The sequence below is a fragment of the Pseudomonas sp. RIT-PI-o genome, from assembly GCF_001297215.1.
Classification (GTDB): domain Bacteria; phylum Pseudomonadota; class Gammaproteobacteria; order Pseudomonadales; family Pseudomonadaceae; genus Aquipseudomonas; species Aquipseudomonas moraviensis_A.
In genome coordinates, this window is record NZ_LHPA01000026.1 from 1 (window position 1) to 57,671 (window position 57,671).

At 61.0% G+C, this 57,671-nt stretch carries 50 protein-coding genes and 3 pseudogenes (1 of these 53 running past the window's edge); 25 read left to right on the plus strand and 28 right to left on the minus strand.

Annotated features, from left to right (window positions below):
• The coding region (locus tag AEQ63_RS16890; RefSeq protein WP_236705271.1) for a TPM domain-containing protein at positions 1-796 on the minus strand (796 nt) is incomplete at its 3' end.
• A gap of 13 nt (positions 797-809) precedes the next feature.
• Positions 810-1,418, minus strand: a complete 609-nt coding sequence (locus AEQ63_RS16895; RefSeq protein WP_042608173.1) for a LemA family protein — start codon at positions 1,416-1,418, stop codon at positions 810-812.
• Positions 1,419-1,676: 258 nt separating this feature from the next.
• Here AEQ63_RS16895 and bglX point away from each other — a divergent pair, with 258 nt between their 5' ends.
• Positions 1,677-3,968 carry a beta-glucosidase BglX gene (bglX, locus tag AEQ63_RS16900; RefSeq protein WP_042608174.1) on the plus strand — a complete coding sequence of 764 codons (2,292 nt, stop codon included), beginning with the start codon at positions 1,677-1,679 and terminating at the stop codon, positions 3,966-3,968.
• Between the two features lie 98 nt (positions 3,969-4,066).
• Here the strand turns inward: bglX and AEQ63_RS16905 are convergent, their stop codons facing one another.
• From AEQ63_RS16905 to AEQ63_RS28225, 5 genes and pseudogenes are all read right to left on the minus strand, one after another.
• Positions 4,067-5,224: a phospholipase D-like domain-containing protein gene (locus AEQ63_RS16905; RefSeq protein ID WP_042608175.1), complete on the minus strand. Its 1,158-nt coding sequence runs from the start codon at positions 5,222-5,224 to the stop codon at positions 4,067-4,069.
• Between the two features lies 1 nt (position 5,225).
• A complete protein-coding gene (locus tag AEQ63_RS16910) occupies positions 5,226-5,816 on the minus strand; it encodes a YceI family protein (protein ID WP_064364174.1) in 591 nt (196 codons plus the stop codon).
• A 205-nt stretch (positions 5,817-6,021) separates the two neighbouring features.
• On the minus strand, positions 6,022-6,318 hold the full coding sequence (locus tag AEQ63_RS16915) for a hypothetical protein (protein WP_064364175.1): 297 nt from the start codon (positions 6,316-6,318) through the stop codon (positions 6,022-6,024).
• Positions 6,315-7,394, minus strand: coding sequence for a serine hydrolase domain-containing protein (locus AEQ63_RS16920; RefSeq protein ID WP_064364176.1), 1,080 nt, complete (start codon positions 7,392-7,394; stop codon positions 6,315-6,317). Before AEQ63_RS16920 ends, AEQ63_RS16915 begins: the two co-directional genes overlap by 4 nt.
• Positions 7,395-7,599: 205 nt before the next feature.
• A pseudogene (locus AEQ63_RS28225) lies at positions 7,600-7,732 on the minus strand (acyl-CoA dehydrogenase); the annotation flags it as partial.
• A 153-nt stretch (positions 7,733-7,885) separates the two neighbouring features.
• Here AEQ63_RS28225 and olsB point away from each other — a divergent pair.
• A complete protein-coding gene (gene olsB, locus AEQ63_RS16925; protein WP_064364177.1) occupies positions 7,886-8,641 on the plus strand; it encodes an L-ornithine N(alpha)-acyltransferase in 756 nt (251 codons plus the stop codon).
• A complete protein-coding gene (locus AEQ63_RS16930; protein WP_064364178.1) occupies positions 8,641-9,432 on the plus strand; it encodes a lysophospholipid acyltransferase family protein in 792 nt (263 codons plus the stop codon). Before olsB ends, AEQ63_RS16930 begins: the two co-directional genes overlap by 1 nt.
• Positions 9,433-9,534: 102 nt before the next feature.
• Here the strand turns inward: AEQ63_RS16930 and AEQ63_RS16935 are convergent, their stop codons facing one another.
• Complete coding sequence (locus AEQ63_RS16935; protein WP_064364179.1) at positions 9,535-10,119, minus strand: acyl carrier protein phosphodiesterase; 585 nt, start codon at positions 10,117-10,119, stop codon at positions 9,535-9,537.
• Positions 10,120-10,287: 168 nt separating this feature from the next.
• Between AEQ63_RS16935 and AEQ63_RS16940 the strand changes: the two genes are divergently transcribed.
• From AEQ63_RS16940 to AEQ63_RS16950, 3 genes are read left to right on the plus strand one after another with little or no spacing between them, the layout of a single operon-like run.
• Positions 10,288-10,590 carry an ArsR/SmtB family transcription factor gene (locus AEQ63_RS16940; RefSeq protein WP_007917068.1) on the plus strand — a complete coding sequence of 101 codons (303 nt, stop codon included), beginning with the start codon at positions 10,288-10,290 and terminating at the stop codon, positions 10,588-10,590.
• Positions 10,591-10,624: 34 nt separating this feature from the next.
• Positions 10,625-11,791 (plus strand): MFS transporter, encoded by a 1,167-nt coding sequence (locus tag AEQ63_RS16945; RefSeq protein ID WP_064364180.1) that lies wholly within the window; start codon positions 10,625-10,627, stop codon positions 11,789-11,791.
• A gap of 31 nt (positions 11,792-11,822) precedes the next feature.
• Positions 11,823-12,872, plus strand: a complete 1,050-nt coding sequence (locus AEQ63_RS16950; RefSeq protein ID WP_064364181.1) for an alkene reductase — start codon at positions 11,823-11,825, stop codon at positions 12,870-12,872.
• 384 nt (positions 12,873-13,256) lie between these two features.
• Here the strand turns inward: AEQ63_RS16950 and emhR are convergent, their stop codons facing one another.
• Complete coding sequence (gene emhR, locus AEQ63_RS16955; RefSeq protein ID WP_016771330.1) at positions 13,257-13,889, minus strand: efflux system transcriptional repressor EmhR; 633 nt, start codon at positions 13,887-13,889, stop codon at positions 13,257-13,259.
• A gap of 266 nt (positions 13,890-14,155) precedes the next feature.
• Here emhR and emhA point away from each other — a divergent pair, with 266 nt between their 5' ends.
• The 4 genes from emhA (at position 14,156) to AEQ63_RS16975 (ending at position 21,614) form a co-directional block, all read left to right on the plus strand.
• Positions 14,156-15,313 (plus strand): efflux RND transporter periplasmic adaptor subunit EmhA, encoded by a 1,158-nt coding sequence (emhA, locus tag AEQ63_RS16960; protein WP_016771331.1) that lies wholly within the window; start codon positions 14,156-14,158, stop codon positions 15,311-15,313.
• A 3-nt stretch (positions 15,314-15,316) separates the two neighbouring features.
• A complete protein-coding gene (gene emhB, locus AEQ63_RS16965; protein WP_039762672.1) occupies positions 15,317-18,481 on the plus strand; it encodes an efflux RND transporter permease subunit EmhB in 3,165 nt (1,054 codons plus the stop codon).
• On the plus strand, positions 18,478-19,938 hold the full coding sequence (emhC, locus tag AEQ63_RS16970) for an efflux RND transporter outer membrane subunit EmhC (RefSeq protein WP_042608184.1): 1,461 nt from the start codon (positions 18,478-18,480) through the stop codon (positions 19,936-19,938). The genes emhB and emhC overlap by 4 nt, the downstream gene beginning before the upstream one ends.
• Positions 19,939-20,354: 416 nt before the next feature.
• Positions 20,355-21,614: an OprD family porin gene (locus AEQ63_RS16975; protein WP_064364182.1), complete on the plus strand. Its 1,260-nt coding sequence runs from the start codon at positions 20,355-20,357 to the stop codon at positions 21,612-21,614.
• 157 nt (positions 21,615-21,771) lie between these two features.
• Here AEQ63_RS16975 and pcaC read toward each other — a convergent pair whose 3' ends face one another.
• From pcaC to pcaR, 11 genes and pseudogenes are all read right to left on the minus strand, one after another.
• Complete coding sequence (gene pcaC, locus AEQ63_RS16980) at positions 21,772-22,164, minus strand: 4-carboxymuconolactone decarboxylase (RefSeq protein WP_025110738.1); 393 nt, start codon at positions 22,162-22,164, stop codon at positions 21,772-21,774.
• A gap of 10 nt (positions 22,165-22,174) precedes the next feature.
• Positions 22,175-22,966 (minus strand): 3-oxoadipate enol-lactonase, encoded by a 792-nt coding sequence (gene pcaD, locus AEQ63_RS16985; protein ID WP_064364183.1) that lies wholly within the window; start codon positions 22,964-22,966, stop codon positions 22,175-22,177.
• Positions 22,967-22,977: 11 nt separating this feature from the next.
• A complete protein-coding gene (locus tag AEQ63_RS16990; protein WP_064364184.1) occupies positions 22,978-24,342 on the minus strand; it encodes a 3-carboxy-cis,cis-muconate cycloisomerase in 1,365 nt (454 codons plus the stop codon).
• A 46-nt stretch (positions 24,343-24,388) separates the two neighbouring features.
• On the minus strand, positions 24,389-25,684 hold the full coding sequence (locus AEQ63_RS16995) for an MFS family transporter (protein ID WP_039762664.1): 1,296 nt from the start codon (positions 25,682-25,684) through the stop codon (positions 24,389-24,391).
• A 194-nt stretch (positions 25,685-25,878) separates the two neighbouring features.
• A complete protein-coding gene (gene pcaG, locus AEQ63_RS17000; protein ID WP_064364185.1) occupies positions 25,879-26,445 on the minus strand; it encodes a protocatechuate 3,4-dioxygenase subunit alpha in 567 nt (188 codons plus the stop codon).
• Position 26,446: 1 nt separating this feature from the next.
• Positions 26,447-27,151, minus strand: a complete 705-nt coding sequence (gene pcaH / locus AEQ63_RS17005; RefSeq protein ID WP_042608189.1) for a protocatechuate 3,4-dioxygenase subunit beta — start codon at positions 27,149-27,151, stop codon at positions 26,447-26,449.
• Between the two features lie 36 nt (positions 27,152-27,187).
• A complete protein-coding gene (pcaF, locus tag AEQ63_RS17010; RefSeq protein WP_172667894.1) occupies positions 27,188-28,393 on the minus strand; it encodes a 3-oxoadipyl-CoA thiolase in 1,206 nt (401 codons plus the stop codon).
• Entirely contained in the window at positions 28,390-29,169 is a 780-nt protein-coding gene (locus tag AEQ63_RS17015) for a CoA-transferase subunit beta (protein WP_064364186.1), read from the minus strand. Before AEQ63_RS17015 ends, pcaF begins: the two co-directional genes overlap by 4 nt.
• Positions 29,169-30,026 carry a CoA transferase subunit A gene (locus tag AEQ63_RS17020; RefSeq protein WP_064364187.1) on the minus strand — a complete coding sequence of 286 codons (858 nt, stop codon included), beginning with the start codon at positions 30,024-30,026 and terminating at the stop codon, positions 29,169-29,171. Before AEQ63_RS17020 ends, AEQ63_RS17015 begins: the two co-directional genes overlap by 1 nt.
• 268 nt (positions 30,027-30,294) lie before the next feature.
• A pseudogene (locus tag AEQ63_RS17025) lies at positions 30,295-31,640 on the minus strand (MFS transporter).
• A 294-nt stretch (positions 31,641-31,934) separates the two neighbouring features.
• A complete protein-coding gene (pcaR, locus tag AEQ63_RS17030; RefSeq protein WP_016771343.1) occupies positions 31,935-32,777 on the minus strand; it encodes a pca regulon transcriptional regulator PcaR in 843 nt (280 codons plus the stop codon).
• A 631-nt stretch (positions 32,778-33,408) separates the two neighbouring features.
• On the opposite strand from pcaR, the gene AEQ63_RS17035 reads away from it, so the two are divergent.
• A complete protein-coding gene (locus AEQ63_RS17035) occupies positions 33,409-33,609 on the plus strand; it encodes a hypothetical protein (RefSeq protein WP_008080067.1) in 201 nt (66 codons plus the stop codon).
• A 150-nt stretch (positions 33,610-33,759) separates the two neighbouring features.
• Here AEQ63_RS17035 and AEQ63_RS28660 read toward each other — a convergent pair whose 3' ends face one another.
• The gene (locus AEQ63_RS28660; RefSeq protein WP_161806088.1) at positions 33,760-33,921 is read right to left on the minus strand and encodes a hypothetical protein; all 162 of its coding nucleotides are present in this window, start codon (positions 33,919-33,921) and stop codon (positions 33,760-33,762) included.
• A 59-nt stretch (positions 33,922-33,980) separates the two neighbouring features.
• Between AEQ63_RS28660 and AEQ63_RS17040 the strand changes: the two genes are divergently transcribed.
• A complete protein-coding gene (locus tag AEQ63_RS17040) occupies positions 33,981-35,456 on the plus strand; it encodes an inorganic phosphate transporter (RefSeq protein ID WP_042608193.1) in 1,476 nt (491 codons plus the stop codon).
• Between the two features lie 1,097 nt (positions 35,457-36,553).
• Here AEQ63_RS17040 and ccoM read toward each other — a convergent pair.
• From ccoM to AEQ63_RS17055, 3 genes are all read right to left on the minus strand, one after another.
• Positions 36,554-36,667: a cytochrome c oxidase subunit CcoM gene (gene ccoM / locus AEQ63_RS29160; protein WP_016771346.1), complete on the minus strand. Its 114-nt coding sequence runs from the start codon at positions 36,665-36,667 to the stop codon at positions 36,554-36,556.
• A 144-nt stretch (positions 36,668-36,811) separates the two neighbouring features.
• A complete protein-coding gene (locus AEQ63_RS28795) occupies positions 36,812-36,973 on the minus strand; it encodes a hypothetical protein (RefSeq protein ID WP_165839198.1) in 162 nt (53 codons plus the stop codon).
• A gap of 95 nt (positions 36,974-37,068) precedes the next feature.
• The gene (locus AEQ63_RS17055) at positions 37,069-37,410 is read right to left on the minus strand and encodes a hypothetical protein (RefSeq protein WP_024011931.1); all 342 of its coding nucleotides are present in this window, start codon (positions 37,408-37,410) and stop codon (positions 37,069-37,071) included.
• Between the two features lie 252 nt (positions 37,411-37,662).
• Between AEQ63_RS17055 and rapA the strand changes: the two genes are divergently transcribed.
• Entirely contained in the window at positions 37,663-40,509 is a 2,847-nt protein-coding gene (gene rapA / locus AEQ63_RS17060) for an RNA polymerase-associated protein RapA (protein WP_042608195.1), read from the plus strand.
• Positions 40,510-40,663: 154 nt separating this feature from the next.
• On the opposite strand, the gene AEQ63_RS17065 is transcribed toward rapA, so the two are convergent.
• Positions 40,664-42,013, minus strand: coding sequence for a spinster family MFS transporter (locus tag AEQ63_RS17065; RefSeq protein ID WP_064364188.1), 1,350 nt, complete (start codon positions 42,011-42,013; stop codon positions 40,664-40,666).
• A gap of 301 nt (positions 42,014-42,314) precedes the next feature.
• Here AEQ63_RS17065 and AEQ63_RS17070 point away from each other — a divergent pair, with 301 nt between their 5' ends.
• Both AEQ63_RS17070 and AEQ63_RS17075 read left to right on the plus strand, forming a co-directional pair.
• Positions 42,315-42,683, plus strand: coding sequence for a YkgJ family cysteine cluster protein (locus AEQ63_RS17070; RefSeq protein WP_042608197.1), 369 nt, complete (start codon positions 42,315-42,317; stop codon positions 42,681-42,683).
• 151 nt (positions 42,684-42,834) lie between these two features.
• A complete protein-coding gene (locus tag AEQ63_RS17075) occupies positions 42,835-45,117 on the plus strand; it encodes a putative bifunctional diguanylate cyclase/phosphodiesterase (RefSeq protein ID WP_064364189.1) in 2,283 nt (760 codons plus the stop codon).
• Here the strand turns inward: AEQ63_RS17075 and AEQ63_RS27325 are convergent.
• The gene (locus AEQ63_RS27325) at positions 45,008-45,904 is read right to left on the minus strand and encodes an NAD(P)-dependent oxidoreductase (RefSeq protein ID WP_161806089.1); all 897 of its coding nucleotides are present in this window, start codon (positions 45,902-45,904) and stop codon (positions 45,008-45,010) included. The genes AEQ63_RS17075 and AEQ63_RS27325 overlap by 110 nt on opposite strands.
• A gap of 196 nt (positions 45,905-46,100) precedes the next feature.
• On the opposite strand from AEQ63_RS27325, the gene AEQ63_RS17085 reads away from it, so the two are divergent.
• The gene (locus AEQ63_RS17085) at positions 46,101-48,299 is read left to right on the plus strand and encodes a hypothetical protein (RefSeq protein ID WP_064364191.1); all 2,199 of its coding nucleotides are present in this window, start codon (positions 46,101-46,103) and stop codon (positions 48,297-48,299) included.
• A gap of 269 nt (positions 48,300-48,568) precedes the next feature.
• On the opposite strand, the gene AEQ63_RS17090 is transcribed toward AEQ63_RS17085, so the two are convergent.
• Positions 48,569-48,889: a DUF2288 domain-containing protein gene (locus AEQ63_RS17090; protein WP_064364192.1), complete on the minus strand. Its 321-nt coding sequence runs from the start codon at positions 48,887-48,889 to the stop codon at positions 48,569-48,571.
• Positions 48,890-49,240: 351 nt separating this feature from the next.
• Here AEQ63_RS17090 and AEQ63_RS17095 point away from each other — a divergent pair, with 351 nt between their 5' ends.
• The 9 genes and pseudogenes from AEQ63_RS17095 to AEQ63_RS17135 all read left to right on the plus strand — a co-directional run bounded on the left by AEQ63_RS17095 (position 49,241) and on the right by AEQ63_RS17135 (position 56,970).
• Positions 49,241-50,368, plus strand: coding sequence for a branched-chain amino acid ABC transporter substrate-binding protein (locus tag AEQ63_RS17095; RefSeq protein WP_064364193.1), 1,128 nt, complete (start codon positions 49,241-49,243; stop codon positions 50,366-50,368).
• Between the two features lie 229 nt (positions 50,369-50,597).
• A complete protein-coding gene (gene livH, locus AEQ63_RS17100) occupies positions 50,598-51,521 on the plus strand; it encodes a high-affinity branched-chain amino acid ABC transporter permease LivH (RefSeq protein ID WP_016771355.1) in 924 nt (307 codons plus the stop codon).
• On the plus strand, positions 51,518-52,774 hold the full coding sequence (locus tag AEQ63_RS17105; protein ID WP_016771356.1) for a high-affinity branched-chain amino acid ABC transporter permease LivM: 1,257 nt from the start codon (positions 51,518-51,520) through the stop codon (positions 52,772-52,774). Before livH ends, AEQ63_RS17105 begins: the two co-directional genes overlap by 4 nt.
• Positions 52,771-53,538: a high-affinity branched-chain amino acid ABC transporter ATP-binding protein LivG gene (gene livG / locus AEQ63_RS17110; RefSeq protein ID WP_016771357.1), complete on the plus strand. Its 768-nt coding sequence runs from the start codon at positions 52,771-52,773 to the stop codon at positions 53,536-53,538. The genes AEQ63_RS17105 and livG overlap by 4 nt, the downstream gene beginning before the upstream one ends.
• Entirely contained in the window at positions 53,539-54,240 is a 702-nt protein-coding gene (locus tag AEQ63_RS17115; RefSeq protein WP_003222380.1) for an ABC transporter ATP-binding protein, read from the plus strand.
• Positions 54,241-54,524: 284 nt separating this feature from the next.
• Positions 54,525-54,830: a BufA1 family periplasmic bufferin-type metallophore gene (locus AEQ63_RS17120; RefSeq protein WP_042608203.1), complete on the plus strand. Its 306-nt coding sequence runs from the start codon at positions 54,525-54,527 to the stop codon at positions 54,828-54,830.
• 25 nt (positions 54,831-54,855) lie between these two features.
• A complete protein-coding gene (gene bufB / locus AEQ63_RS17125) occupies positions 54,856-55,743 on the plus strand; it encodes an MNIO family bufferin maturase (protein WP_064364194.1) in 888 nt (295 codons plus the stop codon).
• Positions 55,740-56,497, plus strand: a pseudogene (locus tag AEQ63_RS17130) (HvfC/BufC N-terminal domain-containing protein). Before bufB ends, AEQ63_RS17130 begins: the two are co-directional and overlap by 4 nt.
• Positions 56,494-56,970, plus strand: a complete 477-nt coding sequence (locus AEQ63_RS17135) for a DoxX family protein (protein ID WP_064364195.1) — start codon at positions 56,494-56,496, stop codon at positions 56,968-56,970. Before AEQ63_RS17130 ends, AEQ63_RS17135 begins: the two are co-directional and overlap by 4 nt.
• A 98-nt stretch (positions 56,971-57,068) precedes the next feature.
• On the opposite strand, the gene AEQ63_RS17140 is transcribed toward AEQ63_RS17135, so the two are convergent.
• A protein-coding gene (locus AEQ63_RS17140) for a LysR family transcriptional regulator (protein WP_064364196.1) crosses the window boundary here: on the minus strand, positions 57,069-57,671 show its 3' portion. It continues 312 nt past the right edge of the window; 603 of the gene's 915 nt are visible here — the last part of the coding sequence; its start codon lies beyond the right edge, outside the window; its stop codon occupies positions 57,069-57,071.

Below are 57,671 nucleotides of genomic sequence, written 5' to 3' on the forward strand. Positions count from 1 at the left end.
GTTCGTTGGCGCGTTCGGCGCGGGCAGGGGCCACGACGACTTTGCGTTGTTCGTGTGCAGTCAGTAAGCCCGGGCCGAAAGGGGCCGGCCCATTATCCTTTCGACCTCCCCAGCCGCCGGACGAGCCGCCGCCGCCGAAACCGCCCCCTCCTCCGGAGCCGCCCCGACCGGCAGGCAGGATACCGAGCATCTGGCAGACAAACACCGTCAGGATGAACAACATCACCAGAAACATGAACAGCGCCGGATGCCGCGAGATGAAATCATCCGCCGGGTCGCCGCTGGATTCGTACACGGTGGACGGCTCATCGAGCGGATTGCCGCCCAATACCACCAGCATCGCCGCAACGCCATCGCTGATGCCTTTGCTGAAGTTGCCGGTCTTGAACGCCGGGGTGATGACCTGATGGATGATCACCGACGACTGCGCATCGGTCAGGCGATCTTCCAGGCCATAGCCGACTTCGATGCGCAGTTTGCGCTCGTCACGGGCGACGATCAGCAGCGCACCGTTGTTCTTGTCCTTCTGGCCGATGCCCCAGTGCCGACCGAGCTGAACGCCGAAATCCTCGATGGTCGTGCCCTGCAGGTCCGGCAGCGTGACCACCACCAATTGCTCGCCAGTGGCCTGTTCGTGCGCCTGCAATTGCTGGCTGAGTTGCGCGCGCACCGTTGGCTCGAGCATTTGTGCCTGATCGACCACGCGTCCGCTCAGCGGCGGAAACGTCAATTCGGCCCGGGCGCTGACGGCGAACAGCCACAGCATCAGCACCAGGCCCAGTTTCAACACACGCATGGGCAACCTCGAATCAGAATTTCACTTCCGGGGCCTTTTCCGCGCCGGGCGTGGTGGCTTCGAAGGTTTCGCGCATCGGCAGATCGCTGTACATCACGCTATGCCACAGGCGACCGGGGAAGGTACGGATCTCGGTGTTGTATTTCTGCACCGCCAGAATGAAATCGCGACGCGCCACGGCAATCCGGTTTTCCGTGCCTTCAAGTTGCGATTGCAAGGCGAGGAAATTCTGGTTGGCCTTCAGATCCGGGTAGCGCTCGGAGACCACCATCAGACGACTCAACGCGCCGGTCAGTTGATCCTGCGCCTGCTGGAACTGCTTGAGCTTCTCGGGATTGTCGAGGGTGCTGGCATCGACCTGAATCGAGGTTGCCTTGGCCCGTGCCTCGATCACTGCAGTCAGGGTTTCCTGTTCGTGGGCCGCGTAGCCCTTCACGGTTTCCACCAGATTGGGAATCAGGTCGGCGCGGCGCTGGTACTGGTTCTGCACCTGGCCCCAGGCGGCTTTCGCCTGTTCATCGAGGGTCGGGATATTGTTGATGCCGCACGCGGTCAACAGCGTGGCGAACACCAGCAACGTGGCGATCTGTAGCCGTGAACGAGAGGTTGGGCTGATATTCATTGCAGTGATGCTCCATGACACATTTGATTTAAAAACCGAGCGCTGGGCATTCCCGGCCAGCGGTTGGGGCATAATCGGCGCCGCCACTGGCATGCGACGGGTTAATCGGCTAAAAAGTGCCCTTCGTGTTCACATTGCCGCGGTCGGCTGCGGTTTTCCGGCTCAGGGTTTTGGGCCGGTACCCGAACAACAATAGTCGCTCCCTACATTTTGGCTGGCCGGTGTTGCCTCACCGTTTGGGCCCTTGAGAAAAAATTCATGAAGAAGCTGTGTTTGCTGGGTCTGTTCGTCAGCCTGGCCAGTCATCAGGTACTGGCCGCCACGACCCCGGTACCCCTGGAGAACAAGGACGCTTTCATCAGCAACCTGATGAAACAAATGACCCTCGACGAGAAGATCGGCCAGTTGCGCCTGATCAGCATCGGCCCGGAAATGCCCCGCGAGCTGATCCGCAAGGAGATCGCCGCCGGCAACATCGGCGGCACCTTCAACTCGATCACCCGCGCGGAAAACCGTCCGATGCAGGACGCTGCCATGCGCAGTCGCCTGAAGATCCCGATGTTTTTCGCGTACGACGTGATCCACGGTCACCGTACGATTTTCCCGATTCCGCTGGCCCTCGCGTCGAGCTGGGACATGGACGCCATCGGCCAGTCCGGTCGGGTTGCGGCGAAAGAAGCCGCCGCTGACAGTCTCGACATCACCTTTGCGCCGATGGTCGATATCTCCCGCGACCCGCGCTGGGGCCGCAGTTCCGAAGGTTTCGGTGAAGACACCTACCTGACTTCGCGCATCGCCAAAGTCATGGTCAAGGCATATCAGGGCGAAACCCCGAGCGCCGCCGACAGCATCATGGCCAGCGTCAAGCACTTCGCCCTGTACGGCGCGGTCGAGGGCGGGCGCGACTACAACACCGTCGACATGAGCCCGGTGAAGATGTACCAGGATTACCTGCCGCCCTACCGCGCGGCGATCGATGCCGGTGCTGGCGGTGTGATGGTGGCGTTGAACTCGATCAACGGCATTCCGGCCACGGCCAACACCTGGCTGATGAACGATCTGCTGCGCAAGGATTGGGGCTTCAAGGGCCTGGCGGTCAGCGACCACGGCGCGATCTTCGAACTGATCAAGCACGGCGTCGCCCGCGACGGTCGTGAAGCGGCGAAGCTGGCGATCAAGGCCGGCATCGACATGAGCATGAACGACACCCTCTACGGCAAAGAGCTGCCGGGGCTGCTCAAGTCCGGCGAAATCGAACAGAAAGACATCGACAACGCCGTGCGCGAAGTGCTCGCGGCCAAGTACGACATGGGCCTGTTCAAGGATCCGTACCTGCGCATCGGCAAGGCTGCAGATGACCCGGCCGACACCTACGCCGAAAACCGCCTGCACCGCGCCGAGGCCCGTGAGGTGGCGCGTCGCAGTCTGGTGCTGCTGAAGAATCAGAACGAAACCCTGCCGCTGAAGAAAGACGCGAAAATCGCCCTGGTCGGCCCGCTGGCCAAGGCGCCGATCGACATGATGGGCAGTTGGGCCGCCGCCGGGCGTCCGGCGCAATCGGTCACGCTGTTCGATGGTATGAGTTCAGTGATTGGCGACAAGGCCAACCTGATCTACGCCCGTGGCGCCAACATCACAGGCGACAAGAAGGTCCTCGATTACCTCAACTTCCTCAACTTCGACGCCCCGGAAGTGGTCGATGACCCGCGCCCGGCCAATGTGCTGATCGACGAAGCGCTGAAAGCGGCGAAGGATGCTGACGTGATCGTCGCGGCTGTCGGTGAGTCCCGTGGCATGTCCCACGAATCCTCGAGCCGCACTGACCTGAACATCCCGGAAACCCAGCGCGAATTGATCCGCGCGCTGAAAGCCACTGGCAAACCGCTGGTGCTGGTGTTGATGAACGGCCGTCCACTGACGATTCTCGAAGAGAACCAGTCGGCCGACGCGATTCTGGAAACCTGGTTCAGCGGCACCGAGGGCGGCAACGCCATCGCCGACGTGCTGTTCGGCGACTACAACCCGTCGGGCAAACTGCCGGTCACTTTCCCGCGCTCCGTGGGCCAGATCCCGACCTACTACAACCACCTGAGCATCGGCCGGCCGTTCACGCCGGGCAAACCGGGCAATTACACCTCGCAGTACTTCGATGACACCACCGGCCCGTTGTTTCCCTTCGGTTATGGCCTGAGCTACACCACGTTTGCCCTGAGCGACATGGCGCTGTCGTCGACCACGCTGAACGCTACTGGCAAGCTCGACGCCAGCGTCATGGTCAAGAACACCGGCAAGCGTGATGGCGAAACCGTGGTGCAGTTGTACATCCAGGACGTCACCGGCTCGATGATCCGCCCGGTGAAAGAACTGAAGAACTTCCAGAAGATCATGCTCAAGGCCGGCGAACAGAAAGTCGTGCACTTCACCATCACCGAGGACGACCTGAAGTTCTACAACGCCCAGCTCAAATACGCAGCCGAGCCTGGCAAGTTCAACGTACAGATCGGCCTGGATTCGCAGGCGGTGACGCAGCAGAGCTTTGAATTGCTGTAACCCATGAAAGCAAAAGATCGCAGCCTTCGGCAGCTCCTACAGGGTGTACACCCTGCCATTGTAGGAGCTGCCGAAGGCTGCGATCTTTTGATCTTGCTTCAACCGCGTCTATCGAGAATATTCACCACCAACCGATCCACCCAGCCCCACACCCGCTGCTTCACCCGCCGCCACAACGGCCGGCGCTGCCATTGCTCCAGGCTCACCAACTGACTCAAGCCGAAGTCCTTCACAAAGCTCGCCTCCACCGCTGCCGTCAGCGCCGGATCCAGTGCCTCCAGATTCGCCTCCAGATTGAAACGCAGATTCCAGTGATCGAAGTTGCACGAGCCGATGCTCACCCAATCGTCCACCAGAACCATTTTCAGGTGCAGGAAGCACGGCTGGTATTCGAAGATCTGCACCCCGGCCTTGAGCAGGCGCGGGTAGTAGCGATGCCCGGCGTAGCGCACCGAAGGGTGATCAGTCCGCGGCCCGGTCAGCAACAGACGCACATCGACACCGCGTGCCGCGGCTTTGCGCAGGGAGCGGCGGATTTGCCAGGTTGGCAGAAAGTACGGCGTGGCCATCCAGATGCGTTGCTGGCCGCTGTTCAAGGCGCGGAACAGTGATTGCAGGATGTCGCGGTGCTGACGGGCGTCGGCATAAGCGACGCGGCCCATCCCCTCGCCCTTGTCCGGCACACGCGGCAGGCGCGGTAACCCGAAATGCGCGGCCGGGCGCCAGGCGCGGCGGTAACGGTTGGCAATCCACTGCCGATCAAACAGCAATTGCCAATCGAGCACCAACGGGCCACTGATCTCGACCATGACTTCGTGCCACTCGCTGACATCATGGCCCGGCGTCCAGAATTCATCGGTCACGCCCGTGCCGCCGACCACCGCGAGGCATTGATCGACCAGCAGCAATTTACGGTGATCGCGGTAGAAGTTGCCGACCCAGCGCCGCCAGCTCAGGCGATTGTAGAAACGCAGCTCGACGCCCGCCTGGGTCAGGCGCTGACGCAGTGTCAGGGTAAACGCGAGACTGCCGTAATCATCGAACAGGCACCGGACGCGCACACCGCGCTCGGCCGCCGCGACCAGAGCCTGGACGATGGCTTCGGCGCAGGCGCCGGCCTCGACCAGATACAGCTCGAGTTCGATCTGCTCTTTGGCGAGGGCAATGTGCTCGAGCATGCGCGGAAAGAATTGCGGGCCGTCGATCAACAGTTCGAAACGGTTGCCGTCACGCCAGGGGAACACCGCACCGCGCATGTCAGCGCGCCGTGAAGATCAGCACCGCACCCACCGGCACCGACAGACTGATGGCCGACAGGTCGGCGAGTTTGCGCAGGTTTTCCAGGCCCGGCGCCAGATCGAAATCCTCGGCGTTGATCACCAGCGGCTCCAGGGTCACCACCTGAAAGCGTCGATCATCGAGACGCGTGGCGAGCAACTCGGCCGGGTATTCGTGCTGCTTGCCGTGCAGGCTGACGGTCAGCGGCAGGCGTAATTCCAGCTGCGCGCCGGGGGCCAGATCGTTGATCGGGCGCAGGTCGATCTGCGTGGTGATGGTCGCTGCGGAGAATTGCTCGATCTGGAACAGCTCTTTGCGCATGCGTTCATCACGCAAGGGAATGCCACTGTTGATCGATTCGAGCTCGACTTCGACTTCGGCGCGACCGTTGGGATCGACCTTGCCGTGCAGCACCAGAAAGCGCTGCACTTCCGACACGCTGGCATTTTTGGTGCTGACGAACGACAGCCGCGACGATTCGCCGTCCAGATACCAATTGGCCTGGGCCGGCAGTGCAGCGGCGGTCAACAGCAGGCTGGCGAAGACTGTATAGAGGGAGCGGTTGAACATTGAACACTCGTGGGGGGTGATAAACCTGCACGAACCTTAACCGCCTCCACGGTTATTGCAAACTGGAGATCACCACTGATTGATTGGCTGGTGAAATCCTGTAGGAGTGAGCCTGCTCGCGATGACGGAATATCAGTCGACATCTTTTTTAAATGTCAGACCGCTTTCGCGAGCAGGCTCACTCCTACAAGGGGATCGGCTGTGGTCAGGGATTCAGGCGACAGCCCTGGCGTTCGCTCAGCCATTGCGCACTGTTGCTGCGGCCCATGCCGCTGACGGTAATGGTTTTGCTCGAAGCGTCATCGGTAAAACCGCTGGTTGGCAGCCACTGCTTCACATACCCGCGGCAATACCCGGCATCGTTGTTCATCACATACCGGCACGAACAATATTCCTTGGCGGTATAGGCGCTGATGATGTCCGCAAACGCCCAGAGATTCTCGCGTTCATACCAGCCCCAGCCGAGCAGTAACAACAGCAGCACCAGCAAAAAACGCTTCATGGCCGCACCGCCTGCAACACGCGTTTGAGCAGTTCGTTGTGCCGGTAGCTGCCATCGCGGTCATCGCCGTAACGCACGATCACCAGCTTCCGGCTGGGCATCACGTACAGCGCCTGGCCCCAGTGGCCGAGGGCGGCGAAGGTGTCGGGCGGGGCGTCGGGCCACGGTGATGCTGCGCCATCGACAGGACGATTGAGCCACCAATGGCCGCCCGGCACGGCTTCGTCCTGATGCGCCTTGTAGCCGGCAAACGGTGTGAGGTTGAACGCGAGCCAATCCTCGGGCAGCAACTGCCGATCGTTCCAGCGCCCGCCGCGCGCCATCAGCAGGCCGACCCGCGCCAGATCCCGTGCAGTGAGATAAGCATAGGACGAGGCGACAAAGGTGCCGCGGGCATCGCTTTCCCACACGGCATGGCGGATGCCCAAGGGTTCGAACAGTGCTGTCCACGGATAGTCGGCATAACGCTGCGGCCCCACGATAGTTTTCAGCGCGGCGGCGAGCAGATTGCTGTCGCCGCTGGAATAACGGAAAGCCTGACCCGGTGCGGCATAAGCGTCGTGGTTCGCAGTGAATGCCGCCATGTCGCGATGGCCCCGGGTGTAGAGCATCGCTACCACCGAAGATTTCAGCGGGGCGTATTCGTAGTCTTCCTGCCAATCCAGACCGGACGCCCAGTTGAGCAGATGGCCGAGGCTGATCGCCGGGTGTTTTTCCAGCGCCGGGTAGAACTTCAGGGCCGGGTCGTCGAGTTTGAACCGGCCTTCGCCGTAGGCCACACCGAGCACCGTAGCCAGCAGGCTTTTGCTGATCGACCAGGTCAAATGTGGGGTCTGGTCGGTGGTCGGGCCGGCGTAGCGTTCGTAGACGATCTGGCCGTCGCGGATGATCAACAAGGCGTCGGTGCGGATGCCTTCGCGAGTGGCGTCGTTGCGGGGCGGGAAGGCGTAACTTTCCAGTGCCTCGACGGCGGGGCCCGCGATCGGCGAGCCGATTGGCCATTGCTCATTCGGCCATTGTTCGGCGTGAGCGGTGAGGCTGATCAGCAGCAGGAACAGGGACAGGCCTTTGAACATGGTTGAGGCTCTGGGGTTGGTCTGCTGAGATTAGGCGGGGTTCATGACAGGTTGGTGGCGTTTCGTATATTGCTATCGCGAGCAGGCTCACTCCTACAGTTTGATCGCATTCCAACTGAACAAACGCGATCAACTGTAGGAGTGAGCCTGCTCGCGATGAGGCCAGTCAGGCCGATGCAAGAGCCTTGGCCAAGCGCTTCGCCCTCGCCCCCGCCGGCCACCGCCAATTCGAACGGCGTGACGTTGCCCAGCGCCTGCGACAACGTTGCAAAACCTTCGGCCAGATCAGCAGCGGCGGGCAGGCGTTCACGGCGGTGCAGCAGTTCTGTCCAGGGCACGGGCGCCTCCTTGTGGGCTGTCATATAAGCATCACCGAACGTTCATGGCGATGACACCGGGGCTACATAGCCTGACTTTGCACAACACGGCTGCATAAAGAAAGTCGATCGGCTGCAACCCACGACGGGTTAAAGGCCCGTACGGAGATTCACATGACGCAAATCGCCCGCATCAGCGACACCGGCAATGAACGCCGCCTGCAAGCCGAACGCCTGGTCGGCGCCGAAGCCTTGCAGCAAGCCCAGGCCCTGCGCTTCGCCGTCTTCAGCGGCGAGTTCAACGCCAAATTGAAAGGCGCGGAACTGGGTCTGGACATGGATGATTATGATGTTCACTGCAGCCACATCGGCGTGCGTGATCTGAACACCGGGCGTCTGGTCGCAACCACGCGTTTGCTCGATCACACCGCCGCCAGCAGCCTCGGCAAGTTCTACAGCGAAGAAGAATTCAGCCTGCATGGGCTCGCGCATCTGCAAGGTCCGATCCTGGAAATCGGCCGCACCTGCGTCGACCCGGCGTACCGCAACGGCGGCACCATCGCCGTGCTCTGGGGCGAGTTGGCCGAAGTACTCAATCAGGGCGGCTACAGCTATCTGATGGGTTGCGCGAGCATTCCGATGCAGGACGGCGGCATTCAGGCCCACGCAATCATGCAGCGTTTGCGCGAACGTTATCTGTGCACCGAACCCCTGCGGGCCGAGCCGAAAAATCCGCTGCCGACGCTGGATATCCCCTCCAACGTCATCGCCGAAATGCCGCCGCTGCTCAAGGCTTACATGCGCCTCGGTGCGAAGATCTGCGGCGAGCCGTGCTGGGACGAAGACTTCCAGGTCGCCGACGTGTTCATCCTGCTCAAGCGCGACGAACTCTGCCCGCGCTACGCCAGGCACTTCAAGGCGGCGGTGTGATGAGCCGGTTGCGGGTGTACGCGCGAATCGCGCGAGTGCTGCTGGTGGTGACGCTGGGATTGACCATGGCCAGCGTCTTCGGCGTGTTCGAGCGCATCGGTCTGGCCCATTCGATGGAGCGGCGCCAGCGCTGGTCGCGTTTCTTCATGGCGCGGCTGAGCAACGCTCTGCCCTTTCGCGTGAGCGTGCACGGTGAGCTGCCGAAACAGCCGATGCTGTGGGTCAGCAATCACGTGTCGTGGACCGATATTCCGCTGCTGGGCATGCTCACGCCGCTGTCGTTTCTGTCCAAGGCCGAAGTGCGCACCTGGCCGGTGGCCGGTTGGCTCGCGGCCAAGGCCGGCAGTCTGTTCATCCGCCGTGGTTCGGGCGACAGCCAGTTGATCCGCAAACAGATGACCCGTCATTTGCAAACCGAACATTCACTGCTGATGTTCCCTGAAGGCACTACCACCGACGGCCGTTCGCTGCGCACGTTCCATGGTCGCCTGCTGTCGGCGGCGATCGATTCGCAGGTGATGCTGCAACCGGTGGCGATCCGTTATCTGCGCGAGGGCAAAATCGACACGCTGGCGCCGTTCATTGGCGACGATGATTTGCTCTCGCATCTGATGCGCCTGTTCAGCCATGACTGCGGCGATGTCGAAGTGCATCTGCTCAAGCCGATTGCCTGTCAGGGCCGCGAGCGCGCGGCGCTGGCGTTCGAAGCGCAGCAGGCGGTGCAGAAGGTGTTGTTTGGATCGATCCCGCAAAGCCGACAATCGCCAATGCGCCCGGCAATTGCTGCCTGAAATACATTTCCATTGTAGGAGTGAGCCTGCTCGCGATGGCGGTCTGTCAGTCACATTTGCATGAACTGACAGACCGCCATCGCGAGCAGGCTCACTCCTACATTAGATTTTCGGTGGTCTGGCGTGCCGGGCAAAATCCTGCAGCTGCGGGTAGAACAGGCTGAAGTCTTCGCTGAGCGGCTCATACAATCGTCGCAACTCCTGCATCGCTCCCGCCAACTCTTCAGGCCTCGTCAACCGCCGCGAGATCCCCCGCAGGACCTGCTCCAGCACGGCAAATTCGCGATACGAACCCAGCCAGTCATTGGCAACCATGTGCGGCGCGATCTTCGCCAGCCGTTCCGGCAATTGCCGTTCGCGGGACAGCACCCGATAGACGTCTGCGGTGAACTGTTCCAGCGGTTGATCGGCATACAAACGCCAGTCCCGCGCCAGGCAGTGATCGAAAAACACATCGAGGACGATCCCGGCGTAGCGCCGCCGCGTTTCGGTAAACCGCCCCAAGGCAGTGTCCACCAGCGGATGGCGATCAGTGAACACGTCGATGCGCCGATGCAGCGCAATCGCCGCTTCAACCTCCGGGTCGAACTGGCCCTGCAGGCGACCTTTGACGAAGTCGCCATACAGGCTGCCGAGTAACTGACCGGGGCGCTGGCCGCCGAGATGCAAATGCGCGAGATAGTTCATGGGCGCAGCTTAGCACTGGGTTCGAACATTCAGCACCCTTGTATCGTTATAACCCGATATAGCGATTTACAAGATGCTCAGACCGTTTTCATATTGGTATATCGCGATCCAACGATTTAAAGTTCGCTCCATCGCGATATATCGCCACTGCCCCCACGAGCCCACGCCATGAACCTCGACCTCGACGAAATAATAAAAGCCCTGGCGCACCCAGTACGGCGAGACATCCTCAACTGGCTGAAAGACCCGAAAAACGAATTCCCCGAGCAGTTGCACAACCACGAATACGGGATTTGCGCCGGGCAGATCGATCAGCGTTGCGGCCTGTCGCAATCGACTGTGTCGGCACACCTGGCGACCCTGCAACGGGCCGGGCTGATCAGCAGCCAAAAGGCCGGGCAGTGGCATTTCTTCAAACGTAACGAGGACGTCATCCAGGCGTTTCTCAGCACCCTCAGTAAAGAGCTCTGACCCTTAACGTCAGCCAGCCGACAAGGAAACCTGCATGCCCCTTTCGCTCCTCATCCTCGCCCTGAGCGCCTTCGCCATCGGCACCACCGAGTTTGTCATCATGGGCCTGCTGCCCGACGTGGCGGCGGACCTCGGCGTGTCGATTCCCGGTGCCGGCTGGCTGGTCACCGGTTACGCCCTGGGCGTGGCAATCGGTGCACCGTTCATGGCGCTGGCCACCGCGAAGCTGCCGCGCAAGGCCGCGCTGGTGGCGTTGATGGGCATCTTTATTGTCGGCAACCTGCTCTGCGCCATCGCCAGCGACTACAACGTGCTGATGTTTGCCCGGGTGGTCACGGCGCTGTGTCACGGTGCGTTCTTCGGCATCGGTTCAGTGGTGGCCGCCGGTCTGGTCGCGCCGAACAAACGTGCCTCGGCGGTGGCGTTGATGTTCACCGGTCTGACCCTGGCCAACGTGTTGGGCGTGCCGCTGGGCACCGCATTGGGTCAGGAAGCCGGCTGGCGTTCGACCTTCTGGGCGGTGACCGTCATCGGGGTGATCGCGCTGATCGGCCTGATCCGCTTCCTGCCGGCCAAGCGTGATGAAGAGAAACTCGACATGCGCGCTGAACTCGCCGCGCTCAAGGGCGCCGGCATCTGGCTGTCGCTGAGCATGACCGCACTGTTCGCCGCCTCGGTGTTCACCCTGTTCACCTATGTCGCCCCACTGCTCGGCGAAGTTACCGGCGTGTCGCCGCGTGGCGTGACCTGGACGCTGATGCTCATCGGTCTGGGCCTGACCGTCGGCAACATCATCGGCGGCAAACTCGCCGACAAAGGCATGGCCGCCACGCTGATCGGCGTGTTCATCAGCATGGCCGTGGTTTCCACGGTGCTGAGCTGGACCAGCGTTGCGCTGATCCCGACCGAGATCACCTTGTTCCTCTGGGCCACCGCCTGTTTCGCCGCTGTGCCGGCGCTGCAAGTCAACGTGGTGACCTTCGGCAAGGCTGCGCCAAATCTGGTCTCGACCCTGAACATCGGCGCCTTCAACGTCGGCAACGCCCTCGGCGCCTGGGTCGGCGGCAGCGTCATCGCCCACGGCTACGGCCTGACCAGCGTGCCACTGGCCGCCGCCGCACTCGCCGTACTGGCCCTGCTGGTGACCCTGATTACTTTCCGCCAGAACGGCAATGCCGAGCTGGCCGCTGCTTCCCACTGATCAACTTCCTTATCAAGAGAGACTTTTAGACATGGCGACTATTTTCGACCCGATCAAACTTGGCGACATCGAGCTGAACAACCGCATCATCATGGCCCCGCTGACCCGCTGCCGCGCCGACGAAGGTCGTGTGCCGAACGCGCTGATGGCCGAATACTACGTGCAACGCGCCTCGGCCGGCCTGATCCTCAGCGAAGCCACTTCGGTAACGCCGATGGGCGTTGGCTACCCGGACACCCCGGGCATCTGGTCCAACGATCAAGTGCGTGGCTGGGCCAATGTGACCAAGGCGATTCACGCTGCCGGCGGCAAGATCTTCCTGCAACTGTGGCACGTTGGCCGCATCTCTCACCCTTCGTACTTGAACGGTGAAGCGCCGGTGGCACCAAGCGCCATCCAGCCAAAGGGCCACGTCAGCCTGGTGCGCCCACTGGCCGACTACCCAACCCCGCGCGCCCTGGAAACCGCTGAAATCGCCGACATCGTCGACGCCTACCGCACCGGTGCCGAAAACGCCAAGGCCGCCGGTTTCGACGGCGTGGAAATCCATGGCGCCAACGGTTACCTGCTCGACCAGTTCCTGCAAAGCAGCACCAACCAGCGCACCGATCAGTACGGTGGCTCGCTGGAAAACCGTGCGCGCCTCTTGCTGGAAGTAACCGATGCCGCGATCGACGTCTGGGGCGCCGGCCGCGTTGGTGTGCACCTGGCACCGCGTGCCGACTCCCACGACATGGGCGATGACAACCTCGCGGAGACCTTCACCTATGTCGCTCGTGAACTGGGCAAGCGCGGCATCGCGTTCATCTGCTCACGGGAAAAAGAAGGCGCCGACAGCCTCGGCCCGCAACTGAAAGAAGCCTTTGGCGGCCCGTACATCGCCAACGAAAAATTCACCAAGGAAAGCGCCAACGAGTGGCTGGCCAGCGGTAAGGCTGACGCGGTGGCGTTCGGCGTGCCGTTCATTGCCAACCCGGATCTGCCCGCCCGTTTGCAGGCTGATGCGCCGTTGAACGAGCCGCATCCGGAAACTTTCTATGGCAAGGGTCCGGTGGGTTATATCGACTATCCGACGTTGTAATCACGCTGTAGCGCAGAAATAAGAAAGCCCCTGACTCGTGAGAGTCAGGGGCTTTTTGTTGTTCGGCTTCAGATTTGTTGCGTGGCACGACGCGTAGCCCCTCACCCCAGCCCTCTCCCGAGGGAGAGGGAGCCGATTTGCAGAGCTTTCAGAACCTGAGTTCGGCGGAGATATTCCAGGTCGGCGTATCTTGTAAGAGCAGCCCGGTCGGTCCCCTCTCCCTCTGGGAGAGGGCTAGGGTGAGGGGAAAGCGGCGAAACACGGTTTCACAAGAGCTACACAATTTCCCTACAAAATGCACGGCTCGCTGCGTTTAAACTCCCCGCCGCGATCATCAGCCATGGCGGCTGATTGACATCTCCCCGGGCAATTGCGCATTTTGTTTCATTTGCGCAGGCTCGGGCTCAGGCGCAGCATGTCCAGCCCGGTGTCGACCCAGCGTTCAGCCTCGGCGTGCAATTCGAAGCTGTCCGGGGCCAGCAGCCAGCCGTACAGCAGGCCGTCGATGTAGGCATGAATGCTGATGGCCGCGCGGGCAGTGTCGAGATCTTCCGGCAACTGGCCGCGATTCACCGCATTACGCAGGGTCAGGCCGATGCGCAGGTTGCAATCGAGACTGGCCGTCCGGCGCTGCTGGCGCAGATCGCACATTTCATCGGTGAACTCGCACTTATGAAACAGAATTTCGTTGATGCGCCGGGTTTTCGGGTCCAGTGCAACTTGATGAAACAAATGAATCAGCAACTGCCGCATGCAGCCCAGCGGGTCTGGCTCGTCTTCGCTTTCACTGGCCTTGGCCAGTTCATCCAGCGGTTCGTGCAGGCTGTCGAGCATGGCCTGGACCAGATCGGCCTTGTTGCTGAAATGCCAGTAGATGGCGCCACGCGTCACGCCGGCGAGGGTCGCGATGTCCGCCAGGGTGGTGCGGGCAACCCCCCTTTCATAGAAGGCTTTCTCGGCCGCTTCCAGAATCTGGCTGCGGGTTTCCTGAGCTTCCTCTTTGGTACGACGGACCATGGCAGTAAAACCTCAAACAGGATGTTTCAGGGATGGCTGAATATCCGCTGAATAAAGAGGGGGCGATCTCTCGTGAATCGACTCCCCGGCCTACAATTTCAAACCTTGCGACGACTTTTGTAACAGGGTGGATACGCGGCGCAGGTGTTTACAAACAACCATGAACGTAAGTATATTACTTAGCAAGCTACTTATCCACCCGGTGCCCGATTTTTACTCTTTCACACTTCTTGTGCGCTTCTTGCGCGCCTGACCCGAGGATCTTCATGCAATTCAAGCCAGCTGTTACCGCTCTGGTCACTGCCGTCGCCCTGGCATCGCTGCTCAGCGGATGTAAAAAGGAAGAAGCGGCCCCTGCCGCTCCGCCCCCTCAGGTCGGCGTCGTCACTCTGCAACCACAAGCCTTTACCCTCACCTCCGAGCTGCCGGGCCGCACCAGTGCGTTCCGCATCGCCGAAGTCCGGCCGCAGGTCAACGGCATCATTCTCAAGCGTCTGTTCAAGGAAGGCGCCGACGTCAAGGCCGGCCAGCAGCTGTATCAGATCGATCCGTCGGTCTATGAAGCGACGCTGAAAAGCGCCGAAGCCGAGCTGCGTTCGACCAAGTCGATCTCCGACCGCTACAAGCAACTGGTCGATGAGCAGGCCGTCAGCCGTCAGGAATACGACACTGCGCTGGCCAACCGCTTGCAATCGGAAGCGTCCCTTCAGAGCGCGCAGATCAACGTGCGTTACACCAAGGTCTATGCGCCGATCTCCGGCCGCATTGGCCGTTCTTCGGTGACCGAAGGCGCACTGGTCAGCAATGGTCAGGCCGATGCGATGGCGGTAATTCAGCAGCTCGATCCGATCTACGTCGACGTCACCCAGTCGTCGGTGGAACTGCTGGAGCTGCGCCGCGAACTGGAAAGCGGTCGTCTGCAGAAGGCCGGCGACAACGCCGCGGCAGTCAAGCTGACCCTGGAAGACGGCAGCCAGTACAAGCTCGACGGCAAGCTGGAATTCTCCGAAGTCTCGGTTGACCAGACCACTGGCTCGGTGACCCTGCGCGCGGTGTTCCCGAACCCGGATCACACCCTGCTGCCAGGCATGTTCGTTCACGCCCAGCTGCAGGCCGGCGTCAACAGCGCAGCGATTCTCGCGCCGCAGCAAGGCGTGACCCGCGACCTCAAAGGCACCCCGACGGCACTGGTGGTCGGCGCTGACAACAAGGTCGAGCTGCGTCAGCTCAAGGCCAGCCGCACCGTCGGCAGCCAGTGGCTGATCGAAGACGGCCTGAAAGCCGGCGATCGTCTGATCACCGAAGGCCTGCAGTACGTCAAACCGGGCGTCGAGGTCAAAGCGACCGAGGCGACTAACGTCGGCACCAAGAACCCGGCCCCCGCACAGGCAGCTGACAAAGCCGCCGGCGGCAAAGGGGAGTAACCCATGTCAAAATTCTTCATCGACCGTCCGATTTTCGCCTGGGTGATCGCCCTGGTGATCATGCTGGTCGGGGCACTTTCGATCCTGAAATTGCCGATCAACCAATACCCGAGCATTGCGCCACCGGCCATTGCGATCCAGGTGACCTACCCAGGTGCGTCCGCACAAACCGTGCAGGACACCGTGGTCCAGGTCATCGAGCAACAGCTCAACGGTATCGACAACCTGCGTTATGTGTCGTCGGAAAGTAACTCCGACGGCAGCATGACCATCACCGCGACCTTCGAGCAAGGCACCAACTCCGACACCGCGCAGGTTCAGGTCCAGAACAAGCTGAATCTGGCCACCCCGCTGCTGCCGCAGGAAGTGCAGCAACAGGGTATCCGCGTGACCAAGGCAGTGAAGAACTTCCTGCTGGTGATCGGCGTGGTGTCGCGTGACGGCAGCATGACCAAGGACGACCTGTCCAACTACATCGTGTCGAACATGCAGGACCCGATCTCGCGGACCGCCGGGGTCGGTGACTTCCAGGTCTTCGGTGCGCAGTACGCGATGCGTATCTGGCTCGACCCGGCCAAGTTGAACAACTTCAACCTGACCCCGGTCGACGTGAAAAACGCCATTGCCGCGCAGAACGTTCAGGTTTCGTCCGGTCAGCTCGGTGGCTTGCCTGCCGTGCAGGGCCAGCAACTGAACGCGACGATCATCGGCAAGACCCGTCTGCAGACCGCCGAGCAGTTCAAGGAAATCCTCCTCAAGGTCAACAAGGACGGCTCGCAGGTTCGCCTCAAAGACGTCGCTGAAGTCGGTCTTGGCGGTGAGAACTACGCGATCAGCGCCCAGTTCAACGGCAGCCCGGCGTCCGGTCTGGCGGTGAAACTGGCCAACGGCGCCAACGCCCTCGACACCGCCAAAGCACTGCGCAACACCATCGACAGCCTCAAGCCGTTCTTCCCGCAAGGCATGGAAGTGGTGTTCCCGTACGACACCACCCCGGTGGTGACCGAGTCGATCAAAGGCGTGGTGCACACGCTGGTCGAAGCGATCGCGCTGGTGTTCCTGGTGATGTTCCTGTTCCTGCAGAACTTCCGCGCCACCGTCATCACCACGATGACCGTGCCAGTGGTACTGCTCGGTACGTTCGGCATCCTCGCCGCCGCCGGCTTCAGCATCAACACCCTGACCATGTTCGGCATGGTGCTGGCCATCGGTCTGCTGGTGGACGACGCCATCGTCGTGGTGGAAAACGTCGAGCGGGTGATGAGCGAAGAAGGCTTGTCACCGAAGGAAGCGACGAAGAAGTCCATGGGCCAGATCCAGGGCGCGCTGGTGGGTATCGCCCTCGTGCTCTCGGCGGTACTGCTGCCGATGGCATTCTTCAGCGGCTCCACCGGTGTGATCTACAAGCAGTTCTCGATCACCATCGTGTCAGCCATGGCCCTGTCGGTACTGGTTGCCCTGATCTTCACTCCGGCGCTGTGCGCGACCATGCTCAAGCCGATTCCGAAAGGCGAGCACGGTACCCCGAAGAAAGGTTTCTTCGGCTGGTTCAACCGCAACTTCGACCGTGGCGTACGCAGCTACGAGCGCGGCGTCGGCAACATGCTGACCCGCAAGGCGCCGTATCTGCTGGCCTATCTGCTGATCGTGGTCGGCATGATCTGGCTGTTCACCCGCATCCCGACCGCGTTCCTGCCGGAAGAAGACCAGGGCGTTCTGTTCGCTCAGGTGCAGACCCCGGCCGGTTCCAGTGCCCAGCGCACACAAGTGGTCGTGGACGAAATGCGTGAGTACCTGCTGCGTCCCAACAAGGACGGCGGTGAGGCCGACGCGGTGGCTTCGGTGTTCACCGTGACCGGCTTCAACTTCGCTGGCCGTGGGCAGAGCTCGGGTATGGCGTTCATCATGCTCAAGCCGTGGGGCGAACGTAACGCCGATAACAGCGTGTTCAATCTCGCTGCGCGTGCCCAGCAACACTTCTTCAGCTTCCGCGACGCGATGGTGTTTGCCTTCGCCCCGCCAGCGGTTCTGGAATTGGGTAACGCCACCGGTTTCGACGTGTTCCTGCAGGACCGTGCCGGTATCGGTCACGAAAAACTGATGGAAGCGCGTAACCAGTTCCTCGGCATGGCGGCGCAAAGCAAGGTGCTGACCCAGGTGCGTCCGAACGGCCTGAACGATGAGCCGCAGTTCCAGCTGGAAATCGATGACGAGAAGGCCAGTGCCCTCGGCATCACCATCAGCGACATCAACAACACCCTGTCGATCGCGCTGGGCAGTAGCTACGTCAACGACTTCATCGACCGTGGTCGGGTGAAGAAAGTCTACGTGCAGGGCCAACCGGACTCGCGCATGAGCCCGGAAGACCTGAAGAAGTGGTACGTGCGCAACGCCGAAGGCACCATGGTTCCGTTCTCGGCATTCGCCAAGGGCGAGTGGGTCTACGGTTCGCCGAAACTGGCGCGCTACAACGGTGTGGAAGCGGTCGAGGTCCTCGGGGCTCCGGCGCCGGGCTACTCCACCGGTGAAGCGATGGCCGAAGTCGAAGCGATTGCCAAGAAGCTGCCGTCCGGTGTCGGTATCTCCTGGACCGGTCTGTCCTACGAGGAACGTCTGTCCGGCTCGCAAGCGCCAGCGCTGTACGCCCTGTCGCTGCTGATGGTGTTCCTGTGTCTGGCGGCGCTGTATGAAAGCTGGTCGATTCCGATCGCGGTCATGCTCGTGGTACCGCTGGGGATCATCGGTGCACTGATGGCGACCAGTCTGCGCGGTCTGTCCAACGACGTGTACTTCCAGGTAGGCCTGTTGACGACCATCGGTCTGGCGGCTAAAAACGCCATTCTGATCGTCGAATTCGCCAAGGAACTGCATGAACAGGGACGCACCCTGCGTGAAGCGGCAATCGAAGCCTGCCGCATGCGTCTGCGCCCGATCATCATGACCTCGCTGGCCTTCGTCCTCGGCGTGGTACCGCTGGCGATTTCCACCGGCGCCGGTTCAGGCAGTCAACATGCGATCGGTACCGGCGTGATTGGCGGTATGCTCACGGCCACGATCCTGGCGATCTTCTGGGTCCCACTGTTCTTCGTTACTGTGTCGTCGATCGGTCAGCGCAAAAAGACCGACGCGGATGAGACTACTGAAACTCCTAAAGAGGCTGGCCAATGAGCAAGTCGCTACTCTCCATCGCAGTCGCCGCCTTCGTGCTGAGCGGTTGCTCGCTGATACCTGACTATCAGCAGCCTGAGGCTCCGGTCGCAGGCCAGTACCCGCAGGGGCCGGCGTATTCGCCGGCCCAGGCTCCGGCGCAAGCCGCGGCCGAACAGGGCTGGAAGCAGTTTTTCCATGACCCTGCCCTGCAACAGCTGATCCAGGTCGCCCTGGAAAACAACCGCGACCTGCGTGTCGCGGCGCTGAACATCGACGCTTACGCGGCGCAGTACCGCATCCAGCGCGCCGACCTGTTCCCGGCGGTGTCGGCCACTGCCGCCGGCAGCCGCCAGCGTCTGCCGGCCCGTGCCTCGCAGACCGGCGAGTCGACTATCAGCAGCTCCTACTCGGCCACGGTCGGGGTCAGCGCCTACGAACTCGACCTGTTCGGTCGAGTGCGCAGCCTGAGCGAGCAAGCGCTGCAACAATACTTCGCCACTGAAGAAGCACGTCGCAGCACGCAGATCAGTCTGGTGGCCAACGTCGCCAATGCTTACCTCACCTGGCAGGCGGACAAGGAACTGCTCAAGCTGACTCAGGACACCCTCGGTGCCTTCGAAGAAAGCTACAAGCTGACCAGCCGCAGCAACGAAGTCGGTGTGGCTTCGGCGCTGGATCTGGCGCAGTCGCGCACTTCCGTGGAAAACGCCCGGGCACAATTGGCGCGTTATACCCGCCAGGTCGCGCAGGACGAAAACAGCCTGACCCTGCTGCTCGGCACCGGTATTCCGGCCAATCTGCAAGCGGCCAAACCGCTGGCCGACGACCTGCTCAGCGACGTGCCGGCCGGTCTGCCTTCGGATCTGCTGCAACGTCGTCCGGACATTCTGCAGGCCGAGTACAACCTGAAGGCGGCCAACGCCAACATCGGCGCGGCCCGTGCAGCGTTTTTCCCGAGCATCAGCCTGACCGCCAACGCGGGTAGCCTGAGCCCGGATCTGTCCGGCCTGTTCAAGGGTGGCTCGGGGACGTGGCTGTTCCAGCCGCAGATCAACCTGCCGATCTTCAACGCCGGCAGCCTGCGCGCCAGCCTCGACTACGCCAAGATCCAGAAGGACATTGGCGTGGCGAATTACGAGAAGTCGATTCAGACAGCCTTCCAGGAAGTCGCCGACGGCCTCGCTGCACGCCAGACCTACACCGAGCAGTTGCAAGCGCAGCGTGACTTCGTTCAGGCCAACCAGGATTACTACCGCCTGGCCGAACGTCGCTACCGCATCGGCGTCGACAGCAACCTGACCTTTCTCGATGCCCAGCGTCAGTTGTTCAGCGCGCAACAGGCACTGATCACCGACCGCCTCGCGCAGCTGACCAGTGCGGTCAACCTGTACAAGGCCTTGGGCGGTGGCTGGAATGCGCAGACCGCGCAGAACGAACCGCTGAAAGAAGAAGCGCCGAAGATGAAGCTGTTCTGATCATCGGCTGAATACATCAAGCCCACCTTATTGGTGGGCTTTTTGTTGCCTGTCGGAAAGGTTTGACGGCCGAACTGGCCTCTTCGCGAGCAGGCTCGCTCCCACAGGGAAACGCATTCCAATTGTGGGAGCGAGCCTGCTCGCGAAGAGGACCTCACACCCACCACCTAATCCAAAGGAATCTTGCGTTCGATAACCGCCCAAAACCCGCTTTTCCTAATTGAATCCAATCATCCGCGCCCTTCACCATTCGACCCAGAAAACCAATAACAACAAGGTTCGACACCATGCTCCAGCGCCCTGCCCCGCCCGGCTGACCGCCACGCTCCACCTCAGACTCGCATCACTTTGCCTGCGCCGCACACGCCGCGACAGCGCAGCCGTTCGCCCTAAAAAAACAAGAGAGACCCAAGTCCATGACAGTTTTCCCTGTGCCTTATGCATTGCCCGGTGTGATCGCCCTGGCCATCGCCGGTCTGGCCCTGCCAGCCAGCGCCGAAGAAGGTGGCTTCGTCGAAGGCGCCAAGGTCAACCTCAACCTGCGCAACTTCTACATCAACCGCAACTTCACCAACCCGACCAAAGCCCAGGGCAAGGCTGAAGAGTGGACGCAGAGTTTCATCCTCGACGCGAAATCCGGCTTCACCCAAGGCACCGTCGGTTTCGGCATGGACGTGCTCGGGCTGTATTCGGTCAAGCTTGATGGCGGCAAAGGCACGGGCGGTACGCAGTTGTTGCCACTGGACCATGACGGTCGCCCGGCGGACAACTTCGGTCGCACCAACGTCGCGTTCAAGGCCAGACTCTCGCAGACCGAAGTCAAGGTCGGCGAATGGATGCCAGTGCTGCCGATCCTGCGTTCGGACGACGGTCGTTCGTTGCCGCAGACTTTTCGTGGCGGCCAGATCACTTCGAAGGAAATCGCTGGCCTGACCCTCTATGGCGGCCAGTTCCGCGCCAACAGCCCGCGCGACGACAGCAGCATGAGCGACATGTCGATGACCGGCAAAGCCGCGTTCACCTCTGACCGTTTCAACTTCCAGGGCGGCGAATACCTGTTCAACGACAAGCGCACGCAGATCGGCTTATGGAACGCGCAGCTCAAGGACATCTACAGCCAGCAGTACCTCAACGTGCTGCATAGCCAGCCGCTCGGCGACTGGACGCTGGGCGCCAACCTCGGCTTTTTCTATGGCAAGGAAGATGGCAGCGCCCGCGCCGGCGATCTCGACAACAAGACCTGGTACGGGATGTTCTCCGCCAAATACGGCGGCAACACGTTCTACGTCGGCCTGCAGAAACTGACCGGCGACAGCGCGTGGATGCGGGTCAACGGCAGCAGTGGCGGCACCCTGGCCAACGACAGCTACAACGCCAGTTATGACAACGCTCAGGAACGCTCCTGGCAACTGCGCCACGACTACAATTTCGCCGCCATGGGCATCCCCGGTCTGACCCTGATGAACCGCTACATCAGTGGCGACAACGTGCACACCGGGACGATTACCGACGGCAAGGAATGGGGTCGCGAATCGGAACTGGGTTACACGGTGCAGAGCGGCACGTTGAAAGACTTGAACGTCAGATGGCGCAACTCGACCATGCGCCGGGATTTCAGCAATAACGAGTTTGATGAGAACCGATTGATCGTCAGCTACCCGATCAGCCTGCTCTAACTACCGGCCCTTGTAGGAGCTGCCGAAGGCCGCGATCTTTTGATTTTGATTTTTTAAAAACAAGATCAAAAGATCGCAGCCTTCGGCAGCTCCTACGCGGGTACGCATTCCAACTGTGGGAGCGAGCCTGCTCGCGAAAGCGGCAGACCGGTCGCCATTATTCTCGAGATTCGACGCCTAGCTCATCCCAAACCGATTCCGCCAGATGAAACGTCGCATTCGCCGCCGGAATCCCGCAGTAGATCGCGCTCTGCATGATCACTTCCTTGATCTCGCCACGGCTGACGCCATTATTGGCCGCGGCGCGCAGGTGCAGTTTCAGTTCGCCTTCGCGGTTCATGCCGATCAGCATGGCGATGGTGATCAGGCTGCGGGTGTGCCGGGGCAGGCCCGGGCGGGTCCAGATATCGCCCCAGGCGTGGCGGGTGATCATCTCCTGGAATTCCGAATTGAACTCGGTCAGCGTGGTCAGGCTGCGATCGACGTGGGCATCACCCAGTACCGCGCGGCGCACTTGCATGCCATCGTCGTAACGTTGTTTCTCGTCCACAAAATCTTCCTCACTGAGCTCGCAAAAACGCCAGCACCCGGTCGCTGAAATCGGTGCCGGCCTGCACGTTGGACAAATGCGCCGCATAGAACTCGGCGTACTCGGCGCCGCGCACATGGTCGCGGATGAAATGCCCGCCGGACGGCGGCGTCACCGCATCTTCGCTGCCGGCAATCACCAGCAACGGCACATTGATCGAAGCCAGTTGTTCACGGAAATCGGCATCGCGCACCGCCGCGCAATTGGCCGCATAGCCCTGCGGATTGGTCGCGGCGAGCATGTCGGTAATCTTCTTCGCCGCCTCGGGATGCGCCGCCGAAAAGTCCGGAGTAAACCAGCGCGCGATCGAGGCATCACGCAGCGCGACCATCGCCGCCGGGCCGTCGCGCAACACGGTTTCGATGCGTGGATTCCACACCGACGGATCACCGATCTTCGCTGCGGTGTTGCAGACGACTAGCTTGTGCAAACGATGCCCGGCATTGATACCCAGCCACTGACCGATCAGCCCGCCCATCGACAGTCCGCAGAAATGCGCGCGCTCGATGTGCAGCGCATCCAGCAGACCGAGCACGTCGTGGCCCAGCTGCTCGATGCTGTACGGCCCTTCGGTGACCAGCGATTGTCCGTGGCCGCGAGTGTCGAAACGCAGCACGCGAAAATGCTCGGTGAACGCCGGCATCTGCGCGTCCCACATGTGCAGGTCGGTGCCCAATGAGTTGGACAGCACCAGCACCGGCGCATCGGCCGGGCCTTCTATTTGATAATGCAGTTCGCCATCGGCGAGTTGAACGAAAGCCACAGCCCTCTCCTTCAGACAGTCAAAGCGTTGTGTTCGGCCACCGCGCGCTCGACCCAGACTTGCGCCTGACCGAGGTAATGCGCCGGGTTCAGAAGATCATCGAGTTCAGCACCGCTGAGTTCGGCGGTGACTTGCGGCTCGTCACCGAGTACGGCGCGCAAATGGCGTTGTTCGGCCACCGCGCGCTTGCAGCATTGTTCGAGCAGATGATGCGCGGTGTCGCGGCCCACTCGTTGCGCGAGGACGATACTCACCGCTTCGGCCAGCACCAGCCCTTGGGTCAATTCGAGGTTGCTGGCCATGCGTGCGGCGTCGACCTCCAGGCCATCGGCGAGCAAACGCGCCTGCTGCAGCGAACCGGACACCAGGCAGCAGATTTCCGGCAGGGTTTCCCATTCGGCGTGCCACAAACCGAGGCTGCGTTCGTGCTCCTGCGGCATGGCGCTAAACAGTGTCGATACCAGCCCCGGCACCCGCGTTGCCGCGCCGATCAGCACCGCCGCGCCGACCGGGTTGCGCTTGTGCGGCATGGTCGACGAACCGCCCTTGCCCGGTGCGGCGGGTTCGAACACTTCCGCCGCCTCGGTCTGCATCAACAGGCTGATGTCGCGACCGAATTTACCGAGGCTGCCGGCAATCAAGCCAAGCACCGCGCCGAACTCGACGATGCGATCGCGCTGGGTGTGCCACGGTTGCTCGGGCAGGCTCAGTTGCAGTTCTTCGGCCAGCGCTTGAGCAATCGGCAACCCCTGCTCGCCCAGGGCCGCGAGCGTGCCGGACGCGCCACCGAATTGCAGCACCAGCAGCCGTGGCTTGAGTTCTCGCAGACGCTGGCGGCTGCGCGTCACAGCGCCCAGCCAACCGGCGATCTTCATGCCCAGCGTCACTGGCGTCGCGTGTTGCAGCCAGGTGCGCCCGGCCAATGGTGTGGTGGCGAAACGTTGTGCCTGGGCGGCAAGTGAGTCGGCCAGATGCGTCAGTTGGTCTTCGATCAGCGCCAGCGCCTGACGCAATTGCAGGACCAGCCCGGAATCCATCACGTCCTGACTGGTCGCGCCCAGATGCACATAGCGCTCGGCTTCGGCATCGCTCGAGGCGATCTGTTTGCCCAACGCCTTGACCAGCGGAATCGCCGAATTGCCGGCCGTGGCAATCGCCTCACCCAATGCGGCGAAGTCATACAGGTGCGCATCGCACGCTGCGGCGATCGGTGCCACGGCCGAAGAAGGAATCAGCCCGACCCGCGCTTCGGCCCGGGCCAGCGCCGCTTCGAAATCGAGCATCGCCTGCACCCGGCCCTGATCGCAGAACACCTCGCGCATATCGCGGGCGGTGAAGTAGGCATCGAACAATTGATTGCCCGGTCGCTGAGTCATAAACAGTCCTTGCCGGCGCGGGCCAGAACGGCCCGCGCACTTCGGGTTAGAGATCGTGGTGCAAATACTTCGCCTGCTTGGGCAACCGCAAGCTGAACAGGAAGGCCACCGCCATCATCGCCGTGACGTACCAGTAGAAGGCGTTTTCCATACCGCCAGCCTTGAGGCTCAGGGCGACGAATTCCGCCGAGCCGCCAAAGATTGCATTGGCCACCGCGTAAGCCAGGCCGACACCCAGGGCGCGCACTTCCGGCGGGAACATCTCGGCTTTCACCAGACCGCTGATCGAGGTGTAGAAACTGACGATCGCCAGCGCCAGGGTGATCAGCACGAAGGCGAGGAACGGACTGCTGATGCTTTTCAGGCTGAGCAGGATCGGCACGGTGAACAGCGTGCCGAGGGCGCCGAACCAGAGCATCGAGTTGCGCCGGCCGATCTTGTCGGCAAGCATGCCGAACAGCGGCTGCATGCACATATACAGGAACAGCGCGCCGGTCATGATGTAGCTGGCGGTCTTGGCGTGCATGCCGGCGGTGTTCACCAGGTATTTCTGCATGTAGGTGGTGAAGGTGTAGAAAATCAGCGAGCCGCCAGCGGTGTAGCCGAGCACGGTGATGAACGCCGCCTTGTGATCGCGGAACAGTGCGGTGATGCTCCCGGCATCCTTGTGTGCACGGGTTTCTTCGTTGGTGGTTTCCTTCAGCGAACGACGCAGGAACAGCGAAATCAGCGCCGCCACCGCACCGACCACGAACGGAATGCGCCAGCCGTAGGCGCGCAGATCTTCTTCAGTGAGGAACTGTTGCAGCACCACCACCAGCGACACCGCCAGCAGTTGCCCGCCGATCAGCGTCACGTACTGGAACGAAGCGAAGAAACCACGTTGGCCCTTGAGCGCGACTTCGCTCATGTAGGTCGCGGTGGTGCCGTACTCGCCGCCGACCGACAGGCCTTGCAGCAAGCGCGCAAACAACAACAGCACCGGCGCCCAGACGCCGATGTCCTTGTACGTTGGCAAGCAGGCGATCAGCAACGAGCCGAAGCACATCATCAGGATCGAGATGAGCATCGAATTCTTGCGCCCGTGCTTGTCGGCAACGCGGCCGAAAATCCAGCCACCAATCGGCCGCATCAGGAACCCGGCAGCGAACACGCCAGCGGTGTTGACCAGTTGCACGGTAGGGTTATCGGAGGGGAAAAACGCCGGGGCGAAATAGATCGCGCAGAAGGCGTAGACGTAGAAGTCGAACCATTCGACGAGGTTGCCGGACGAAGCGCCGACAATGGCGAAGATGCGCTTGCTGCGCTCTTCCCCGGTGTAATGGGAGGTGGGCGTTGTCATTGTTTTTTCACTCGATAGGGACAGTCACAGTCTAGACATACTTTGCAACAGTCCCGTTCCACAGTTCCATCTGCAACACAGTTCCCTTGCAGGAGTGAGCCTGCTCGCGATGGCGGTGTGTCATTCAGACCATTTAAATCTGACACACCGCCATCGCGAGCAGGCTCACTCCTACAGGGATTGATGGTGTTCTTTTAATAATCGAAGAACACCGTCTCGGCATCAGTGCCCTGCAGAATCACGTTCCACTGGTAAACACCGGACGCATCCTGCTTGGCCAGCAACGTATCGCGGCGTTCAGCCGGGACGCATTCGAGCAGCGGATCATCGACGTTCGCCGGTTCACCCTCAAAATAAATCCGCGTCAGCAAGTGCTTGACCAGCCCACGGGCAAACACCAGCACCACCAGATGCGGCGCCTGGGTCGAGCCTTTCAGGCCGGGCACGGTGCCGGGTTTGATCGTGGTGAAACGGAAGCGCCCTTCGGCATCCACCGGCACCCGGCCGAAGCCTTCGAAGTTCGGATCGAGCGGTTTGTCCTGCTGGTCTTCCGGGTGGTCATATTTGCCGACGGCGTTGGCCTGCCAGACTTCCAGCATGGCGTCGTTGACGACATCGCCATTGCCGTCGACCACTTGGCCGGTGATCGCCACGCGCTCGCCGAGGGTCAGCTCGTTGGCCAGGGTTTCGCGGTTCAGCCAGGTCAGGCCGATGTGGTAATACGGCCCGACGGTGTGGGACGTGGTCGCATAGAGGGTCATCTTATTTCTCCATCGGCGTGGCTTCACGCCCGCGCAGCACGATGTCCCAACGGTAACCGAGGGCGTAGGACGGAATGGTTTTTTCCAGATCGAAGCTGGCGATCAGGCGTTCCTTGGCCGAAGTGTCCGGCACGCAGTTGTAGATCGGGTCATACGCGAGCAACGGATCGCCGGGGAAGTACATCTGCGTGACCAGACGCGTAAGGATGCTCGGCCCGAACAGCGAAAAGTGAATGTGCGCCGGGCGCCAGGCGTTGTGGTGGTTGCCCCACGGGTAAGCCCCGGGCTTGATGGTCTGGAACTGGTACCAGCCGTCGGCATCGGTGACGGTGCGGCCGGTGCCGGTGAAGTTCGGGTCCAGCGGCGCGTCGTGCAGGTCGCGGGCGTGGTTGTAGCGACCGGCGGCGTTGGCCTGCCAGATCTCAACGAGAATCCCCGGCACCGGCAGCCCGTCTTCATCGAGCACACGGCCGTGAATAATGATGCGCTCGCCCAACGGCTCGCCGGCGTGCTGCGCGGTCAGGTCGTTGTCTTTCTCGGCAACGTGCTCGGCGCCGATGGTCGGCCCGGTGATTTCCGAGAGTGAATGGGGCAGGTACACCAAGGGCTTGGACGGCGAGCGCAGGTTGGTGGATTGATACGTCGGGTGCAGGTAGTCAGGCTGAGTGCCTGCCTGTGGGCGACGGTAACCAGGCTTGTCAGTCATTTCGCTTTCCTCAATTCTTGTAAGTGCCGCAGCGCGTCAGACGCGTTCGATGGCCAGGGCCAGACCCTGGCCAACACCGACGCACATGGTCGCCAGGCCTTTCTTGCCAGCGGTCTTTTCCAGCTGATGCAGGGCGGTCAGTACCAGTCGCGCCCCGCTCATGCCCAACGGGTGACCGAGAGCGATCGCGCCGCCATTGGGATTGACCTGCGGCGCATCGTCGGCCAGGCCCAACTCGCGCAGCACCGCCAGGCCCTGGCTGGCAAACGCCTCGTTGAGTTCGATCACGTCGAAATCGCTGACCGCGACGCCGAGGCGCTCGGTCAGTTTGCGCACCGCCGGCACCGGGCCGATGCCCATTACCCGTGGTGCGACACCGGCGCTGGCCATGCCGAGCACTTTCGCGCGGGCGGTCAGGCCGTGTTTTTTCACCGCTTCAGCCGAGGCAAGTATCAGCGCCGCGGCGCCATCGTTAACGCCAGAGGCATTGCCGGCGGTGACGGTTTTGTCCGCGCCGTTGACCGGTTTCAGTCTGGCCAGCGCTTCAATTGTGGTGTCGGCGCGCGGATGCTCGTCCTGGCTGACCACGGTTTCGCCTTTTTTATGGGCGATGCGCACTTCGACGATTTCTTCAGCGAAGTAACCCGCGGCCTGAGCGGCAGCGGTACGTTGCTGACTGCGCAGGGCAAAGGCGTCCTGATCCTCGCGCGAAACCTGGTAGTCGTCGGCGACGTTGTCAGCGGTTTGCGGCATGGCATCGACGCCGTACTGCGCCTTCATCAGCGGGTTGATGAAACGCCAGCCGATGGTGGTGTCTTCCAGTTTCATGTTGCGCGAGAACGCCGCATCAGCCTTGCCCATCACGAACGGCGCGCGGGACATCGACTCGACGCCGCCGGCAATTGCCAGCTCCATTTCGCCGCTGGCAATCGCACGAAACGCAGTGCCGATGGCGTCCATGCCCGAGGCGCAAAGACGATTGAGGGTCACGCCGGGCACGCTGTCCGGCAGACCGGCGAGCAGCAGCGCCATGCGTGCAACGTTGCGGTTGTCTTCGCCAGCCTGGTTGGCGCAGCCGAGGAACACCTCATCGACTGCATTCCAGTCCACCGATGGATTGCGCTCCATCAAGGCTTTGATCGGCACGGCGGCCAGGTCATCGGCGCGAACGGCAGACAGTGCGCCGCCGAAACGGCCGATGGGGGTGCGAATCGCGTCGCAGATGTACACGTCACGCATCATGCTTCTCCCGGTGCCTGACCGTGGGCGGCGGCGGTGCGCGCTTCAAGATCACGCAGCGCGGTCAGCTCGACGTCGGTCGGCTCAGCAGTGGTTTCAACGGATTCGGCAAAACGGATCGCCCAACCGGTGGCGGCGACCACTTGCTCGCGGTTCACGCCCGGATGCAACGCGGTGACCACGAACTCGTTAGTGCCCTCCTCCGGTTCCATGATGCACAGGTCGGTGATGATCCCCACCGGCCCGGCGCCCGGCAGGCCCAGGCGCTTGCGCGAATCGCCGCCCTCGCCGTGACCGACCGAGGTGATGAAATCTAGCTTGTCGACAAACGAGCGCGCCGACTGTTTCAGGATGATCAGCACGCTTTTCGCCGAGCCGGCAATCTCCGGCGCGCCACCGGCACCCGGCAGACGCACTTTCGGCGCGTGGTAGTCGCCGACCACGGTGGTGTTGATGTTGCCGAAACGGTCGACCTGCGCGGCGCCGAGGAAGCCAACGTCGATGCGCCCGCCCTGCAGCCAATAGCGAAAAATCTCACCGGTCGGCACGACGGTGTCGGCGGTTTCGGCCAACTCGCCGTCACCGATGGACAGTGGCAGCACGCTCGGCTTGGCGCCAATCGGGCCGGATTCGTAGATCAGCACCACGTCCGGCGATGAAGTCAGACGCGCAAGGTTGGCGGCTTTCGACGGCAGGCCGATGCCGACGAAGCACACCGAGCCGTTCTTCAGGCGCCGGGCCGCAGCGACGGTCATCATTTCATTGGTGGTGTAAGTCATTACTTGGCCTCCGAAGCAGCGGCCAACTTGGCCTGGAATTCGCTGAAATCAGCGCAGCCATGGATGTATTCGTTGATCCACGCGGTAAACGTCTCACGGTCACGGGCGATCGGGTCCCACGCCTGATAGAAACGATTGTCGCGCTCGGTGTAACCGTGGGCGTAGGACGGATGCGCGCCACCCGGTACATGGCAGACCGCGCTCAAGGCCCAGGTCGGCAATACACAGGCGTTCATCGGTGCGTTGAGGTCGTCGACGATTTCTTCCACGGTGACGATGCAGCGTTTGGCCGCCAGCGCGGCTTCTTTCTGCACACCGAGAATGCCCCAGAGCAGCACGTTGCCTTTGCGGTCGGCCTTCGGCGCATGAATCACGGGGACGTCGGGGCGTACCGATGGCACTGCCGCCAGCACTTCGCCGGTGAACGGGCAGGTCACGGTTTTGATCAGCGGATTGACTTTCGGCAGGTCGGAACCGGCGTAGGCACGCAGCACCGCGAACGGCAGGCCGGACGCGCCAGCGACATAGGCATTGGCGAGGTCGGCATGGCTGTGCTCTTCGATCTCCAGCGCGTGCGGCCATTGCTTCTCGACCGCGTCACGCAGACGGTGCAGCGAGCCCACACCCGGGTTGCCGCCCCAGGAGAAAATCAGTTTGCGTGCGCAACCGGCGCCGATCAGTTGGTCGTAGATCAGGTCCGGCGTCATCCGCACCAGCGTCAGATCTTTCTTGCCCTGACGAATGATTTCATGACCCGCTGCCGTAGGGATCAGGTGAGTGAAGCCTTCGAGGGCGACGGTATCGCCGTCGTTGACGAATTGCTTCACCGCGTCGTGCAGCGAAAGGATCTCAGCCATGGAGCGGGCTCCTGTTCTTTTGTAAGGAATCGCCAGTGATAAAAAGGCGCGAGGTTCAGCGCCGGAGTCACTGAAGATTAAGCCTGGGAAAATCGCCAAACAATCCGATAATCGACTGAGTGTTCGTTTATCGAACGGATTGTTGTTCACCTAACAATCAGATCAAAAGCTTCGCGAGCAGGCTCGCTCCCACAGGGAAATGCATTCCAGTGTGGGAGCGAGCCTGCTCGCGAAGAGGTCGGCATGTTCAATAAAGATTCATGCCCGGTCAGGTCGCATCGGCGTGACTGACCACGCCCTTGATCAGCACCGCCGCCGTTGCCAGGCCGGCCGGGATCACCAGTGCGGTCAGCACCTGCTCGAAATTCCAGCCCAAGCCCAGCAAGGTCGCGCCCATCCACGCGCCGAGGATCGCGCCAAAGCGGCCGATGCCGAGCATCCACGACACCCCGGTCGCGCGGCCCTGAGTCGGGTAGAAGCGGGCTGCCAGCGACGGCATCGCCGATTGCGCGCCGTTCACACACATGCCCGCCACCAGCACCAGCGTCGCCAGCAAGGTGATGTTGCCCAGGCTCTGCCCCACCGCGTAGGCAAATACCCCGGCCAGCAGGTAGAAAATGCCGATGACCTTGTGCGGATTGAAGCGGTCCATCGCCCAGCCCACCGCGACCGCACTCAACACGCCGCCGAACTGGAACAACGCACCGATGAACGCGGCCTGCTCCATGCTCGCGCCGCTGTCGCGCATCAGCGTCGGCAACCAACTGGTCAGCAGGTAGACGATCACCAGGCCCATGAAATAGGTCATCCACAACAGCAGCGTGCCAGTGCTGTAAGTGCCGGAGAAAATCACCGCGAAGACATTGCGCGCCTTGACGGTTTTCTGTTCCGGCACACTGAAGCTCGAAGCCTGAGCAACGGTGATCGGATCGATCGGTGCGAGGGTCTTGCGCACTTTGTCGGTGCCACGGTTGCGCACCACCAGGTAACGCGCCGATTCCGGCAGCCAGAACAGCAGCACCACAGCAAGGATCAGCGGCAGGATCCCGCCGATCATCAGCAAGGCGTGCCAGCCGAACGCCGGGATCAGTTTTGCCGAGATGAAACCACCGCCGGCCATGCCGAGGTTGAAGCCGCAGAACATGCTCGTCACCAGCAGCGACTTCTTGCGCTCCGGGGTGTATTCCGAGAGCAGCGTGGTGGCGTTGGGCATGCCCGCACCGAGACCGAGCCCGGTCAGGAAGCGCAACACCAGCAGTTGTTCGACGTTGGTGCTGTACGCCGAGGCCAGGCTGAAGCCACCGAACAGAACCACCGCGCCAACGAGTACGACTTTTCGTCCGAAGCGGTCAGCCAGAGGGCCGGAGCCGAGGGCACCGAAGACCATGCCGATCAGCGCGGCACTCATCACCGGGCCGAGGCTGGCGCGATCGATACCCCAGTCCTGCGACAGCGCCGGGGCGATGAAGCCCAGGGCAGCGGTGCCGAGACCACGAGAAATACGATCCGGAAACACAGGACCACCACCCGCCACTGATAGCGCGAGATCGGTTGGTCGTTGATGAAGGTCTGCACATCGAGGCAGTTACCCACAGCGGACTGAGGCTGGTTCATTATTTTTATTCCACGCAAAAAACGCAGTCGAACGGCGGCCGGCCAGAGCACGGCACGGTCACAAGAATAGAAGATTGTAATCAGGCGTTGCGCGGGACCCGGCAACAACGGGTGAAACACAGACAGACGGGGATCGGGCGCATGGTGAGTTGCCTCTTGTCATTATTATCGTGGTCGACAGTCCGGCGGGCTCATACACGTCAGCACCGGATGACGCTGCCGCGACATTAATGATCCGAGGGTTTTAGCGTCAATTCGATAAACGCAACACTGTGCGTTTATCGAACAGCTTCCTCAGGCGAACAACTGCGCACTGAGGTCGCGACTGGCGCTGAGCAGGCCCGGCAGAAAGCGCTGCTCCAACTCGGCGCGACTGACCCGGCCGGCGTGGGTGCTGACATTCAGCGCCGCGACCACTTGCCCGGAGGCGTCGTACACCGGCACGGCGATCGAGCGCAGGCCCTGTTCCAGTTCCTGATCGACAATGCACCAGCCCTGCTGACGCACTTGCTGCAAACATTCAAGCAAAGCGTCGGGCGTGTGAATGGTGCGGCTGGTCTTGGCGACGAGTTCAGCGTGGTCGAGGTATTCGCCCAGCGACGTGTCATCCAGCGCTGCCAACAGAATCCGGCCCATCGACGTGCAATACGCTGGGAGACGCCCGCCGACTGAAAGGTCTACCGAGATCAACCGCTGCGTGGTCGCCGAGCGGGCAATGTAGAGAATGTCATCGCCCTCCAGCGTCGCCATGTTGCAGGCTTCGTGCAGTTGCTCGCTCATGCGGTCGAGATAGGGCTGGGCGGAAACGGCGAGCGGCGTCGAGGACAAATAGGCGTGGCCGAGGGTCAGCACCTTCGGCAGCAACGAATAGGTACGGCCGTCGGTGGTGGCGTAGCCGAGCTTGATCAGCGTGTGCAGGCAACGGCGCACGGCGGCGCGGGGAATTTCCGTGCGATGGCTGATCTGTGCAATGGTCAGGTGGCGTTTACGTTCCTGAAATGCCTGCACCACCGCCAGGCCACGGGCCAGCGAGGTCATGAAATCCGGATCACCGGTCAGCGCCTGAATGCGTTTGGCCGGCGAGGCGACGATGGGCGGCGCCACCGACGTGAAGGAGTTGCGCATTTGATCGTTCATTTCTTGTCCTTGTCCGGCACGCATCAATGCCTAGTCAACCGGCTCGCCGCGCGATGCACAAGCACCGGGGCATCAACATTGGGCGATTATCGAACCGCCGACCGATAATCGCAATCCAGCCCAGCGCGCCTTTCCATTGCCCTGAGTCGCCTTTATCGATTCTGCTCACAACTTGGTTGTTCTAGTTAATGGCGCCAAAAACAGAACGCCTGTTTCTATAACGCTGTCGTTACACTCAACTATGGGCAAAAGTTGCCAGCAACAAACCCGTCACACATTCAGAACCGTTTTTAACTTGGCAAAGATAGTCATTCCCGAATCGACCGCTATAATGCACCCTAGTCGCGGCGCTTTAATCCAAAGCCCGCGACTTGCTGAACGAGGCCCTTCGTCTCAGCCCCGGCCAGCGCCCGGCGCCCATTACACATGCAACGCCAGCGCTCGCTGAAACAGGAAACTGATGCTGCGTCAGTTTTTATCTGGTGCCGTAGCCGCCTGTAACACGGAAGTCTTGATTGCCTCTCCAATGTCACCCTGCCTGATCGGGCTGTGGATGACTGACGGGTTCGCTCAATTGACTCGTTGCAGTGTGTTTCACCGGATATCCAATTCAACTCATACAGGTAACACCGTGACGAAAGACGAACTGCGCGCGGAACTAGAGCGCCAGGAACAACGTTACAAGGAAGTTTACGGCGGGGAAGTCACCACCTACGCCGCTCAGCCGGAACCGGAACGCAAGGCATGGCGCAAGCGCCCTACCGTTCAGGATCAGGTGTTCAAGCAGGAAATCGAAAAAATCGAGAAGGAACTCAAAGCCGAAGAGCCATGAGCCACGGCTGCTGAACATTCCAAAGTCGGCGTCCACCCGAGCCTCAGCGCGGTGGCAAGACGACACCTCGCGCGCCCGCTACCCGCGGGCAGCGGCTGCATCGCTATTGTGTGGCTCAAGAACGAACGTCCCACAGGTTTCAGAGATATTTCAGACAAACGTTTGAGGCGCCAAAGCGCCGGAAAAACACTCTTGAAAATCAATTTTCCCTAGAAAAATCAAATAGTTGAAAAACCCTTCGTGACGCCTGGTTTTCACGCCCTGCAACAAATTAAATCGAACAAGGGTGAGACCAGTGAGCAGACGGGGCATCGATTTCCTGTCTTTTCTGGCATAATCGCGCCCCCTTACGACCGGGTCAGAAAACCTTCATGATCGATTTATTCAGCGGACTGGATGCTTGGGTGCTTGTGAGCCTCTTGCTCGCCCTGACGTTTGTCCTCGCCTTCGAGTTCATCAATGGATTTCATGACACCGCTAACGCGGTAGCCACTGTTATCTACACCAAAGCCATGCCGCCGCACCTGGCGGTGTTCTTTTCCGGTGTGTTCAATTTCCTCGGCGTGCTGCTGGGCGGCGTGGGTGTGGCGTATGCCATTGTCCATCTGCTCCCGGTTGAGCTGCTGATCAATGTGAACACCGGCCATGGCCTGGCGATGGTGTTCTCGTTGCTCGCCGCGGCAATCGCCTGGAATTTGGGCACCTGGTACTTCGGTATCCCGGCTTCCAGCTCGCACACCCTGATCGGCTCGATCCTCGGTGTCGGCCTGGCCAACGCGCTGATCAACGACATCCCGTTGGCCGATGGCGTGAACTGGCAGAAAGCGATCGATATCGGCGCCTCGCTGGTGTTCTCGCCGATGGCCGGCTTCCTCATCGCCGCGCTGGTGCTGATCGGCCTGAAGTGGTGGCGCCCGCTGTCGAAGATGCACAAGACGCCGGAACAGCGCCGCAAGATCGACGACAAGAAACACCCGCCGTTCTGGAACCGTCTGGTCCTGGTGATCTCGGCCATGGCCGTGAGCTTCGTGCACGGTTCCAACGACGGCCAGAAAGGCATCGGCCTGATCATGCTGGTGCTGATCGGTATCGTACCGGCGCAGTTCGTGCTCGATCTGAACAGCACCACCTACCAGATCGAACGCACCCGCGACGCGACCCTGCACCTGAGCCAGTTCTACCAGCGCAACGCCGATTCGCTGGGTGAGTTCCTGGCCCTGGGCAAGAGCGTGGAAGGCGACCTGCCGGAGAAATTCCGCTGCAACCCGCAGCAGACCGAACCGACCATCACCGCTCTGCTGCACACGCTTAAAGGCGTAGCGGACTACCATTCGCTGTCGTCGGAAAGCCGCATCGAAGTGCGTCGCTACCTGCTCTGCCTGGACGACACGGCGAAGAAAGTCGGCAAATTGCCTGGCCTGGAAGCCCGTGAAAAGGCTGACCTCGACAAGCTGCGCAAGGACCTGACCACCACCACCGAATACGCGCCGTTCTGGGTGATTCTGGCGGTCGCCCTGGCGCTGGGCCTGGGCACCATGGTGGGCTGGAAGCGCGTGGTGCTGACCATTGGCGAGAAGATCGGCAAACAGGGCATGACCTATTCGCAGGGCATGTCGGCGCAGATCACCACGGCCAGTCTGATCGGCATGGCCAATATTTTCAGCCTGCCGGTGTCGACCACTCACGTGCTGTCTTCGGGTGTCGCCGGGACCATGGTTGCCAATAAAAGCGGCCTGCAGGGTGGCACGGTGAAGACTATTCTGCTGGCCTGGGTGTTGACCCTGCCGGCGACTGTGGCGCTGTCGGCCGGGTTGTTCTGGTTGGCTTCGAAGGCTTTGGGTAGTTGATCGATTGCTGCTTGTGAAGGAGGCGCGATTCTTTGGAATCGCGCCTTTTTTTGGTTTTGAGTTTGTGTGTATATCCGTTGCTGCGGTAACGGCTTCTTATGGTTTCGCTCTTACAGCGAGTCACCTTTTCCAAACGCCGAAAAGGTAACCCAAAAGGCTTTGCCCCGGCGTACGGCCCGCTCGCTGGGGCTCGGGGTACCTTCGTTACGGGACCGATCCGGGCGCAGCGGCTCCGGTTGGCTTCGCTGCACCTACACTCGCTGTGTACGACTGCGTCGTACGGTCGCTGCGCTCCCACCCCCGGATCAATCCCGTAACGAAGCCTGCCGAAGGGGCAAAAGATCAAGAGCCGAAGCAAAGCAAAAGCCAGATCAAGAGCCCCTCACCCTAACCCTCTCCCGGAGGGAGAGGGGACTGAACGGGGTGATTGGGCGAAGCACGCCGGCCTGGGATATCGAGTCGAATGCAAATACGCACAAGATCAAAAGCCCCTCACCCTAGCCCTCTCCCGGAGGGAGAGGGGACTGACCGAGGTGTTTAGGCGAAATACGCTGACGTGAGATACCGAGTCGAATGCAGATTCTGAAAAACCCGCAAATTGGCTCCCTCTCCCTCGGGAGAGGGCTGGGGTGAGGGGCGAATCCACCGAAAATCCCAAGCCATGCGACGCTTCTAACCACTCAACAATGAGCGTTAGCTCGAGTGCTCTTGATCTTGATCCACGGGCGACTTCGGAAGGCTGAGCGGAGGGATTGATCCGGGCGTGGGAGCGCAGCGACCGTCTGGCGCAGCCAGACACAGCGGAAGGAGGTGCAGCGAAGCAAACCGGAGCCGCTGCGCCCGGATCGATCCCGCAGCGAAGGAACCCGAGCCTGCGAGGGCCGAACGCAGGAGCAAGCCTTTTTGGGTACTTTTTCGGCGTCTGGAAAAAGTGCCTCGCCGTAAGGGCGAAACCGCCAGCCGCAACCCCCACAGAAACGGATATACCCCCAAAACCCCAACAGCCTGGTCGGCCCAAAGGCCGCCACGGCCCCAAAAAAAAGGGGCAACCGAAGTCGCCCCAAAATGCCTTGCGTGCCCATCAAATCCAGAAGAACTCACTTGCGCCGCTTATGCGCATCCTTCCAGATAAAAAATCCAAACCCTGCAAAAAACAGCACCATGAGCCCCACCGTCAGAACCCCGGCAAACACCACGTTATCGAAAAACATGACTGGCCTCCTGGCCCTGCTTTGCTGCGATGGGTTCAAATTAGCAAACACACAGGCGCGCACATTGACCAGGATCAATATCCGCAAGGAAGGGAATCAAAGGAGGGGAAATAACTGACCTGCATCAATGGATGCGGCGGGAGATCAACGCTTTTTCGGTTTGTTCTTCGACTTTTTCTTGGTTTTTCCCAACGGCATCGCCTGCTCGAAGGCGTTGCGCACTTCGTTCAGGCGCTTTTCGTTGAGGTCATGCACACGCTTGGCGCGTTCGGTGTTGAGGTCGATCAGTTTGTCGTCTTGGCTCATGGCGTTCGGCACATCGCAAAAGAGATCACAGCTGCCGATCACCGGCAGGATTGCGCCAATCATGCCGCGTGGCGCTGGCGCTGACCAGTGACAGCTCAAATCTCGATGTCGACCCACAGTCCCTGACGCGGCTGATCGTCAATCAGCGGCACCACTGGCACGGTATTGTCAGCGTTCAGCTCGGTGCCCGGCACAGCCAGATGCTCTTCAGGATCTTCGTCCGCCTCGCGGCGCCGACGATCACGTTCCTGCTGACGGCGTTGTTCCTCGCGGGCGAGCAGCCGATCCTCTTCCGGATCACGCTTCTGCAGATCGATCGTGCTTTCGTTGGAGCTTTCCTGCACCGGCACCACAGGCGGAATGTCCGGCCGCTGGCGGATCGGATCCTGCTGGGAAGTGATCGGCACAGCGCTCAAGGGGAGCATCGGTGGCAACATATAAAGGTCTCCTGTCTGCAGGCTATCGGCTGGGGTGCAGGCGCCTTGAGCCGCCTGTCGTAATTGTGTGATGCACCTCGCACCCGTAGGAGCTGCCGCAGGCTGCGATCTTTCATGGGACAACGCAAAACCCAAGTGTTCCCAAAGATCAAAAGATCGCAGCCTTCGGCAGCTCCTACGCCAGTAATCTTTGGCCCTGAAGCCCTCATTCCGTTAAGATAGCCCGCTTTTTCAAGGTGGGAGTCAGGCAGCATGGCGCAGCAGTATCAACCGGGGCAACGCTGGATCAGTGACAGCGAAGCAGAGCTTGGTTTAGGCACCGTTCTGGCACAGGACGGCCGCTTGTTGACCGTGCTCTACCCGGCCACTGGCGAGACCCGCCAGTACGCGCTACGGAATGCGCCCCTGACCCGTGTGCGGTTCTCGCCCGGCGACTCCATCACCCATTTCGAAGGCTGGAAGATGACTGTGCAGCAGGTCGACGACGTCGACGGGCTGATGGTCTATCACGGCCTCAACGGGCAGAACGAAGTGGTCACTCTGCCGGAGACCCAGCTGTCGAACTTCATTCAGTTCCGGCTGGCCAGTGACCGTCTGTTCGCCGGGCAGATCGATCCGCTGCCGTGGTTCTCCCTGCGCTACAACACCCTTGAACACACCAGCCGCCAGTTGCAGTCCTCGCTGTGGGGCCTGGGCGGCGTGCGGGCGCAGCCGATCGCGCACCAGTTGCACATCGCCCGTGAAGTCGCCGACCGTATCGCCCCGCGTGTACTGCTGGCGGACGAAGTGGGTCTGGGTAAAACCATCGAGGCCGGTCTGGTCATCCACCGCCAGTTGCTCTCGGGCCGCGCCAATCGCGTGCTGATCCTGGTCCCGGAGAATCTCCAGCATCAGTGGCTGGTGGAGATGCGCCGCCGTTTCAACCTGCAGGTCGCGCTGTTCGACGAAGAGCGCTTCATCGAGAGCGATGCCACCAACCCGTTCGAAGACACGCAACTGGCGCTGGTTGCGCTGGAGTGGCTGGTCGATGACGAGAAGGCGCAGGACGCCTTGTTCGCCGCCGGTTGGGATCTGATGGTGGTCGATGAAGCGCATCATCTCGTGTGGCACGAAGACAAGGCCAGCGCGGAATATTCGCTGGTCGAACAACTGGCCGAAGTGATTCCCGGCGTGCTGCTGCTCACCGCGACCCCGGAACAACTCGGTCAGGACAGTCACTTCGCCCGTCTGCGCCTGCTCGACCCGAACCGTTTCCACGACCTGGCCGCGTTCCGCGCCGAGAGCGAGAACTATCGCCCGGTGGCCGAAGCCGTGCAGGAACTGCTCGACAAGGGCCGTCTCTCGGCCGAAGCGCACAAAACCATTCACGGTTTCCTCGGCAACGAAGGCGAAGCGCTGCTGACCGCGGTCAACGATGGCGACACAGAAGCCAGTGCGCGCCTGGTCCGTGAACTGCTTGATCGCCATGGCACCGGCCGCGTGCTGTTCCGCAACACCCGTGCCGCGGTGCAGGGTTTCCCGGAGCGCAAACTGCATCCGTACCCGCTGCCGTGCCCGGCCGAATACCTCGAACTGCCACTGGGCGAACACGCCGAGCTGTATCCGGAAGTCAGCTTCCAGGCGCAGCCGGACGCCAGTGAAGAAGAGCGCTGGTGGAAATTCGATCCGCGCGTCGAGTGGCTGATCGATCAACTGAAAATGCTCAAGCGCACCAAAGTGCTGGTGATCTGCGCCCACGCCGAAACCGCTATGGACCTGGAAGACGCCCTGCGCGTGCGTTCCGGCATCCCGGCCACGGTGTTCCACGAAGGCATGAACATCCTTGAGCGCGACCGCGCCGCCGCCTACTTCGCAGACGAAGAGTTCGGCGCACAAGTGCTGATCTGCTCGGAAATCGGCAGTGAAGGTCGCAACTTCCAGTTCGCTCACCATCTGGTGCTGTTCGATCTGCCGTCGCACCCGGACCTGCTCGAGCAGCGCATCGGTCGTCTCGACCGGATCGGCCAGAAGCACATCATCGAACTGCACGTGCCGTACCTGGAAACCAGTCCGCAACAGCGCCTGTTCCAGTGGTACCACGAAGCGCTCAACGCGTTCCTCAATACCTGCCCGACCGGCAACGCCTTGCAGCATCAGTTCGGCCCGCGCCTGCTGCCGCTGCTCGAAGAAGCGGACGACGGCGAGTGGCAAGCGCTGATCGACGAAGCGCGTGCCGAGCGTGAACGTCTCGAAGCCGAGCTGCACACCGGCCGCGACCGTCTGCTGGAACTCAATTCCGGCGGCGCTGGCGAAGGTGAAGCGCTGGTCGAGGCGATCCTCGAGCAGGACGACCAGTTCGCCCTGCCGATCTACATGGAAACCCTGTTCGACGCGTTCGGCATCGACAGCGAAGACCATTCGGAAAACGCCCTGATCCTCAAGCCGAGCGAGAAGATGCTCGACGCCAGTTTCCCGCTGGGCGACGACGAAGGCGTGACTATCACCTACGACCGCAACCAGGCGCTGTCGCGCGAGGACATGCAGTTCATCACCTGGGAACACCCGATGGTGCAGGGCGGCATGGACCTGGTGCTGTCCGGCTCGATGGGTAACACCGCGGTCGCGCTGATCAAGAACAAGGCGCTGAAACCGGGTACCGTGTTGCTGGAATTGCTCTACGTCAGCGAAGTGGTCGCACCGCGTTCGCTGCAACTGGGGCGCTACCTGCCACCGGCGGCACTGCGCTGCCTGCTCGACGCCAACGGCAATGACCTGTCGCCACGGGTCTCCTTCGAAACCCTCAACGACCAGCTGGAAAGCGTGCCGCGCGCCAGCGCCAACAAGTTCATCCAGGCCCAGCGCGATCAGCTGACACCTCGGATCAACGCCGGCGAAGAAAAGATCGCCCCGCGTCACGCCGAACGTGTGGCCGAAGCGCGCCGCCGTCTGGCCGCCGACACCGACGAAGAACTGGCGCGCCTGACCGCGTTGCAAGCGGTCAACCCGACCGTGCGCGACAGCGAACTGGAAGCCTTGCGCACTCAGCGTGAGCAGGGTCTGGCGATGCTGGACAAAGCGGCGTTGCGCCTGGAAGCGATTCGGGTGCTGGTGGCGGGCTAACCGCCTGCTCCACCGCTGAAAACAAACAGGCCCGCAGTGATGCGGGCCTTTTTTATTTCAGAAGCAAAAAGCAAAAGATCGCAGCCTTCGGCAGCTCCTACAGGGAGAATGCGTTCCTCCTGTAGGAGCTGCCGAAGGCTGCGATCTTTTGATCTTAAGCAGTCGCAGCTGCAACCTCTGGCTCAACCACCGCCACCAACCCGTCCTTCATCCGCTGCGCATCCCGCACGAAACAGCGCGATGCCAGAAACAGAAAGACCATGGTCAAAAACAGCGCCACCGGAATCAGGTACATCGCGTCATGCAGACCGACTGCCTTGAACGCTTCGGTCATCTGCTCAGCGCCCGCCGACAGCATCGCCGTGTGCGCGAAGTGATCCGACAGCCCACCGACGACTACCGGCCCCAACCCGCCCCCCAGCAAATACAGACCGGCAAAGAACAACGCCATCGCCGTCGCCCGCAGGCGCGGTTCGACCACGTCCTGAATCGCCGTGTACACGCAGGTGTAGAAGTTGTAGGCGAACAGCCAGCCGACGCTGAACACCGCAACGAACACGCCGATCTCGACGCGTCCGGCATGCAGCGCCCACGCCGTGCACAAGGTCGAGATGATCAGACTGAACGCCGCAAACAACAGGCGTCCACTGGCGAAGCGCTGGTGAATCTTGTCGGCGATCCAGCCGCCGAGAGTCAGCCCGACCAGCCCGGTGACGCCGACGATAAATCCGGTGGCCACCGCCGCCTCCTGCAACGGCATGAGGAAATAGCGCTGCAGCATCGGCACCAGAAACGAGTTGCAGGCATAGGTGGCGAAGTTGAAGCACAGCCCGGCCATCACCAGCCACAGGAAGGTCGGTACGGCGAGGACGCGACGGATCGGCTTGTCGACCCTCTCTTGCGAGACCTGCACGGTTTCAGCCGCACCGCGTTTCGGCTCCTTGATGAAGAACATGAAAACCGCGAGGATCAGCCCCGGCACGGCGGCAATGAAGAACGGCGCGCGCCAGCTGTCGAAGGCCTTGACCATCGCGCCGATGGTGAAGAACGCCAGCAGCAGCCCCAGCGGCAGGCCAAGCATGAAGATACCCATCGCCCGTGCCCGACGGTGTGCGGGAAACAGGTCACCGATCAGCGAGTTCGCCGCTGGTGCGTAACTGGCCTCACCGATGCCGATGCCCATCCGCACGATCAGGAAGCTCCAGAAACTGCCGACCAGACCGTTGACGGCGGTCAGCGCGCTCCACGTCGCCAGGCCCCAGCCCATCAGTTTGCTGCGCGAACCGGTGTCGGCCATGCGCCCCAGCGGCAGGCCGGCAATCGCATAAACCACGGTGAACGCGGTGCCGATGATGCCCAGCTGAAAGTCGCTGAGGTGCCATTCCATGCGGATCGGTTCGATGATGATCGCCGGGATGGTGCGGTCGAAGAAATTGAACAGGTTGGCGAGGAACAGCAGGAACAGAATGCGCCAGGCATTCGCCGCTTGGGTCGAGTTCTGCATGGGTCCGTCTCTTTATTGTTATGAGGGCTTCACTGCCAGCGCGTCGAGCCCGGAACCTGCAATCTAGTCAGGCGCGCGGGGACTGTCTGTCATCATTCGTCAGCCTGATATCGGCCCATCGCAGTGTAACGAAACGTAAGCCCTTGATAAGTCTGGAATCCCCCGCCATACGGGGCTTTTCCGGCAAAATCCGGCGACAAAAAAATAGTTTCGCGCCCCCCTTCCCAACGCCATGGCAACGCCTAGAATGGCCGCCGGATCCGTCCGGATCTTCCGATCAATCCCTTTGATACCCCCGCCCATGTCCGAAGCCAGTCCGTGTCTGAATTGCGGTGCCTGCTGTTCCCATTTTCGCGTGTCTTTTTTCTGGGGTGAGTGCTCATCCGCTGGCGGGACGGTGCCCGATGAACTGGTCGCACAGATCACCCCGAGCCGAGTGGCGATGATCGGCACCGACCGCAAGCCGGCGCGTTGTACGTCTCTGGCGGGTGAGGTCGGCAGCGCTGTGGCCTGCACGATCTATGACAAACGCTCGAGCACCTGCCGCGAGTTCGAGGCGTCATGGGAGAACGGCGAGCACAACCCCGACTGCGACAAGGCCCGCGCCGCCCACGGCTTGCCACCCTTGCCGCCACACTGGAACGACCTGCCGCTGGAGCGCATTGCCTGAGCCTTAGCGCGAATCGCTATGAGGCTAATGGCAAAATCGTTACCACCAATGTGCCACTACGCCTTGCAGCTTGGAAACCGCCTCTATACTCCTTGCATTCGCCTGCGTTGGATTGACGCACGGGCCAGATGAATCCGAGACGGGGCACGCTATGGAGTGGCTTGGTTTGCAGTTTGTTGCCGAGCTGCCGGCGAGCGGGCAGATACTCCTCGATTGCAGGCACAATCCCTTACTGGTGCTGGTGGCCTATCTGGTCGCCTGCGCGGCGAGCTTCGCCACCCTCGACATGGCTGAGCGTGTCGTGCATGCCGAAGATCCGGGATCGCGGCGGATCTGGCGCTGGATCGGCGCGACCTGCCTGGCCGGCGGCATCTGGGCCATGCACTTCATTGGCATGCTGGCTTTCCAGACACCGATCGACATTCAGTACGACCTCGGCATCACCCTTTTCTCTTTGCTGATCGCCCTGCTCGCCTCATGGCTGGCCATGCACACCCTGAGCGAGGTCCAGCCAAGCGCATTGCATTGTCTCAAAACTGCGTTTGTCATCGGCTTGGGCATCGCGGGGATGCATTACGTCGGCATGGCAGCGATGAAGTCGAGCGCCACCGCCTACTATCAGCCAGGACTGTTCGCGCTGTCGGTGCTGATTGCTATCGGCGCGAGTTTCGCCGCGCTGTGGGTAGCGCGTTATCTGAGCGAAGGCAGCGGCGTCGCGCACCAATTGCTCAAGTACAGCGCGGCGCTGATCCTCGGTGCTGGCATCATCAGCATGCACTTCACCGGCATGGCTGCCCTGGATCTGGTGCTTCCCGAGGGCGCTCTGGCAGCGAGCGGCGGCGAAACCGGGCATCTGCAACTGGGCCTGACCGTGGCGCTGATCATCCTGTTGATCCTCGGCAGTGCGATCAGCGCCGCTCTCGCCGACAAGAAACTGCAAAACAAGGACAACGATCTGCGCCGGGTCAACGCCCTGCTCAGCCAGCTCGATCAGGCGCGCATGTCCCTGCAGCAAGCGGCCAATTACGACGCGCTGACCAACCTGATCAACCGCCGTGGCTTCAACCAGATGTTCGCCGAGAAGCTCAGCCAGAAAACCAGCGAAGGTGGCATGCTCGCGGTGATGTTTCTCGACATCGACCATTTCAAGCGCATCAACGACAGCCTCGGCCATGATGCTGGGGATGCGCTGCTCAAAGTCATCGCCCAACACATCAAGAGCTCGGTGCGCAGCCACGAAGACGTGGTCGCGCGGTTCGGCGGCGATGAGTTCTGCATCCTTATCAGCCTGCGCGACCGCGAAGAGGCGCGCGGCATGGCGCAGCGCATCATGCACAAGATGAAAGAGCCGATCGAACTGGCCGGCCGGCGCATGGTGATGACCACCAGCATCGGCATCAGCCTGTTTCCCGAAGACGGCACCACCTGCGAAGAGCTGCTCAAGCACGCCGACCTGGCGCTGTACCAATCCAAGGGCGCCGGGCGCAACGGCTTGCACTTCTTCAATTCCAGCCTGAAGACCCGCGCCAGTTGTGAGCTGCAACTGGAAGAAGAACTGCGCGGCGCGCTACGGGAAGACAACGCGCTGATGCTTTACTACCAGCCGATCTTCGAACTGAAAACCGGGCGCGTGACCAAGCTCGAAGCGCTGATCCGCTGGCAGCATCCGCTTCACGGCTTGCTCACGCCCGATCGCTTTATCGGTATCGCCGAGAACAACGGTTTGATCGCCGAACTGGACAACTGGGTGCTGCGCCGCGCCTGCAAGGATCTTGGCGAACTGTCGCGGCATGGTTGTGCAGAATTGAAAATCGCCTGGAACTGCTCGCCACTGAATCTGGCGCGGGAAGAGCTGGCCGAGGAGATCGAACACGCGTTGCACACCGCCGGGGTAGCGCCGGAACGCCTTGAACTGGAGGTTACCGAAAACGCTTTGATGGGCAATATCGCCAACACCCTGGTACTGCTGCGGCAGATCCGTGCCCTCGGCGTGTCGCTGTCGATCGATGATTTCGGCACCGGCTACTCATCGCTGGCCTACCTCAAGCGCCTGCCGCTGAATACTCTGAAGATCGATCGCTCGTTCATCCTCGATATTCCCACCGCCACGGCGGACATGGAGATCGTCCAGGCGATCATCGTCATGGCGCATACCCTGCATCTGCAAGTGGTCACAGAAGGCGTCGAAAGCCTGGAGCAATATGAGTTTCTCGAGCGTTCGGGCTGCGATTTCATTCAGGGCTATCTGCTCAGCCGCCCGGTGCCGCTGGACGAACTGCGCGCGGTGCTCGATGAAATCAACCAGCGCAAACCCGTGCTCGGGATCAATCCTCTGAGTCTGGCCCGCGATACATTTGCACCAGTGTCGCTGGATCCTGCGCTAAAAAGCCTTGCGCCCCATGCAGGCGCATCAATTGTGCGGCCAATCCGCTGATTGGCGTCGCCGAACCCTGTTCGCGGGAAAATTTCACCGCCGTGTCGAGATCCTTGAGCAGCGTGCGCACGTGCCATTTGATCGGCTCGAAACGGCTCTCGGCCATTTGCGGGGCGAGGATCTGCAAAGGCTTCGAATCGGCGAAACCACCGGCCAGCGCTTCGGCGATCAGACGGGCATCGACCCCGGCCTGCTCGGCCAACGCCACCACTTCGGCGATCACCAGCGCATTGCAGGCGACGATCATCTGGTTGCACGCCTTGGTCACCTGCCCGGCGCCGATGCCGCCCATGTGCGTGACGCGCTGACCGAGGTTGAGTAGCACCGGGCGTACCCGTTCGAGATCCGCCGCCGCACCGCCGACCATGATCGCCAGACTGCCGGCCTCGGCCCCCGCCACGCCGCCGGACACCGGTGAATCGAGCCAGGCCATGGCGCTTTTCTCGGCCAGCGCTGCGGCCATCTCGCGAGTCGCGGTCGGTTCAAGGCTGGAGAAATCCACCAACAGCTGGCCGTTTTTCGCACCTTCGGCGACACCGCCAGCGCCAAACACCACGTCACGCACCACGGCAGTATCGGCCAGACAAAGCATGACGATGTCAGCGTGCGCACACAGTTCGGCGGGGCTCGTCACTTGTCGGGCGCCGGCCGCAACCAGTGGCCCGCATTTGTCCGGGTTGCGGTTCCACACGGTCAGGGGATAACCCGCCGCCAGCAGACGCTGGCACATCGGCAGGCCCATCAGGCCGATTCCGGCAAACCCCAACGAAGGTAGCGTTGACATCATTTTGCCTCTTTTCCATTAAAGATCACCGAATCATGGCCGATTCATCAACGATCAGGAAAGGATTCCGCCCGGCGACCAAAGCAGCCAGCACCACGACGCCCGGGCCGTATTCGCGCACACAAGACGCGAGATCTAATTCCGTGAGGTTCGCCGGCACTGTGCGGCGAGCCAACCCAGTCCAGGTAAATGGCCCCCCATGCCCCCCAAAAACAACCCCGCCAGTGCAACAGCCGATCTGACCCTGAGCCCCGCCGCGAACAGCGCGTCACTGTCCCGACCCGCGCAGCCTTCGCGCCCGCTGTCGACCCAGCAATACCTGTACTTCACCGAAACCAACACCGACCGCATCCTCGATAACCTCGACGGTCTGCGCGACTCGGTATTTCCGCGCCCGGCGCATCTGGAAGGCGACAACGAGCAGCACAGCGACCAGGAATTTCCTTCGGTGTGCCTGATCGGCCTCGGTCGCTGCGGCTCCAACATCGCCCTCGACGTGGCGGAGCTGGTGTACAACGCGCGCAAGTTCTACCTCAACGAATTCAACAACGAAGACCGCCCGGCTGACCGGCGTCTGGCCGACAAGGGCTACAGCCCGGCGCAGTGGATCAAGAACAATCTGCGCATCGGCACCAGCAAATCGACCAAACCGGTATTCCTGGTCGAACCGCTGGTGATGCTCGGCGACCTCGACAAGGACATCGCCGGGCGCATCCGTTTCTCGCGCAAGGGCGAGAAAAGCGGCTTCCTGCGCGACTACAGCAAAATGAAGATCATGGACTTGTCCGAAGTCCACGCCGGCGGCGCCGGTAACGCGCCGATCCTCGGCCAGTACCTGGCGAAGATCATCCTCAACAAGGACACCCAGCGCTTCTCCAGCCCGGACTGGAAAATGATCCACTCGTACCTGATCGACAGCTGCGGGATCAAGGCCAACCAGTCGCGCCTGTACTTCTCGATCTTCAGTGCCGGCGGCGGTACCGGTTCCGGCATGGCCTCGGAGTTCGGTCTGGCGCAGCAGCACTCTTACATGAACAAGACCTTCGACACCAAGCCGATGGATGAGCACGACGGCAAGAGCGGCCATTCGTTTGTGTTCGAACCGATCTTCACCAGCGGCATTTGCGTGCTGCCGAACATTTCCGATCACCGCAGCGAAATGTCCGAAGCCCTGCACATCAATGCCGGGCGCCTGCTGTGCAAATACCTGTCGGAGGAATGGGATTTCTCCTACAACTTCGCCAACGAGGACAGCAGCGAAGCCAGCGTCATGGGGCGTATCCGCCCGTGGAACGCGATGATGCTGATCTCCAACGACATCATGCGTTACGCCGAAGAAAGCGATGACGGCAACATCCAGAACATTGATGTCAATGCCATGGAGAAGCACGCCAACCAGTACATCTCGCAGCAGATCTTCAACATTCTGACGGCGCAGGCAGTCACCACTGACTACGACCAGAACTACTTCCGCCGCGCCGGCATCGACATCGGCGAAACCATTCGCCTGGATGCCAATGACCTGTTCATGAGTCTGGCCGGCCCGGTGGCGATTGCCTACGCCGAATCGGTGGTCCCGGAAACGCCGCCGCCGAGCAGCGACAAGTTCAAGGTCTTCGATAAAGAGCCGCAGCGCCTGAACATCGACGACCTGTTCTTCCGCTCGATCGACCTGCCGCACTTCAACAAGGTCACTCAGGCGATCGAAGGCATCAGTCTGTTGCCGATCGAGTCCAAGCGTTATCGCGCTTCGCTGGAGCAGTACAAGAACTCCGGTTACGACGCGGCAGCGCTGCACGATCTGCACTTCTTCAAGAACTGCTCGTCGGTGGTCTCGATCGTCTCGCTGCCGAAAGACTACAAGCTGTCGTACATGGACCTGAACCGGTTGAAGACCCACCTCAACAGCCTGTTCCCCAACACCACGCTCAAGCGCTACGCACTGGTGATCGGCGCTTCGGCCAACCTGTCGCTGACCACGCTGATCGCCAAGAGCCCATGCCTGTCGGACGACTTCCTCACGCTGATCGTGGCGTTCATCAAGCGCTGTTTCGCGAAGAACCTGTACCGTTTCGACGAGACGCTGGACAATTCGATTCTCGACTTCATCATTCAGGAAGATTTCGACGAAGCGCGTATCGACGACCTGCTCAACGAATTCGAAAACCCGGCGAAGATCCTCGACACCAATTGGTACGCGATCAAACCGATGTACGAGAAAAAGTATCGCGAGCTGATCAACGACAAAGACAAGTTTGTCTCGATCAATGACATCCGCCTGTCGCGTGATTGCGTGAAGAAGTCGATCAAGTATTTGCGCGAAATCTACCGCCACCGGATTGGCAAGACCAAAGTGATTTCGCTGAATAACCATACCGGGAAGACTTACTCGGTCTGATCAAAGACCGGGTCGTCTCAATCGCGAGCAGGCTCACTCCTACATTTCGGAATGCGTTCCCCTGTAGGAGTGAGCCTGCTCGCGATGAGGCCCTACAAACACCGAAAATTTTTGCTTAACCAACATCCAGAAACAATTAAGCGACCGTCCGGCCGCTCAATAAACTGTTCCCGTTACGTTTACGTCACCGTGAGGCGTGGTGTTTCTCCACGGCAAGGTGCCATCACGCTACTCGGCTACACACTTTTCGAAGACGCCCCGTCGCACCATCAAGGTGCATCACCCGAAGTGACCGCCCTTTCCTGGATCAGAATCCACGGTGAAACCACTACAGCCCACAGCTGCGGATCACGATCGAAAATATCCAGCGCCCGCGTTTCAGACAGCTTGGCGACCTTGTCCTCGGCCAGCCAGGCCGCGACTTTCTCGCCCTCGTCCGATGCTACGGCCTCGGCGGCAGCGATCAAATCAAGGTCGGGGCCGACCCACAATAGGGCACCCTTGGCGAAGAACGGCTCCAGCTCTTTCCAGGTAATTGATGCCGTTTCACCAAGCAGCTTGGCATAGAGGGTGCTAGGTTCTTGATTCATGGGAGCTGTCCGGAAAAGAAATCGACGCGAATGATAACGTCGGTGGTCCGTCAGAAAAACCCGGTTGCAAATGGCTTCACCGAACGAAAAAAGCAGGAAGGCCAGGGAATGCTGCCTTTTGGGATATATGCCCCCGATTGCCCCGCCGCAATTCTGTCTCTTTCATTCAAAAATGCGACACCCTCAAGTTTTGCCCCGTGGCGCCTGCTTCCCAGTTGATCAAGCGGCGCTCTACACTGTACCGGTACAGTTGCCGGGGCATTTTCCGGAGGGTATCGCGAAGATATCTGACCCGGTTCTGCTGCTACGGCGCCAGAACTCTAAAAAATACAACAGTAAGAGTGGAGCACTATGACTAAGGCTACTAAGCAGATTTCCAAACTGTTTGCCGCTATGGTTCTGGCCGGGGTTGCCAGCCATTCGTTCGCAGCTGACACCATCAAAATCGGTATCGCCGGCCCCAAGACCGGTCCAGTAGCCCAGTACGGCGACATGCAGTTCAGTGGCGCGAAAATGGCCATCGAGCAGATCAACGCCAAGGGCGGCGTCGACGGCAAGCAACTGCAAGCCGTTGAATACGACGATGCCTGCGACCCGAAACAAGCGGTAGCGGTAGCGAACAAGGTCGTCAACGATGGCGTCAAGTTCGTGGTCGGTCACCTGTGCTCCAGCTCCACCCAGCCCGCTTCGGACATCTACGAAGACGAAGGCGTGATCATGATCACCCCGGCTGCCACCAGCCCGGACATCACCGCCCGTGGCTACAAAATGATCTTCCGTACCATCGGTCTCGACAGCGCCCAGGGCCCTGCCGCCGGCAACTACATCGCCGATTACGTGAAACCTAAAGTGGTTGGCGTGCTGCACGACAAACAGCAGTACGGTGAAGGTATCGCCACCGCCGTGAAATCGACCCTCGAGAAGAAAGGCACCAAGGTTGCCGTCTTCGAAGGCGTCAACGCTGGTGACAAGGACTTCTCCGCAATCATCGCCAAGCTCAAGCAAGCCAACGTCGACTTCGTCTACTACGGCGGCTACCACCCGGAGCTGGGCCTGATTCTGCGTCAGGCTCAGGAAAAAGGCCTGAAAGCCAAGTTCATGGGTCCGGAAGGCGTGGGTAACGACTCGATCACCCAGATCGCCAAGGACGCCTCCGAAGGCCTGCTGGTGACCCTGCCGAAGTCCTTCGACCAGGATCCGGCCAACGTTGCTCTGGCTGACGCCTTCAAAGCCAAGAAGGAAGATCCGAGCGGTCCGTTCGTGTTCCCGTCCTACTCGGCGGTGACCGTGATTGCCGAAGGCATCAAGGCGGCCAAGTCCGAAGACGCGGCCAAAGTCGCTGAAGCCATCCACGCCGGTTCGTTCAAGACCCCGACCGGCGACCTGAGCTTCGACGACAAGGGCGACCTGAAAGACTTCAAATTTGTCGTGTACGAGTGGCACAACGGCAAACCTAAAACCGAAGTTTCGCCTCAGTAAGGCCATGCCCGACTGACTGCCAATAAAGCCCACGGCGTGCCGTGGGCTTTGTTTTGCGAATGTAAGGGCCGCGCTGGCGTGATCCGCCAGTCTGCCCACCTGAAAATCTCAAAACCGTCATCAGCGGTTCGCTGGCAAAACCCGGATTCGAAGTGGATAGAGATCCACGGGGCCGGGCGGGAAAATGACTCCACCAGTGAAATGCGTACAGGTTTTTAGGAGCGCTGTAATGCCTGACCTCTATCACTTCTTCCAACAGCTGGTTAACGGCCTCAACGTTGGCAGCATGTATGCCCTGATCGCCATCGGCTACACGATGGTCTACGGCATCATTGGAATGATCAACTTCGCCCACGGCGAGGTGTACATGATCGGTTCCTACGTGGCGTTCATCGCCATCGCCGGGCTGACCATGATGGGACTCGACAGTGTCCCGCTGTTGATGACCGCGGCGTTCATCGCCAGCATCGTCGTCACCAGTTCCTACGGTTACAGCATCGAACGGATCGCCTACCGCCCGCTGCGCGGCAGCAACCGTCTGATCCCGCTGATTTCCGCCATCGGTATGTCGATCTTCCTGCAGAACACCGTTCTGCTGGCGCAAGACTCCAAGGACAAAGCGATCCCCAACCTGATCCCGGGCAACTTCGCCTTTGGTCCGGGTGGCGCACAAGAAGTGCTGATTTCCTACATGCAGATCGTGGTGTTCGTCGTGACCCTGATCGCCATGCTCGGCCTGACCCTGTTCATCTCCCGTTCCCGCCTGGGTCGCGCCTGCCGCGCCTGTGCCGAGGACATCAAGATGGCCAACCTGCTCGGCATCAACACCAACAACATCATCGCCCTGACCTTCGTCATCGGTGCTGCGCTGGCCGCCGTGGCGGCGGTGCTGCTGAGCATGCAATACGGCGTGATCAACCCGAACGCCGGTTTCCTCGTCGGCCTCAAGGCCTTCACCGCCGCGGTACTGGGCGGCATCGGCAGCATCCCAGGGGCCATGCTCGGTGGGTTGGTGCTCGGTGTAGCGGAAGCGTTCGGTGCGGATATCTTCGGCGACCAGTACAAGGACGTCGTCGCGTTCGGCCTGCTGGTTCTGGTGCTGTTGTTCCGTCCGACCGGCATTCTGGGCCGTCCGGAGGTTGAGAAAGTATGACTAGGAATCTTAAACAGGCACTGTTCAGTGCCTTGCTGGTGTGGGCGGTGGCCTACCCGGTACTCGGACTGAAACTGACCATCGTCGGCATCAATCTGGAAGTGCACAACACCAGCCCGGCGGTACTCGCGACCATCGCGATCTGCTCGGTGCTGATGTTTCTGCGCGTGCTGTTCAACCAGCAGATCAGCAAGGCCTGGCGTTCCTCGCCGGGCATGCCGCTGATCCCGGCCAAGGCCAGCAACTTCCTGACCCTGCCGACCACCCAGCGCTATTTCATCATTGCGCTGATTCTGATTGCCCTGGTCTGGCCGTTCTTCGGTTCCCGTGGCGCGGTGGATATCGCAACGCTGATCCTGATCTACGTGATGCTCGGCCTGGGCCTGAACATCGTCGTCGGTCTGGCCGGTCTGCTTGACCTGGGTTACGTCGGTTTCTACGCCGTCGGCGCTTACAGCTACGCGCTGCTCTCGCACTACTACGGCCTGAGTTTCTGGATCTGCCTGCCGATTGCCGGCCTGATGGCGGCGACATTCGGCTTCCTGCTGGGCTTCCCGGTATTGCGTTTGCGTGGCGACTATCTGGCGATCGTGACCCTCGGCTTCGGCGAGATCATCCGTCTGTTCCTGCGTAACCTGACTGACATCACCGGTGGCCCGAACGGCATCAGCAACATCGAGAAGCCGACGTTCTTCGGCCTGACCTTTGAGCGCAAGGCCGCCGAAGGCCTGCAGACGTTCCACGAGTATTTCGGCCTGCAATACAACTCGATCAACAAGGTGATCTTCCTTTACCTGGTTGCGCTGTTGCTCGCACTGGCCGCGCTGTTCGTGATCAACCGTCTGCTGCGCATGCCGATCGGTCGCGCGTGGGAAGCACTGCGTGAAGACGAAATCGCCTGCCGCGCGTTGGGCCTCAACCCGACTGTGATCAAGCTCTCCGCGTTCACCCTGGGTGCTGCGTTCGCCGGTTTCGCCGGCAGCTTCTTCGCCGCGCGTCAGGGTCTGGTGACACCGGAATCGTTCACCTTCATCGAGTCGGCGATCATCCTCGCCATCGTCGTGTTGGGCGGCATGGGCTCGCAACTGGGCGTGATCCTGGCGGCGATCGTGATGATCCTGTTGCCGGAAATGATGCGTGAGTTCAGCGAGTACCGCATGTTGATGTTCGGTGCGCTGATGGTGCTGATGATGATCTGGCGTCCACAAGGTCTGCTGCCGATGCAACGCCCACACATGGAGTTGCGCAAATGAGCCGCGAGATCCTTAAAGTCGAAAATCTGAGCATGCGCTTCGGCGGCTTGCTGGCGGTCAACGGCGTGGCGCTGACCGTCAAGGAAAAACAGGTGGTTGCCCTGATCGGCCCGAACGGCGCCGGCAAGACCACCGTGTTCAACTGCCTGACCGGTTTCTATCAGCCTACCGGCGGCAGCATCCTGCTCGACGGCGAGCCCATCCAGGGCCTGCCGGGCCACAAGATCGCCCTCAAGGGCGTGGTGCGTACTTTCCAGAACGTGCGTTTGTTCAAGGACATGACCGCGGTCGAGAACCTGTTGATCGCCCAGCACCGTCACTTGAACACCAACTTCCTGTCCGGTCTGTTCAAGACCCCGGCGTTCCGCAAAAGCGAGCGCGAGGCGATGGAGTTTGCCGAGTACTGGCTGGAAAAGGTCAACCTCAAAGAGTTCGCCAACCGCACCGCTGGCACCCTCGCCTACGGCCAGCAACGGCGTCTGGAAATCGCTCGCTGCATGATGACCCGCCCGCGGATCCTCATGCTCGACGAACCGGCCGCCGGCCTGAACCCGAAGGAAACCGAAGACCTCAAGGCGCTGATCGGTGTGTTGCGTGAAGAGCACAACGTCACCGTGCTGCTGATCGAGCACGACATGAAACTGGTCATGAGCATCTCCGACCACATCGTCGTGATCAACCAGGGCACTCCGCTGGCCGACGGCACGCCGGAACAGATCCGCGACAATCCTGAAGTGATCAAAGCCTACCTGGGGGAAGCGTAAATGCTGCAGTTCGAAAACGTTTCCACCTTCTACGGCAAGATCCAGGCCCTGCACAGCGTTAACGTCGAAGTCCGTCAGGGCGAGATCGTGACGCTGATCGGCGCCAACGGTGCCGGCAAATCCACGCTGTTGATGACGCTGTGCGGTTCGCCGCAGGCGCATAGCGGCAGCATCCGCTACATGGGTGAGGAACTGGTCGGCCAGGACTCGTCGCAGATCATGCGCAAGAGCATCGCCGTGGTCCCGGAAGGTCGTCGGGTATTTGCCCGCCTGACCGTGGAAGAAAACCTGTCCATGGGCGGATTCTTCACCGACAAGGGCGACTATCAGGAACAGATGGACAAGGTTCTCGGACTTTTCCCACGCCTGAAAGAGCGCTTCAACCAGCGCGGCGGCACCATGTCCGGCGGCGAACAGCAGATGCTCGCCATCGGCCGTGCGCTGATGAGCAAGCCCAAGCTGCTGCTGCTCGACGAGCCGTCGCTGGGCCTGGCACCGATCATCATTCAGCAGATCTTCGACATCATCGAACAGCTGCGCAAGGACGGGGTGACGGTGTTCCTGGTCGAGCAGAACGCCAACCAGGCGCTGAAAATTGCCGACCGCGCCTACGTGCTGGAGAACGGCCGCGTGGTCATGCAAGGCACCGGTGAAGCGCTGCTGACCGACCCGAAAGTACGCGAGGCGTACCTCGGCGGTTGAATGTTATCGCTGGACAGAAAAACGGCCTTCGGGCCGTTTTTTCATGCCCACCACAAATCCCCTGTAGGAGTGAGCCTGCTCGCGATAGCGGTGTATCAGTCGCAACGGCAGTGACTGACAAAACGCCATCGCGAGCAGGCTCACTCCTACAGGGGACGCGGTGGTCTGAAGATTTTTATAAAAAATTCAGCCCCGCGTGTAACGCATCCCGCCACCCGTTCTCTAGAGGGACAAGCAAGCGCAGACCGCTTGCAGAAACCCTGATAAAAAACTGGAGAAACATCATGACTGCTACTACCCGCACCCTGTCCGCCACCGCCCTGGTTCTGGCCCTCGGTTCCGCTCTGAGCATCGCCACTGTCTCCACCGCCCAGGCCGCCGATGCCAACATGGAAAAATGCTTCGGCGTGGCCCTCAAAGGCAAGAACGATTGCGCTGCAGGTGCCGGCACCACCTGCGCTGGCACGGCGAAAACGGACTATCAGGCCAACGCCTGGAAACTCGTCCCTAAAGGCACCTGCGCTACCACCGAAAGCAAAACCTCGCCGACTGGCTTCGGCCAGCTCGAAGCCTTCAAAGCCAAGTCCTGATTCAAGGCCTGCCTGAGTGACGCCCATGTTCAGTCATCACGAACCGTCCCTGCCGCGCACTCAGGCCGCTCGCACCGAGCTTCCTGCCCGCGCCGGGCTGGGGCTCAAGACCGGGCACTTCCTCGAAGTGCTCGGCTCCGTACCGGACCTCGGTTTCTTCGAAGTCCACGCCGAAAACTACATGGTGGCCGGCGGCCCGTTTCATCATTTTCTTGGTCTGATTCGCGAACAGTACCCGCTGTCCTTGCATGGCGTCGGACTGTCGATCGGTGGCGAAGGCCCGCTGGACAGCCAGCACCTCAAACGCCTTGCCGAGCTGATCGAGCGCTATCAACCACAAGCCTTTTCCGAACATCTGGCGTGGTCCAGCCATGGCCCGGTGTTCCTCAATGATCTGCTGCCACTGGCCTACGACACGCCGACCCTGAACCGCGTCTGCGCGCATATCGATCAAGTACAGAACACCTTGAAACGAACAATGCTGCTGGAGAACCCGGCGACCTATCTGGCGTTTCAGCATTCGACGATCGACGAGGCCGAGTTCATCGCCGAAGTGATCCGCCGCAGCGGTTGCGGCTTGTTGCTCGACGTCAACAATGTCTACGTGTCATGCATCAATCATCAACGCGATCCGCTGGCCTATCTCGATGCGTTACCGCTGCACGCAGTCGGCGAGATTCATCTGGCCGGCTTCGCTGAAGATCGCGACAATCTCGGCGATCGCTTGCTGATCGACGATCATGGCGCGCCGATTGATCAGGCTGTCTGGGATCTGTACCGGCAAGTGCTGCGTCGGATCGGCCCGGTGGCGACGCTGATCGAACGTGACAATCACCTGCCGGCCTTTGACGTATTGCTTGCCGAAGCGCAGCACGCCGATACGCTGTTGCGCCGAGCGGAGCGTGCGGCATGAGCACGCAAGCGGACTTCGCCGCCGCCCTGCTCGATGTGCAACTGCCGTACCCCAAGGGCCTGTGCAGCCGCAACGGCGCCGATCCGTCACGGCGTTTCGCGGTCTATCGCAACAACGTGCAGAGCTCGCTGATCAATGCCCTGGCCGACAGTTATCCGGTGGTGCAGCAATTGGTCGGTGAGGAATTTTTCCGCGCCATGGCGGCGATTTTCGTACGCAGTCAGCCGCCACAGAGTCCGTTGATGAGCCGTTACGGCGAGGGCTTCGCTGACTTCATCGGGCAATTCGAACCATCGCCGGCGTGCCTTATGTGGCCGATGTCGCCCGACTCGAATATTTGCGCACCCTCGCCTATCACGCCGCCGATGCGCAGCCGATCCGGCCGGAGCAAGTCAGCGCCGCGCTGGCCGATCCGCAGTCGCTGAGCGAGCTGTGTTTCGAATTACATCCTTCGTTGCATTTGCTCGACTCCGCCTATGCGGTGGTTGCGATCTGGGCCGCGCATCAGCAGGAGCAAAGTCTGGCGGGCATTGGCCTGAATCAAGGCCAACACGCCCTGGTGCTGCGCAACGGTCTCGATGTTGAAGTGTTTGCTCTCGAGACCGCGGCGAGCGTGTTTATTCGTCACCTTGCCGGAGGGCGACCACTGCTGGTGGCAGCAGAGAAAAGTCCGCCGTTCGATCTCGCCCAAACCCTCGCGCTGTTGATTGCGCATAACGCGATCACCCGGCTCAATTACAAGGAGTTGCCATGAACAGCCTGATCCTGCGCGTCATCGCGTCGTTCGAAAAAATCCCCCACAGTCTGATTGCCTTCATCGCGCGTTTTTCCATCGCCGCCGTGTTCTGGAAATCCGGGCAAACCAAGATCGAAGGGCTGGCCGTCGACTTGTTTGACGGCACATTTGAACTGGGCTGGCCGCGCTTGGCTGATTCGACGGTTCCGCTGTTTCAGAGCGAGTACAGCCTGCCGCTGTTGTCGCCGGAGATTGCCGCACACATGGCGGCGTTTGCCGAGCATGTGTTCCCGCTGCTGATCCTGCTCGGCTTCGCCACACGGTTTTCGGCGCTGGCTTTGCTCGGCATGACCCTGACCATTCAACTGTTTGTCTACCCGGACGCCTACCCGACCCACGGCACCTGGGCGGCGGTGTTGCTGTACCTGATGGCGACCGGCCCGGGCAAGTTGTCGATTGATCACCTGATTGCTCGCCGCCTCCAAGGCTGACCTGAAACTGTAGGAGCTGCCGAAGGCTGCGAGCTTTTGATCTTGCTTCTAAAAATCAAAAGATCGCAGCCTTCGGCAGCTCCTACACAGGTTCGGTGTCAGCGCTGCAGTCGATCCAGCGCCTCGCCACTGCGCTTGAACCAGCCCATCAGATAATCCGCCAAAACCTGCGTGCGCTTCGGTAATCCGCCCTGATACGGGTGCACCAGGTACATCGGCATCCGTCGGGTCTGATAATCGCGCAACAGCCAGCGCAAGCGGCCGTCAGCCAGTTCCGCTTGCAGCAGATACGACGGCAAACGGGCGATGCCGGCGCCGGACAGCGCGGCTTTTTTCAGCAGGCTGTAATGGTTGCTGGCGAACGGGCCTGACACCCGCACCCGCAATAACTCATGCTGCTGGTGATACAACCACTCTTCGCGCCCGCTGTAATGGCTGTTGAGCAAGCAGCGATGCTCGGCCAAGGCTTGCGGCGCCGCCGGTTCGCCGAAGCGCTCAAGGTAGGCCGGGCTGGCGCAGGTCATTTCGTGCCACGCCAACAGCGGCTTGGCCACCAGCCGCTCGTCATTGGCGACTTCGGCGCGAATCGCCAGATCAAAACCGTCGCGGGACAGATCGCGATAACTGTTGTTCAGCTCCAGCTCGATCTGCACCTCGGGGTATTGCCCGGAAAACTCCAGCAGCAAGCCATCGAAGAAGGT

Coding starts and splice junctions, on each gene's coding strand:
- AEQ63_RS16895 (WP_042608173.1), bottom strand. CDS start 1,418: ATGAATATCAGCCCAACCTCTCGTTCACGGCTACAGATCGCCACGTTG.
- bglX (WP_042608174.1), top strand. CDS start 1,677: ATGAAGAAGCTGTGTTTGCTGGGTCTGTTCGTCAGCCTGGCCAGTCAT.
- AEQ63_RS16905 (WP_042608175.1), bottom strand. CDS start 5,224: ATGCGCGGTGCGGTGTTCCCCTGGCGTGACGGCAACCGTTTCGAACTG.
- AEQ63_RS16910 (WP_064364174.1), bottom strand. CDS start 5,816: ATGTTCAACCGCTCCCTCTATACAGTCTTCGCCAGCCTGCTGTTGACC.
- AEQ63_RS16915 (WP_064364175.1), bottom strand. CDS start 6,318: ATGAAGCGTTTTTTGCTGGTGCTGCTGTTGTTACTGCTCGGCTGGGGC.
- AEQ63_RS16920 (WP_064364176.1), bottom strand. CDS start 7,394: ATGTTCAAAGGCCTGTCCCTGTTCCTGCTGCTGATCAGCCTCACCGCT.
- olsB (WP_064364177.1), top strand. CDS start 7,886: ATGACGCAAATCGCCCGCATCAGCGACACCGGCAATGAACGCCGCCTG.
- AEQ63_RS16930 (WP_064364178.1), top strand. CDS start 8,641: ATGAGCCGGTTGCGGGTGTACGCGCGAATCGCGCGAGTGCTGCTGGTG.
- AEQ63_RS16935 (WP_064364179.1), bottom strand. CDS start 10,119: ATGAACTATCTCGCGCATTTGCATCTCGGCGGCCAGCGCCCCGGTCAG.
- AEQ63_RS16940 (WP_007917068.1), top strand. CDS start 10,288: ATGAACCTCGACCTCGACGAAATAATAAAAGCCCTGGCGCACCCAGTA.
- AEQ63_RS16945 (WP_064364180.1), top strand. CDS start 10,625: ATGCCCCTTTCGCTCCTCATCCTCGCCCTGAGCGCCTTCGCCATCGGC.
- AEQ63_RS16950 (WP_064364181.1), top strand. CDS start 11,823: ATGGCGACTATTTTCGACCCGATCAAACTTGGCGACATCGAGCTGAAC.
- emhR (WP_016771330.1), bottom strand. CDS start 13,889: ATGGTCCGTCGTACCAAAGAGGAAGCTCAGGAAACCCGCAGCCAGATT.
- emhA (WP_016771331.1), top strand. CDS start 14,156: ATGCAATTCAAGCCAGCTGTTACCGCTCTGGTCACTGCCGTCGCCCTG.
- emhB (WP_039762672.1), top strand. CDS start 15,317: ATGTCAAAATTCTTCATCGACCGTCCGATTTTCGCCTGGGTGATCGCC.
- emhC (WP_042608184.1), top strand. CDS start 18,478: ATGAGCAAGTCGCTACTCTCCATCGCAGTCGCCGCCTTCGTGCTGAGC.
- AEQ63_RS16975 (WP_064364182.1), top strand. CDS start 20,355: ATGACAGTTTTCCCTGTGCCTTATGCATTGCCCGGTGTGATCGCCCTG.
- AEQ63_RS16990 (WP_064364184.1), bottom strand. CDS start 24,342: ATGACTCAGCGACCGGGCAATCAATTGTTCGATGCCTACTTCACCGCC.
- AEQ63_RS16995 (WP_039762664.1), bottom strand. CDS start 25,684: ATGACAACGCCCACCTCCCATTACACCGGGGAAGAGCGCAGCAAGCGC.
- pcaG (WP_064364185.1), bottom strand. CDS start 26,445: ATGACCCTCTATGCGACCACGTCCCACACCGTCGGGCCGTATTACCAC.
- pcaH (WP_042608189.1), bottom strand. CDS start 27,151: ATGACTGACAAGCCTGGTTACCGTCGCCCACAGGCAGGCACTCAGCCT.
- pcaF (WP_172667894.1), bottom strand. CDS start 28,393: ATGATGCGTGACGTGTACATCTGCGACGCGATTCGCACCCCCATCGGC.
- AEQ63_RS17015 (WP_064364186.1), bottom strand. CDS start 29,169: ATGACTTACACCACCAATGAAATGATGACCGTCGCTGCGGCCCGGCGC.
- AEQ63_RS17020 (WP_064364187.1), bottom strand. CDS start 30,026: ATGGCTGAGATCCTTTCGCTGCACGACGCGGTGAAGCAATTCGTCAAC.
- pcaR (WP_016771343.1), bottom strand. CDS start 32,777: ATGAACGATCAAATGCGCAACTCCTTCACGTCGGTGGCGCCGCCCATC.
- AEQ63_RS28660 (WP_161806088.1), bottom strand. CDS start 33,921: ATGCCCCGTCTGCTCACTGGTCTCACCCTTGTTCGATTTAATTTGTTG.
- AEQ63_RS17040 (WP_042608193.1), top strand. CDS start 33,981: ATGATCGATTTATTCAGCGGACTGGATGCTTGGGTGCTTGTGAGCCTC.
- ccoM (WP_016771346.1), bottom strand. CDS start 36,667: ATGTTTTTCGATAACGTGGTGTTTGCCGGGGTTCTGACGGTGGGGCTC.
- AEQ63_RS28795 (WP_165839198.1), bottom strand. CDS start 36,973: ATGAGCCAAGACGACAAACTGATCGACCTCAACACCGAACGCGCCAAG.
- AEQ63_RS17055 (WP_024011931.1), bottom strand. CDS start 37,410: ATGTTGCCACCGATGCTCCCCTTGAGCGCTGTGCCGATCACTTCCCAG.
- rapA (WP_042608195.1), top strand. CDS start 37,663: ATGGCGCAGCAGTATCAACCGGGGCAACGCTGGATCAGTGACAGCGAA.
- AEQ63_RS17065 (WP_064364188.1), bottom strand. CDS start 42,013: ATGCAGAACTCGACCCAAGCGGCGAATGCCTGGCGCATTCTGTTCCTG.
- AEQ63_RS17070 (WP_042608197.1), top strand. CDS start 42,315: ATGTCCGAAGCCAGTCCGTGTCTGAATTGCGGTGCCTGCTGTTCCCAT.
- AEQ63_RS17075 (WP_064364189.1), top strand. CDS start 42,835: ATGGAGTGGCTTGGTTTGCAGTTTGTTGCCGAGCTGCCGGCGAGCGGG.
- AEQ63_RS27325 (WP_161806089.1), bottom strand. CDS start 45,904: ATGATGTCAACGCTACCTTCGTTGGGGTTTGCCGGAATCGGCCTGATG.
- AEQ63_RS17085 (WP_064364191.1), top strand. CDS start 46,101: ATGCCCCCCAAAAACAACCCCGCCAGTGCAACAGCCGATCTGACCCTG.
- AEQ63_RS17090 (WP_064364192.1), bottom strand. CDS start 48,889: ATGAATCAAGAACCTAGCACCCTCTATGCCAAGCTGCTTGGTGAAACG.
- AEQ63_RS17095 (WP_064364193.1), top strand. CDS start 49,241: ATGACTAAGGCTACTAAGCAGATTTCCAAACTGTTTGCCGCTATGGTT.
- livH (WP_016771355.1), top strand. CDS start 50,598: ATGCCTGACCTCTATCACTTCTTCCAACAGCTGGTTAACGGCCTCAAC.
- AEQ63_RS17105 (WP_016771356.1), top strand. CDS start 51,518: ATGACTAGGAATCTTAAACAGGCACTGTTCAGTGCCTTGCTGGTGTGG.
- livG (WP_016771357.1), top strand. CDS start 52,771: ATGAGCCGCGAGATCCTTAAAGTCGAAAATCTGAGCATGCGCTTCGGC.
- AEQ63_RS17115 (WP_003222380.1), top strand. CDS start 53,539: ATGCTGCAGTTCGAAAACGTTTCCACCTTCTACGGCAAGATCCAGGCC.
- AEQ63_RS17120 (WP_042608203.1), top strand. CDS start 54,525: ATGACTGCTACTACCCGCACCCTGTCCGCCACCGCCCTGGTTCTGGCC.
- bufB (WP_064364194.1), top strand. CDS start 54,856: ATGTTCAGTCATCACGAACCGTCCCTGCCGCGCACTCAGGCCGCTCGC.
- AEQ63_RS17135 (WP_064364195.1), top strand. CDS start 56,494: ATGAACAGCCTGATCCTGCGCGTCATCGCGTCGTTCGAAAAAATCCCC.